General features: G+C 53.9%; 56 protein-coding genes (2 of these 56 running past the window's edge). 28 read left to right on the forward strand and 28 right to left on the reverse strand.

Annotated elements, in window-relative coordinates; all coding sequences use genetic code 11:
* The 4 genes from NI40_RS12040 to NI40_RS12055 form a co-directional block, all read left to right on the forward strand.
* Window positions 1–312: the 3' portion of a putative bifunctional diguanylate cyclase/phosphodiesterase gene (locus NI40_RS12040; RefSeq protein WP_039262893.1), read on the forward strand. 1,818 nt of this gene lie to the left of the window's left edge; 312 of the gene's 2,130 nt are visible here — the last part of the coding sequence; its start codon lies off the left edge, out of view; its stop codon occupies window positions 310–312.
* A gap of 92 nt (window positions 313–404) precedes the next feature.
* On the forward strand, window positions 405–1,637 hold the full coding sequence (locus tag NI40_RS12045) for a sensor domain-containing diguanylate cyclase (RefSeq protein ID WP_039262894.1): 1,233 nt from the start codon (window positions 405–407) through the stop codon (window positions 1,635–1,637).
* A gap of 74 nt (window positions 1,638–1,711) precedes the next feature.
* Window positions 1,712–1,852: an Ecr family regulatory small membrane protein gene (locus NI40_RS24115; protein WP_021240268.1), complete on the forward strand. Its 141-nt coding sequence runs from the start codon at window positions 1,712–1,714 to the stop codon at window positions 1,850–1,852.
* 217 nt (window positions 1,853–2,069) lie between these two features.
* Complete coding sequence (locus tag NI40_RS12055) at window positions 2,070–2,633, forward strand: DJ-1/PfpI family protein (RefSeq protein WP_033145709.1); 564 nt, start codon at window positions 2,070–2,072, stop codon at window positions 2,631–2,633.
* A gap of 90 nt (window positions 2,634–2,723) precedes the next feature.
* Here the strand turns inward: NI40_RS12055 and NI40_RS12060 are convergent, their stop codons facing one another.
* On the reverse strand, window positions 2,724–4,340 hold the full coding sequence (locus NI40_RS12060; protein ID WP_039262895.1) for a peptide ABC transporter substrate-binding protein: 1,617 nt from the start codon (window positions 4,338–4,340) through the stop codon (window positions 2,724–2,726).
* A gap of 185 nt (window positions 4,341–4,525) precedes the next feature.
* Here NI40_RS12060 and mpaA point away from each other — a divergent pair, with 185 nt between their 5' ends.
* The gene (gene mpaA / locus NI40_RS12065) at window positions 4,526–5,239 is read left to right on the forward strand and encodes a murein tripeptide amidase MpaA (protein WP_039262896.1); all 714 of its coding nucleotides are present in this window, start codon (window positions 4,526–4,528) and stop codon (window positions 5,237–5,239) included.
* Here the strand turns inward: mpaA and ycjG are convergent.
* Complete coding sequence (gene ycjG / locus NI40_RS12070) at window positions 5,230–6,195, reverse strand: L-Ala-D/L-Glu epimerase (RefSeq protein WP_039262897.1); 966 nt, start codon at window positions 6,193–6,195, stop codon at window positions 5,230–5,232. The genes mpaA and ycjG overlap by 10 nt on opposite strands.
* Before the next feature lie 107 nt (window positions 6,196–6,302).
* Between ycjG and tpx the strand changes: the two genes are divergently transcribed.
* Both tpx and NI40_RS12080 read left to right on the forward strand, forming a co-directional pair.
* A complete protein-coding gene (tpx, locus tag NI40_RS12075; protein ID WP_023335907.1) occupies window positions 6,303–6,809 on the forward strand; it encodes a thiol peroxidase in 507 nt (168 codons plus the stop codon).
* Window positions 6,810–7,084: 275 nt separating this feature from the next.
* The gene (locus tag NI40_RS12080; protein ID WP_039262898.1) at window positions 7,085–8,293 is read left to right on the forward strand and encodes an aldose 1-epimerase family protein; all 1,209 of its coding nucleotides are present in this window, start codon (window positions 7,085–7,087) and stop codon (window positions 8,291–8,293) included.
* 48 nt (window positions 8,294–8,341) lie between these two features.
* Here NI40_RS12080 and tyrR read toward each other — a convergent pair whose 3' ends face one another.
* From tyrR to NI40_RS12095, 3 genes are all read right to left on the reverse strand, one after another.
* Window positions 8,342–9,871 (reverse strand): transcriptional regulator TyrR, encoded by a 1,530-nt coding sequence (gene tyrR / locus NI40_RS12085; protein ID WP_039262899.1) that lies wholly within the window; start codon window positions 9,869–9,871, stop codon window positions 8,342–8,344.
* 112 nt (window positions 9,872–9,983) lie between these two features.
* Window positions 9,984–11,036 (reverse strand): YcjF family protein, encoded by a 1,053-nt coding sequence (locus NI40_RS12090; protein ID WP_045143077.1) that lies wholly within the window; start codon window positions 11,034–11,036, stop codon window positions 9,984–9,986.
* Window positions 11,033–12,430: a YcjX family protein gene (locus tag NI40_RS12095; protein ID WP_045143076.1), complete on the reverse strand. Its 1,398-nt coding sequence runs from the start codon at window positions 12,428–12,430 to the stop codon at window positions 11,033–11,035. The genes NI40_RS12090 and NI40_RS12095 overlap by 4 nt, the downstream gene beginning before the upstream one ends.
* A gap of 155 nt (window positions 12,431–12,585) precedes the next feature.
* Here NI40_RS12095 and NI40_RS12100 point away from each other — a divergent pair, with 155 nt between their 5' ends.
* Window positions 12,586–13,596, forward strand: coding sequence for a LacI family DNA-binding transcriptional regulator (locus NI40_RS12100; RefSeq protein ID WP_033145717.1), 1,011 nt, complete (start codon window positions 12,586–12,588; stop codon window positions 13,594–13,596).
* A gap of 34 nt (window positions 13,597–13,630) precedes the next feature.
* On the opposite strand, the gene NI40_RS12105 is transcribed toward NI40_RS12100, so the two are convergent.
* The 15 genes from NI40_RS12105 to pspA all read right to left on the reverse strand — a co-directional run bounded on the left by NI40_RS12105 (window position 13,631) and on the right by pspA (window position 28,066).
* On the reverse strand, window positions 13,631–14,545 hold the full coding sequence (locus NI40_RS12105; protein ID WP_039262900.1) for an OmpG family monomeric porin: 915 nt from the start codon (window positions 14,543–14,545) through the stop codon (window positions 13,631–13,633).
* 66 nt (window positions 14,546–14,611) lie between these two features.
* Window positions 14,612–15,694: an ABC transporter ATP-binding protein gene (locus NI40_RS12110; protein WP_039262901.1), complete on the reverse strand. Its 1,083-nt coding sequence runs from the start codon at window positions 15,692–15,694 to the stop codon at window positions 14,612–14,614.
* A 13-nt stretch (window positions 15,695–15,707) separates the two neighbouring features.
* Entirely contained in the window at window positions 15,708–16,373 is a 666-nt protein-coding gene (gene pgmB, locus NI40_RS12115; RefSeq protein WP_039262902.1) for a beta-phosphoglucomutase, read from the reverse strand.
* Window positions 16,363–18,642: a glycoside hydrolase family 65 protein gene (locus tag NI40_RS12120; protein WP_039262904.1), complete on the reverse strand. Its 2,280-nt coding sequence runs from the start codon at window positions 18,640–18,642 to the stop codon at window positions 16,363–16,365. The genes pgmB and NI40_RS12120 overlap by 11 nt, the downstream gene beginning before the upstream one ends.
* The gene (locus NI40_RS12125) at window positions 18,636–19,694 is read right to left on the reverse strand and encodes a Gfo/Idh/MocA family protein (protein ID WP_127353314.1); all 1,059 of its coding nucleotides are present in this window, start codon (window positions 19,692–19,694) and stop codon (window positions 18,636–18,638) included. Before NI40_RS12125 ends, NI40_RS12120 begins: the two co-directional genes overlap by 7 nt.
* 11 nt (window positions 19,695–19,705) lie before the next feature.
* Window positions 19,706–20,494 carry a sugar phosphate isomerase/epimerase family protein gene (locus NI40_RS12130; RefSeq protein WP_039262905.1) on the reverse strand — a complete coding sequence of 263 codons (789 nt, stop codon included), beginning with the start codon at window positions 20,492–20,494 and terminating at the stop codon, window positions 19,706–19,708.
* Between the two features lie 17 nt (window positions 20,495–20,511).
* Window positions 20,512–21,564: a zinc-dependent alcohol dehydrogenase gene (locus tag NI40_RS12135; RefSeq protein WP_039262906.1), complete on the reverse strand. Its 1,053-nt coding sequence runs from the start codon at window positions 21,562–21,564 to the stop codon at window positions 20,512–20,514.
* Window positions 21,565–21,592: 28 nt separating this feature from the next.
* Entirely contained in the window at window positions 21,593–22,435 is an 843-nt protein-coding gene (locus tag NI40_RS12140; RefSeq protein WP_033145725.1) for a carbohydrate ABC transporter permease, read from the reverse strand.
* Window positions 22,422–23,303, reverse strand: coding sequence for a carbohydrate ABC transporter permease (locus NI40_RS12145; RefSeq protein WP_039262907.1), 882 nt, complete (start codon window positions 23,301–23,303; stop codon window positions 22,422–22,424). Before NI40_RS12145 ends, NI40_RS12140 begins: the two co-directional genes overlap by 14 nt.
* Window positions 23,304–23,325: 22 nt before the next feature.
* Window positions 23,326–24,618: an ABC transporter substrate-binding protein gene (locus NI40_RS12150; RefSeq protein WP_039262909.1), complete on the reverse strand. Its 1,293-nt coding sequence runs from the start codon at window positions 24,616–24,618 to the stop codon at window positions 23,326–23,328.
* 14 nt (window positions 24,619–24,632) lie between these two features.
* Window positions 24,633–26,330: a sugar phosphorylase gene (locus NI40_RS12155; RefSeq protein WP_039262910.1), complete on the reverse strand. Its 1,698-nt coding sequence runs from the start codon at window positions 26,328–26,330 to the stop codon at window positions 24,633–24,635.
* A 197-nt stretch (window positions 26,331–26,527) separates the two neighbouring features.
* Window positions 26,528–26,752: a phage shock protein PspD gene (gene pspD / locus NI40_RS12160; protein ID WP_023312043.1), complete on the reverse strand. Its 225-nt coding sequence runs from the start codon at window positions 26,750–26,752 to the stop codon at window positions 26,528–26,530.
* A gap of 12 nt (window positions 26,753–26,764) precedes the next feature.
* Window positions 26,765–27,124 (reverse strand): envelope stress response membrane protein PspC, encoded by a 360-nt coding sequence (pspC, locus tag NI40_RS12165; RefSeq protein WP_023312044.1) that lies wholly within the window; start codon window positions 27,122–27,124, stop codon window positions 26,765–26,767.
* Entirely contained in the window at window positions 27,124–27,348 is a 225-nt protein-coding gene (gene pspB / locus NI40_RS12170) for an envelope stress response membrane protein PspB (RefSeq protein WP_023312045.1), read from the reverse strand. Before pspB ends, pspC begins: the two co-directional genes overlap by 1 nt.
* Before the next feature lie 49 nt (window positions 27,349–27,397).
* Complete coding sequence (pspA, locus tag NI40_RS12175; protein WP_033145729.1) at window positions 27,398–28,066, reverse strand: phage shock protein PspA; 669 nt, start codon at window positions 28,064–28,066, stop codon at window positions 27,398–27,400.
* Window positions 28,067–28,232: 166 nt separating this feature from the next.
* Between pspA and pspF the strand changes: the two genes are divergently transcribed.
* The 7 genes from pspF to NI40_RS12210 all read left to right on the forward strand — a co-directional run bounded on the left by pspF (window position 28,233) and on the right by NI40_RS12210 (window position 35,681).
* A complete protein-coding gene (pspF, locus tag NI40_RS12180; RefSeq protein ID WP_039262911.1) occupies window positions 28,233–29,210 on the forward strand; it encodes a phage shock protein operon transcriptional activator in 978 nt (325 codons plus the stop codon).
* Between the two features lie 88 nt (window positions 29,211–29,298).
* Entirely contained in the window at window positions 29,299–30,939 is a 1,641-nt protein-coding gene (gene sapA, locus NI40_RS12185) for an ABC transporter substrate-binding protein SapA (protein ID WP_039262912.1), read from the forward strand.
* A complete protein-coding gene (gene sapB / locus NI40_RS12190) occupies window positions 30,936–31,901 on the forward strand; it encodes a putrescine export ABC transporter permease SapB (protein ID WP_023312049.1) in 966 nt (321 codons plus the stop codon). Before sapA ends, sapB begins: the two co-directional genes overlap by 4 nt.
* Window positions 31,888–32,778: a putrescine export ABC transporter permease SapC gene (sapC, locus tag NI40_RS12195; RefSeq protein WP_032656751.1), complete on the forward strand. Its 891-nt coding sequence runs from the start codon at window positions 31,888–31,890 to the stop codon at window positions 32,776–32,778. Before sapB ends, sapC begins: the two co-directional genes overlap by 14 nt.
* On the forward strand, window positions 32,778–33,770 hold the full coding sequence (sapD, locus tag NI40_RS12200) for a putrescine export ABC transporter ATP-binding protein SapD (RefSeq protein ID WP_033145732.1): 993 nt from the start codon (window positions 32,778–32,780) through the stop codon (window positions 33,768–33,770). The genes sapC and sapD overlap by 1 nt, the downstream gene beginning before the upstream one ends.
* A gap of 1 nt (window position 33,771) precedes the next feature.
* Window positions 33,772–34,578: a putrescine export ABC transporter ATP-binding protein SapF gene (sapF, locus tag NI40_RS12205; RefSeq protein ID WP_023312051.1), complete on the forward strand. Its 807-nt coding sequence runs from the start codon at window positions 33,772–33,774 to the stop codon at window positions 34,576–34,578.
* A gap of 161 nt (window positions 34,579–34,739) precedes the next feature.
* Entirely contained in the window at window positions 34,740–35,681 is a 942-nt protein-coding gene (locus tag NI40_RS12210; protein ID WP_039262914.1) for an ATP-grasp fold amidoligase family protein, read from the forward strand.
* On the opposite strand, the gene NI40_RS12215 is transcribed toward NI40_RS12210, so the two are convergent.
* Window positions 35,662–36,726: an ATP-binding protein gene (locus tag NI40_RS12215; protein ID WP_039262915.1), complete on the reverse strand. Its 1,065-nt coding sequence runs from the start codon at window positions 36,724–36,726 to the stop codon at window positions 35,662–35,664. The two genes, NI40_RS12210 and NI40_RS12215, sit on opposite strands and share 20 nt — an antisense overlap.
* Entirely contained in the window at window positions 36,723–37,427 is a 705-nt protein-coding gene (locus tag NI40_RS12220; protein ID WP_039262917.1) for a response regulator, read from the reverse strand. The genes NI40_RS12215 and NI40_RS12220 overlap by 4 nt, the downstream gene beginning before the upstream one ends.
* A 247-nt stretch (window positions 37,428–37,674) precedes the next feature.
* Between NI40_RS12220 and crrC the strand changes: the two genes are divergently transcribed.
* From crrC to NI40_RS12245, 5 genes are all read left to right on the forward strand, one after another.
* Window positions 37,675–38,085, forward strand: coding sequence for a colistin resistant protein CrrC (crrC, locus tag NI40_RS12225; protein WP_127353313.1), 411 nt, complete (start codon window positions 37,675–37,677; stop codon window positions 38,083–38,085).
* Window positions 38,086–38,208: 123 nt separating this feature from the next.
* On the forward strand, window positions 38,209–39,117 hold the full coding sequence (locus NI40_RS12230; RefSeq protein WP_039262920.1) for an ABC transporter six-transmembrane domain-containing protein: 909 nt from the start codon (window positions 38,209–38,211) through the stop codon (window positions 39,115–39,117).
* Between the two features lie 4 nt (window positions 39,118–39,121).
* Window positions 39,122–42,214, forward strand: coding sequence for a multidrug efflux RND transporter permease subunit (locus tag NI40_RS12235; RefSeq protein ID WP_039262923.1), 3,093 nt, complete (start codon window positions 39,122–39,124; stop codon window positions 42,212–42,214).
* A 270-nt stretch (window positions 42,215–42,484) separates the two neighbouring features.
* Window positions 42,485–43,273, forward strand: a complete 789-nt coding sequence (gene fabI, locus NI40_RS12240; protein WP_003856831.1) for an enoyl-ACP reductase FabI — start codon at window positions 42,485–42,487, stop codon at window positions 43,271–43,273.
* A 153-nt stretch (window positions 43,274–43,426) separates the two neighbouring features.
* Window positions 43,427–44,398 (forward strand): CMD domain-containing protein, encoded by a 972-nt coding sequence (locus tag NI40_RS12245; protein WP_039262925.1) that lies wholly within the window; start codon window positions 43,427–43,429, stop codon window positions 44,396–44,398.
* Window positions 44,399–44,776: 378 nt separating this feature from the next.
* Here the strand turns inward: NI40_RS12245 and rcnR are convergent, their stop codons facing one another.
* Window positions 44,777–45,049, reverse strand: coding sequence for a Ni(II)/Co(II)-binding transcriptional repressor RcnR (gene rcnR / locus NI40_RS12250; protein ID WP_000019951.1), 273 nt, complete (start codon window positions 45,047–45,049; stop codon window positions 44,777–44,779).
* A 122-nt stretch (window positions 45,050–45,171) separates the two neighbouring features.
* Between rcnR and NI40_RS12255 the strand changes: the two genes are divergently transcribed.
* The 4 genes from NI40_RS12255 to tnpC (NI40_RS12265) all read left to right on the forward strand — a co-directional run bounded on the left by NI40_RS12255 (window position 45,172) and on the right by tnpC (NI40_RS12265) (window position 48,705).
* Window positions 45,172–46,287, forward strand: a complete 1,116-nt coding sequence (locus tag NI40_RS12255; RefSeq protein WP_001572377.1) for a nickel/cobalt efflux protein RcnA — start codon at window positions 45,172–45,174, stop codon at window positions 46,285–46,287.
* Between the two features lie 156 nt (window positions 46,288–46,443).
* Entirely contained in the window at window positions 46,444–46,776 is a 333-nt protein-coding gene (locus tag NI40_RS24490; RefSeq protein ID WP_050586387.1) for a transposase, read from the forward strand.
* Window positions 46,773–47,120, forward strand: a complete 348-nt coding sequence (gene tnpB, locus NI40_RS12260; RefSeq protein WP_000609174.1) for an IS66 family insertion sequence element accessory protein TnpB — start codon at window positions 46,773–46,775, stop codon at window positions 47,118–47,120. Before NI40_RS24490 ends, tnpB (NI40_RS12260) begins: the two co-directional genes overlap by 4 nt.
* 49 nt (window positions 47,121–47,169) lie before the next feature.
* The gene (gene tnpC, locus NI40_RS12265) at window positions 47,170–48,705 is read left to right on the forward strand and encodes an IS66 family transposase (protein WP_001000406.1); all 1,536 of its coding nucleotides are present in this window, start codon (window positions 47,170–47,172) and stop codon (window positions 48,703–48,705) included.
* 284 nt (window positions 48,706–48,989) lie between these two features.
* Here the strand turns inward: tnpC (NI40_RS12265) and NI40_RS12270 are convergent, their stop codons facing one another.
* Window positions 48,990–49,424, reverse strand: a complete 435-nt coding sequence (locus tag NI40_RS12270; RefSeq protein WP_000723070.1) for a hypothetical protein — start codon at window positions 49,422–49,424, stop codon at window positions 48,990–48,992.
* A 217-nt stretch (window positions 49,425–49,641) separates the two neighbouring features.
* Window positions 49,642–50,988 (reverse strand): copper resistance membrane spanning protein PcoS, encoded by a 1,347-nt coding sequence (gene pcoS, locus NI40_RS12275; protein ID WP_001572376.1) that lies wholly within the window; start codon window positions 50,986–50,988, stop codon window positions 49,642–49,644.
* Between the two features lie 83 nt (window positions 50,989–51,071).
* Here pcoS and NI40_RS12280 point away from each other — a divergent pair, with 83 nt between their 5' ends.
* The 3 genes from NI40_RS12280 to NI40_RS12290 all read left to right on the forward strand — a co-directional run bounded on the left by NI40_RS12280 (window position 51,072) and on the right by NI40_RS12290 (window position 54,356).
* Window positions 51,072–51,995, forward strand: a complete 924-nt coding sequence (locus NI40_RS12280; protein WP_026055975.1) for an IS5-like element IS903B family transposase — start codon at window positions 51,072–51,074, stop codon at window positions 51,993–51,995.
* Between the two features lie 188 nt (window positions 51,996–52,183).
* Window positions 52,184–53,803: a phosphoethanolamine--lipid A transferase MCR-9.1 gene (locus NI40_RS12285; RefSeq protein WP_001572373.1), complete on the forward strand. Its 1,620-nt coding sequence runs from the start codon at window positions 52,184–52,186 to the stop codon at window positions 53,801–53,803.
* Between the two features lie 76 nt (window positions 53,804–53,879).
* Window positions 53,880–54,356 carry a WbuC family cupin fold metalloprotein gene (locus tag NI40_RS12290; RefSeq protein WP_001572372.1) on the forward strand — a complete coding sequence of 159 codons (477 nt, stop codon included), beginning with the start codon at window positions 53,880–53,882 and terminating at the stop codon, window positions 54,354–54,356.
* A gap of 212 nt (window positions 54,357–54,568) precedes the next feature.
* Here the strand turns inward: NI40_RS12290 and tnpC (NI40_RS12295) are convergent, their stop codons facing one another.
* Genes tnpC (NI40_RS12295) through tnpA form a run of 3 tightly spaced genes read right to left on the reverse strand, consistent with a single transcriptional unit; the run spans window position 54,569 to window position 56,946 of the window.
* Complete coding sequence (tnpC, locus tag NI40_RS12295; protein ID WP_039264109.1) at window positions 54,569–56,161, reverse strand: IS66 family transposase; 1,593 nt, start codon at window positions 56,159–56,161, stop codon at window positions 54,569–54,571.
* Between the two features lie 30 nt (window positions 56,162–56,191).
* Complete coding sequence (tnpB, locus tag NI40_RS12300; protein WP_021567584.1) at window positions 56,192–56,542, reverse strand: IS66 family insertion sequence element accessory protein TnpB; 351 nt, start codon at window positions 56,540–56,542, stop codon at window positions 56,192–56,194.
* Window positions 56,539–56,946, reverse strand: a complete 408-nt coding sequence (gene tnpA / locus NI40_RS12305; protein ID WP_021567585.1) for an IS66-like element accessory protein TnpA — start codon at window positions 56,944–56,946, stop codon at window positions 56,539–56,541. The genes tnpB (NI40_RS12300) and tnpA overlap by 4 nt, the downstream gene beginning before the upstream one ends.
* A 130-nt stretch (window positions 56,947–57,076) precedes the next feature.
* On the opposite strand from tnpA, the gene NI40_RS12310 reads away from it, so the two are divergent.
* A protein-coding gene (locus tag NI40_RS12310) for an MFS transporter (protein WP_047748429.1) crosses the window boundary here: on the forward strand, window positions 57,077–57,142 show its 5' end (the start). 1,188 nt of this gene lie beyond the right edge of the window; the window shows 66 of its 1,254 coding nt (coding positions 1–66); its start codon is at window positions 57,077–57,079; the stop codon falls past the right edge of the window.

A 57,142-nucleotide genomic window follows, 5' to 3' on the forward strand; every position in this document is an offset into this window, starting at 1 on the left:
CTCAAGATCGACAGAAGCTTTGTCACGTCGATGCTGGAAAATGAAAAAAGCTACAAGCTGGTTGAAACCATTATCAGTATCGCCCGGACAATGGAGATGAATGTGGTGGCAGAAGGGATCGAGACGGAAGAACAGCAGGCGGTTCTCACCCGACTCGGCTGCGATTACCTGCAGGGTTACCTTTTCTCCCGGCCCCTACCTGCCGAACAGGTACCGTGGCTACTGCTGCAGATAAACTCAGACAAACAGATTATACCCATTAATAAAATTCAAACGGACCCCGCATTTATTTCTCAAAAAAATCATGCCTGACGGGGTTAAGTGGAGTATGTTTCAAGGGAGTACACGCGAGTCAATTCTGTCATGATTGTCAGGCACATGTTGTCGATGAACAGGAAACGCCTATGTCGCAACCTTGTTTTGATGCGTTGAATGTAATTAAAGCACCCGTGTGGCTCGTTTCACCCGTGTCGGAAAAGATCATTTTTGCGAATGTGGCCGCAACGCAGATCATGGGGGATAAAACGCTCGATGACCTGCGCAAAGGGATCTACTCTGCCAGTGCGCAAACCGTCCTGTCGATGTATGTATCTGAACTGAAAACAGAGCAGGAGATCGTCGAAATCTGGACAACGAGCCGGGATGGACATGATACGCCGTTAAGCTGTCGCCTCTCGCTTGCCCACTACGCGCCCTGGGGCGATGTGATTGTTTTCGAGGGCATCTCCCAACAAATACTCTCAGGATTGAAGGCCAGCCGTTCCGCTACCTACCGGCGGAAAAAACAGGGTTTTTATGCGCGCTTTTTTCTGACCAACAGCGCCCCGATGCTGCTAATCGATCCGGCCCGCGACGGCCAAATCGTCGATGCAAATCTGGCCGCGCTCAATTTTTATGGTTATTCACATGATGACATGTGTACTAAGCATACCTGGGAAATCAATACGCTGGGGCGAGATGTGATGCCCATTATGACTGCGATTGCCGCGCTGCCCGGTGGTCACAAGCCGCTCAATTTTGTTCACCGCCTTGCCGATGGATCCACCCGCCACGTTCAGACGTATGCCGGGCCCATTGAGATCTACGGTGACAAGCTGATGCTGTGCATCATCCACGATATCACCGAGCAAAAAAGGCTGGAGCAGGAGCTGGAACATGCGGCATCACGTGACTCCATGACCGGGCTACTCAACCGGCGGCAGTTCTACGCGATTACCGATCAAAGCAATCTGAATAAACTTCCCGCGCAGCAGCAATTTAGCCTGCTGCTGGTGGATACCGACCATTTCAAAAACATTAATGACCTGTTCGGCCATCTGAAAGGCGATGAGGTGCTTATCGCCCTTTCCCGGACGCTGGAAGCCTGTAGTCGGGAGGGCGATATGGTGTTCCGCTGGGGTGGCGAAGAGTTCGTTATCCTGCTGCCGCGCACCTCTCTCGACACCGCGATGCAGATTGCCGAGTCAGTCCGTGCAGCCGTTGCCCGCATTACGATTCCAGGCTTGCCGCGGTTTACCGTCAGCATCGGCGTAGCGCGGCACAATCAGGGAGAGAGTATTGACGAGCTGTTTAAGCGTGTGGACGATGCGCTGTATCGCGCTAAGAATGACGGACGCAATAAAGTCCTTGCGGCATGAAACTGGAGTATCCGGAAAAGCCCCGCTACAATGCCCACCTCGAATCAATTAGCGTCAGGTGGGTAAAAACCGCAATGGGAAAAACTGAAATAATACTCACCTTAATTATTTTACTCCTTATTATATTTGGCTTCTGGTTTATTTTTAGCGGTGAGATCTGGTATCTCGTCGAGTTTCTGGAAAATAGCCTTTACCCGACCTTCGACGCACCGTAACGCACGTTTAATCGCTTGTTTCACCTACCGAATATGTCAGGTATCTGCTTCCCTTACAGCCGCGTAAAATACGCGGCGTTATCCTCCAACAACGTTGATAACGAATCAATTATTCATTTGCTTATGTTGCCCGTGCTCTGACGGGCTTTTTTATTTCCGGCAATTCAGCCACGCCAGGCTATATCTTAATCATCTTTATTGATAGAGGTGAGGAAAGATGAGCAAGAAGATCCTGATGCTGGTTGGCGATTACGCCGAAGATTACGAAACCATGGTGCCTTTTCAGGCGTTGCAGATGATTGGTCATCAGGTGGATGCGGTCTGCCCCGACAAACCGAAGGGCGATTACATCATGACGGCAATCCATGACTTTGACGGCGCCCAGACCTACAGCGAAAAGCCCGGTCACCGCTTTACCCTCAACGCCGATTTTTCAGCCGTAAAGGAGCAGGACTACGACGCGCTGCTCATCCCCGGCGGGAGAGCGCCCGAGTATCTGCGATTAAATGAGGACGTCTTAAAGCTGGTACAGGCATTTGACGCCGCGCGTAAGCCGATTGCCGCGGTGTGCCACGGACCACAGCTGCTTGCTGCCGCGGGCATTCTGAAAGGACGAACCTGTAGCGCCTACCCGGCCTGCGCGCCTGAAGTCCGTCTCAGCGGCGGACACTACGCCGCTATCGGCATCGATCAGGCCCATGTAGACGGTAACCTGGTGACGGCTCCCGCATGGCCCGCGCATCCGCAGTGGCTGGCGAAGTTTAATGCGCTGTTAGAATAACAGAGACCAGGTATCGGGCCACGCATAGCGAATGAAGCGGTACCGCGTTTTGCAGACCTGGCGCGAGAATGCGCCAGGCCTCATAAAACATCAGTGCTTCTCGATAAACATCGTCCGGCTATACGCCACGTCTTCCGGGTTATTGATGGGGTAGCCTTTCACCCAGGGCTTAATCAGGCGACCATTGGTGTACTGGTAAATGGGCGCGATAGGCGCTTTCTCCAGGAGGATTTTCTCCGCCATGTTGTAGTCCGTATTACGCGCTTTCGCCGTGGTTTCCAGCGTCGCCTGGTGGATAATTTTATCGTAGGCCGGGTCGTTGAAACGCGAGATATTGCCGCTGTGGGTGGAGGTCAGCAGGGACAGGAAGGTCGACGGCTCATTGTAATCGCCTACCCATGACGCGCGGATCACGTCAAAATTGCCGGTATTACGGCTGTCGATATAGGTTTTCCACTCCTGGTTTTGCAGTTTGACGTCCACACCGAGATTTTTCTTCCACATGGACGCCACCGCAATGGCGATTTTCTGGTGGTTTTCCGAGGTGTTGTACAGCAGGGTCAACTTCAGCGGACGCTGCGGGCCGTAACCTGCGGCCTGGAGCAAGGTTTTCGCCTGAGCGTTCAGCTCCTGCTGGGACATCTGCTCGAACGGTGAAGGCTCAGGGGTGAAGCCCGCCGTCACGTCAGGGGTGAAATGCCAGGCCGGCTTCTCGCCTGTACCTAATACCTTTTCCGCCATAATGCGGCGATCGATAGTCATGCTCAGCGCAAGACGCACCCGGGCATCGGCCGTCGGGCCCTTTTGCGTGTTAAACGCATAGTAATATGTCCCGAGCTGAGGCGGCGTATACACCTGTCCCGGAATGTCCTTCAGGAGCTTCTGATACATGTTTTTCGGGAACGATTCGGTGATATCAATATCCCCCGCCAGATAGCGCTTAGTGGCGGACGATTCCTGATTAATCGGAATGAAGGTCACTTTTTGCAGGACAGTTTTCGCGTTGTCCCAGTAGTGCGTATTCGGCACGACAACCAGTTTTTCATTCACCACCCGGTCGTTCAGGACGTACGCGCCGTTACCCACCAGGGCGCCCGGACGCGTCCACTCTTTCCCGCTTTCAACGTTCGCTTTTTGCACCGGATAGAAGGCAAAGTTCGCCGTCAGGTTGCTAAACCAGGGAAGCGGTTTGTCCAGCTGGACGCGTAAGGTTCTGGCATCCACCGCCGTCACGCCCAGGGTATCTGGCGCCGCTTTGCCATCGATAATGGCCTGCGCGTTGTTGATGCCTGCCAGCGCCGCAAACCAGGCAAACGGAGACGTGGTTTTCGGGTCAACCAGACGCTGCCAGCTGTAGACAAAATCCTGCGCGGTGACGGGCGTACCGTCAGACCATTTGGCGTTATCGCGCAGGGTGAACGTCCAGATACGGTTATCGTTGCTCTGCCAGCGCGTCGCCACGCCGGGGGTCAGCTCCCCTTTCTCGTTCTGATTCACCAGCCCTTCGAAAAGATCGCGAATCACCTGAATCTCGGGTAATCCCACCGCTTTTGCCGGATCGAGCGAAGCCGGCTCGTCTTTAATATGCCTGACCAGCTCCTGTTTTTGCGCCAGTACCATGCCCTGAGGCACATCAGCAGCGTACGAGAGTGTAGAGAGTCCGCACAGGTACAGTGCAGCGCAAAGACGCGAAACAGGATGCTTCATAAGATCCCCTTTAATAAATTCAGGTAACAAGCAGATGCGTAATTATTTGTTTCGAAACAGAGAAATGCAAATACCTTACGCCTGAATAGTGATTTAAGGCAATTCTCAAGCGTTACGGAAACTATTTGATTAACAGCGGGTTTTGCACAACACTGCCAGTAGAGACTTCTTTATCAGGATTTCGTATGGCAATCACCCGACCACGAGCGGAACGCGGGGCCTTTCCGCCGGGCGCTGAGCAATATGGCCGCTCATTTTTAGGCGCATCGCTGATCTGGTTCCCGGCGCTCGATGCCGATCGCAGCAGCGGTTTGATCATTGCCGGCACGCACGGAGACGAGAACTCGTCCATCGTCACGCTTTCCTGCGCGCTGCGGACGCTGACGCCTTCATTGCGCCGTCACCACGTGATTCTTGCCGTCAATCCGGACGGCTGTCAGCTTGGATTACGGGCGAATGCGAGGGGCGTTGACCTGAACCGTAATTTCCCGGCGGCAAACTGGCGCGCCGGAGAAACGGTTTATCGCTGGAACAGCTCCGCCGAAGAGCGGGACGTGGTGCTGCTGACGGGAGACAAGCCTGGCTCGGAGCCGGAAACGCAGGCGCTGTGCCAGCTTATCCATAAGATCCACCCCGCCTGGGTTGTCTCCTTCCACGATCCGCTGGCCTGCATTGAAGATCCGCGTCACTCCGAACTGGGCGCGTGGCTGGCGCAGGCTTTCGCCCTGCCGCTCGTCACCAGCGTCGGCTATGAAACACCCGGATCGTTCGGTAGCTGGTGCGCCGATTTGAGCCTGCCCTGCATCACCGCTGAATTTCCGCCAATTTCCTCCGACGAAGCCAGCGAAAAATACTTAAACGCGATGATGGAGCTACTGCGCTGGCAGCCTCAAAGATGAAGCACGCCGCTGGTAAAATTAAGCGCCGGTGAAACGTCAACCGCCAGCCACGTCGGGCCATCCAGATCGGCGAAACGGACCTGATTGACCAGCGGTAGCGCAGCGCCGATCGCCCGGGATGTGCAGAGCATGCATCCCAGCATCAGGGAAAAGCCCTGCGCCTGCGCTTCCGCCGCCAGGGCCAGCGCTTCTGTCAGCCCGCCGGTCTTGTCGAGCTTGATATTGACCATCTCATAGCGGCCCTTAAGCGCGCTCAAATTCTCGCGGGTATGACAGCTTTCATCCGCACAGACGGGCAGCGGATGGATAAAATTCTTCAGCGCCGCATCATCCTTCGCTGGCAGAGGCTGTTCCAGCATCGCCACGCCCAGGTCAGCCAGCAGCTGGCATCGCGCGGCAAGCCCCTCGGGATGCCACGACTCGTTGGCGTCAACAATCAGCGTGGCCGAGGGAACCGCCGAGCGAATGGCGACCATCCGCTCGCTGATCAGGCGATCGTCGAGCTTCACTTTTAGCACCGTGGCCCCGGCGTCATAGAGCGCTTTTGCGCTGGCAGCCATCTGCTCCGGCTCACCAATCACGACCGTTTGCGCCGTCACGACGGACTCCGGCAGCGCCACCCCCAGCAAGGACGTCAGCGATTGTTGCTGCCTGGCGGCCTCAAGGCTCCAGAGCGCACAGTCGATGGCGTTGCGCGCAGCCCCGGCGGGTAAACGCTGCTGTAACGCCTCGCGCGTGAGCCCTTTTTGCAGGTCAGGCACCAGGGTCATGATATGCGCCATCACCGACGCAGGGCTTTCTCCATAGCGCGGGTAAGGCGTACATTCCCCGACGCCTTTAACCCCCTCTTCTTCGATTTCAACCACGACCACGCTGGCTTCACTTCGGCTGCCGCGGGAGATCACAAACGGGGTATGCAATGGCCAGGCTTCTTCATAGACCTTAACGCTTCTCATCACTGACTCCTTGCGGCCCGGAAAGGCGAAAAATTTGGTTTGCCGTGTTATCCGCTGATGGCATACACTAGCCCCGACGTTAACTATATGTAAACAGGAAGATATCTATGTCACAACTCGTTCATTTCCAGGGCAACCCGGTTGCTGTTGCAGGTTCCATTCCGCAGGCTGGCAGCAAAGCGCAGGCTTTTACTCTGGTGGCTAAAGATCTGTCTGACGTCACACTGGCTCAGTTTGCGGGTAAACGCAAAGTACTGAACATTTTCCCAAGCATTGATACCGGCGTTTGTGCCGCGTCCGTGCGTAAATTCAACCAGCTGGCGACTGAAATGGACAACACCGTTGTGCTGTGCATTTCCGCTGACCTGCCGTTTGCCCAGTCCCGTTTCTGCGGTGCTGAAGGCCTGAGCAACGTTATCACCCTCTCCACCCTGCGCAGCGCAGATTTCCTCGAGAAATACGGCGTCAGCATCGCGGAAGGCCCACTGAAAGGTCTGGCAGCACGTGCCGTACTGGTTCTGGATGAAAACGACACCGTTGTCTTCAGCGAACTGGTTAACGAAATCACCACCGAGCCGGACTACACTGCCGCGCTGGACGTGCTGAAAGCATAATAAGTACTTAGCATTCTCTACAACTTATTCTCAACCTCGCCGCGGCGGGGTTTTTTATTATATTAAAGCTGAATCGTTAAAGCTTAAATGAACACAAATCACATTAATCATGTAATAACTTAGACAATATGTAACATGAGCGTGATCAATAACGCATAATAATCGTTAAATTTCCCTATTTTCATCCCCAGTGAAGCACATCACATTTCCCTTTTTGCCTAAACATTAGATTTGCTTACGAAAGAAAATAATCGTTTCAGCAAAAAGGATAAAATATGAAGATTAAATTCGCTTTTACGCTCCTTGCGGTACTGATTTCTGGCCATGCAGCGGCTAAAACCTGGGTGCTGACAAGCGCTGAAAGCAGCGTAGAGAAAGGAAACTGGAAGATTTCCAGTGATGAGCTGAAAGTTAAAGACCAAACGTTCAGCATTGAGCAAAAAGTCTTACACGGTGGTAAACAGGAAGGCAGCAAAGTCATCATTATTAGCAGCAAAGATGGCCTCACCATCACCCTGAGCCCGACCCGCGGGATGAACCTTCTGCATGTAGAAGGCTTTGGCACCCGACTGGGGTGGAATTCGCCCGTTAAAGAGGTCGTTAATCCGGCATATATCAATCTTGAGAGCCGCAACGGTCTCGGCTGGCTGGATGGTTTCAACGAGTTGATGGTGCGCTGTGGCTATGAGTGGACAGGACATCCGGTCACCGCGGACGGGCAAATTTACACCCTGCACGGCAGGGCCGGTAATACCCCCGTTTCGCAGGTCGAGGTTGAAATCGCCGATGCCGCCCCGCATGAAATCCGCGTTCGGGGTTTGATCAAAGAGAGCACGTTTAAAAAATCGGATCTGCAAACCATGACCGAACTGCGCTACGTTCCCGGAACTAACCAGTTCAGCCTGCACGATGTTCTGACCAACCATGCGGATTACCCTCACGATTACCAAATCATCTATCACAGCAACTTCGGCACGCCGATCCTTGAAGAAGGCGCGCGTTTCCTTGCGCCGGCGGCGAGCGTGAGCCCGTTCAATGACTACGCCAAAGCGGGGGTTAACGACTGGCAAACCTATGCCGGGCCGACAAAAGGCTTTGATGAGATGGTCTTTAACATTAAACCGCTCGCGGACAATAACCACGAAACGCTTGCGGCGGTGGTCAATAAAGCCGGAGATAAAGGCGCGTCAATCCAGTTTGATACCCGCCAGCTGCCCGTGCTGACCTTATGGAAGAACACCGACACGCTGAAGCAGGGCTACGTCACGGGCATTGAGCCAGGCACCAGCTACGCCTACCCCGTGACGATTGAACGCGAGCAGAAGCGGGTTAAGCAGCTGCAGCCCGGTGCCAGCGCGCAGTTTGACCTGACCTATACCCTGCTGCACAGCCCGCAGCAGGTGAAAGAGGTCGAAAACAGGATTGCATCGATTCAGGGAGAGACAAAAACAGAAATCGTTAACACGCCGATGGCGAAGGAATAAACGCAAAGTAAAAAGCCTCTTTACAGAGGCTTTTTGTTATTCGTCGCCTTACTTATGATTCAACCCATACTCACGCAGCTTGTTCGCGATCGCGGTATGCGAGACGCCAAGGCGTTTTGCCAGCTTGCGGGTGCTGGGATAGCTGCGGTACAGCTGCGTCAGCACTGAACGCTCAAAACGGCTGGTGATATCGTCCAGCGAACCTTCCATCGCCTCTTCGCCAACCGATACCGTCCCCGCGTCGTAATCAGGCAACAGAATATCCTGCGGACGCAGTTCATAGCCTTCCAGCTGGGTCAGCGCACGATAAACGGCGTTTTTAAGCTGGCGAATGTTGCCCGGCCAGCCGTAGCGCATCAGCACCGTGCCGAGATCGGCAGACAGCTTCGGACGCGGCACTCCCTGCTCGTCGGCAAAGCGGGCGACGAACAGCTCCGTGAGCGGCATGATGTCCTGCGGGCAATCGCGCAGCGGGGGAATATTCAGCGTCAGGACGTTGAGGCGGTAATAGAGATCCTCGCGGAAGATCCCCTTTTGCACCAGTTCCACCAGATTTTTCTGGGTGGCGCAAATGACGCGCACGTCCACATGCACTTCGTGATCCTCACCGACGCGGCGGAAGGTTCCGTCGTTCAGGAAACGCAGCAGCTTAGCCTGCATGCGCGGCGACATTTCGCCGATTTCGTCCAGCAGCACGGAGCCGCCGTTAGCCTGCTCGAAGAACCCTTTCTTGCCTTCCGGCGCGTGGCCAAACAGCTCGCTTTCAACGGCGTCTTCCGGAATAGAGGCGCAGTTAAGTGCCAGATAAGGCTTAGCCGCACGCGGGCTCGCCAGATGCACGGCGTGAGCCAGCAGGTCTTTCCCGGTGCCGGTATCCCCGGTAATCAGCAGCGGCGCGGTCAGGCTTGCGAGCTTGCGCGCCTGGTCAACCACATGGCGCATTTTCGGGCTGACGGCAATAATCTGGCTGAACGCGCCGACATCCTGACTGGAGAGATTTTGCAGCTGGCGACCCATGCGTAACGTCGAGCGCAGCATGATCACCGCCCCGGTCAACACGCGGGTATTCCCTTCCCCTTTCAGATAGACCGGCGTGATCTCCATCAGGAAATTCTGCCCGTTAATCACCACATGCTCGCTAAGCGTGTTCTGCGGATTGCTGTCCAGCCAGCGCTGGAAGTTAAAGCCGGGGATCAGCTGCGCGGCGTTATGATTGCTGAGCTTCTCCTGGCTCTGCGCGAAAAGCTGGCAGCTCGCGTGGTTAACGCGCTCAACTTTGCTTTTCAAATCCAGGGAGAGGAACGGCTCAGGCATCGCTTCCAGCAGCGCGCTCAGCGCCAGGTGCTCACGCTCAGAGGGCATCCAGGGAATGGTGCGTACATCCGTAACGCCAGCGATACGGCGGATTTCCGCCATCAGGCTGCTGAAGGTATTAAATTCAATTTCGGCAAAATTGAGGTAAATTCGCCCGACAGGATCGATCTCAATGCCACGTAAATCAATGCTACGTAAAACAAGAAGATCGAGTAACTCGCGGGTCAGACCGAGACGGTCTTCACAGAAGACTTCAAGACGCATGGGAAATTCACCGTTTTAAGCCAATAACAGTAAAATGATATGCCAGAACACGGTGATCGGGAAGATGGCTGTCAACAAATATTGACAGCCAGCACGATAAGTGAACAAAACCTCACGGAGCCGGTTTTTTATTGAGCGTCTCTTTAAGCTGGCCGATCAGCTCGCGCCTGAAATCCCCTAGCCGGGGCTTATCGCCATCAATCCACGGCAGCGGACGGCAGACTTCCATCGCTTTAATCCCCAAACGCGCGGTCAATAATCCCGCGCCGATACCCTGCGCGGCACGAGCGGAAAGACGCGCCGCCAGATCCTGCGACATCCAGTCCATTCCGACTTCGCGCACCAGTTCACTCGCCCCGGCAAACGCGATATTGAGCAGGACCAGCTTGAACAGCCGGAGTCGACTGTAGTAACCCAGCTCTATGCCGTAAAGGTTCGCGATACGGTTGATCAGGCGCAGGTTACGCCAGGCGATAAAGGCCATATCGACCAGCGCCAGCGGGCTGACGGCAATCATCAGGGTGGATTCTGCCGCAGAGCGGCTGATCTCGCGTCGCGCCTGGGCATCCAGCACCGGCTGAACTATATGGGAATAGAGCGTCACCACTTCCCGGTCATTCTGGGTTTCATGGATGGCGGCATACCAGCGCTGAAGCGCCGGATGCGACTGATCGATTCCGGCCTGGCTGGCCAGCTTTTCACAGAACGCGCGGCCTTTGCCGGTGCCGTGACTGTGGAGCAGATCCCGCGCTTCATCACGCTCGTGTGCTCGCTGGCGCAAACGCCAGAGCCGCCGCCACTCGGTGGCAACCGACCCGATACCCGCCCCTACAATCAGCGCGCCCGCGGCACATCCGCCCAGCGCGACCCAGTCCTGAGTTTGCCAGGCATTCATCGTCCACTGCGCGCCCTGCCCAACCACGCTTACGCCAAACAGCGCCAGACCGGCGGTGACCATCCTGCGCCACAGGCTGCGTTTTGGACGCAGGGCGGCTTCCACAACCGCCTCTGCCGGACCTTCCTCGACGCCGGGCTCCTCGGTCAGGGCCGGGGCAAAGTTATCAGCCTGCGTGCCGCTGAACGTCTGCGCGGTTTTAAACGCCTCCTGAGGATCCTGCTCAAGCGTTCCGGTAAAGTCTATGCGCGGTTTTAACGGTTCCGTCATCGCAATTTATCTCCAATCAAAAACTCCAGCGCCGCATCCAGACGGATGTGTGGTAATGGCCGATCGACGCTCATTGCCTGCGGGCGGAAGGCTTCAAACTGAAAGCCCTGGTTCTGCCAGAAGGCCGGGCCCGGCAGCCGCGCAGGCACTTCACCCGGATAGACGGTAAGCGGTTCACCGTCGCTGAGCCGGTTCCCGCGTAATGCCGGTATTTTCTCGCCGTTAAGATCAATCAGCCCGCTTTGCGTTGCCTGCACGGACGCAAGCCCAAGGCAATCCATGCCGATCCCTTCGAAGGCGGCGTTTTGCCAGGCGTCCTGCACCAGCTGCTGCAGCAGCGATACCATATTGGCATGCTGGTCGACCGTGACGTGATCGGCCTTGGTGGCCGCAAAGAGCAGTTTATCGATCACCGGTGAGAACAGACGGCGAAACAGCGTCCGCTGCCCGTAGTGAAAACTTTGCATCAGCTGCGTCAGCGCCAGGCGCATATCGTTGAAGGCCTGCGGCCCGCTGTTGAGCGGCTGCAGACAATCCACCAGCACAATCTGGCGGTCAAATCGCAAGAAATGGTTTTTATAGAATCCCTTGACCACTTTTTCACAGTAGTAATTGTAACGCTCGCGCAGCATCCCGGCGTTAGTGTGCCTGTCGGCCTGCGCCAGCTTCGACTCGCCCACCCCGTCCACGTCCGGCCAGGGGAAGAACTGAAGCGCAGGCGCGCCCGCTAAATCACCCGGCAGGACAAAGCGACCCGGCTGAATGAAGTGCAACCCTTCCTGCTTGCACTGGTGCAGATACGCCGTCCAGGCTTCGGCAATGGCCGCCAGACGGTTTTCATCGGCCGGCGCAAGCGGGTCCAGGCCTTCGCACAGCTGTCGCCATTTGGCCGACCACCCGGCGCGCTGCCCCTGCAACAAGCCCGTCATCTGGCGGGACCAGCTGAGGTAATCCTGCGCCAGCATCGGCAGGTCGAGCAACCATTCACCGGGGTAATCGACGATTTCAAGGTACAGCGTAGAAGTATCCTTGAAGTGGCGCATCAGGGATTCATTGGAGCGAAAGCGCAGCGCGAGGCGAATTTCACTCACCCCTCGCGTCGGCGTCGGCCACATGGGCGGATCGCCATAGAGCTGCGCCAGCCCTTCGTCATAGGTAAAACGTGGAATCCCAAAATCACGCTGAGGAACGCGCTTCACGCCCAGCAGGCGTTCTTCCCGCACCGCGCTGAGCAGCGGCAGACGCGCCCCGGCGTGCAGGTTCAGGAGCTGGTTCACCATCGCGGTGATAAACGCCGTCTTACCGCTGCGGCTCAGCCCCGTCACGGCCAGACGCAAATGACGGTCAACGCCACGGTTCACCAGTGAATTGATTTCGTTTTTAAGTCGCCTCATCGCCGTCCTTCGTTGCCTGGAAGCCTTGAATGCATGGCTTCAGAATACAATAAATGGGGGCAGATCGTTGATTATCAATTCTTATTTATTGCTATTGCCGTTTTCTCTCCAGTAAGATGAACGGCATTGCTGTCAGTCCGGAGTGAGTAAGGTGTATGTCACCCACCATCTATGATATCGCACGGGTTGCGGGCGTATCGAAATCAACCGTTTCCCGCGTTCTGAATAAACAAACGAATATTTCTCCCGAAGCGCGTGAAAAAGTGCTGAAGGCTATTGACGAATTAAATTATCAGCCCAACAAACTGGCCCGCGCCCTGACCTCTTCAGGCTTCGATGCCATTATGGTTATTTCGACCCGTTCAACCAAAACCACTGCCGGTAATCCTTTTTTCTCCGATGTCCTGCATGCCATTACGGCAAAAGCGGAAGAAGAAGGATTTGACGTTATTTTACAAACGTCAAAAAGCAGCGAAGATGATTTGCTGAAATGCGTGAGTAAAATAAAACAGAAGATGATCAAAGGGATCATTATGCTGAGCTCACCGGCAAATGAATCCTTTTTCACCACGCTGGATGCGTATGGCGTACCGGTAGTGGTTATCGGTAAAGTGGAAGGTGAGTATCAAAATATCTATTCCGTCGACACGGATAATTTCCATGACAGCGCCACGCTGACCGAAACCTTTATTAAAAACGGACGCCGTAAAATTGCCTGTCTGCATGCCCCGCTTGATTATCATGTTTCGATCGATCGCCTTGCGGGCTATAAAGCCAGTCTGGAAAAGCACCATATTGCCCTTAACCCGGACTGGATCAGGGATGGCGGTTATACCCATGAGAGTGCGCTTACGGCAGCGCTGGAATTGTTGTCTTCACCCACGCCGCCTGATGCGGTATTCGCTACCGACAGCATGAAGTTACTTAGCCTCTATCGCGCGGCGGATGAGTTGAACCTGATGATCCCGGAGCAGGTAGTGATAGCCGGATACAGTGACCCGATGCTGTCTCTCATTTTAACGCCCTCGCCTGGCGGCTTTGATATCCCCACCCGAAAGCTGGGAGAAGAGAGCTGCGATCTTCTTTTCAGGCGTATTGCGGGTCATCCCGCCCCGCAAAAAGTGCTGGTTGATACCCACTTTTTGTTGGCTGCTTCCCTTCGCTAAAGCCAGGGGCGAAGTGCCCCTGGCGTGCAGTCGGTCAGAACGCGTAGTTTACGCCAACCCCCGCATAGTGGAAGCGGTCGCTTTCGCCTTCATCGTGGTTTTCCCACTCATAGGCGTATTCCAGCGTCATGGATAAACCATTGTTGAAATCGTAAGCGTAGAGGAGACCGAGTCGGTTGAAATCGTGTCCTTCACGCTCAGGATCGTCCTGCCAGTCCCAGTTCGACCAGCGATCGAGCCCCAGGCGGGTATAAGGCGTTAAGGTGGTCTGGCCTAACGAAATGGGCAGATAGGCACGAATTTCCTGAGTAGAAAACTCGCCGTTATTACGGGAACTGTCCATATTGAAGCCGCGCTCTAAATAATAATTCACTTTAGCCGCAAAGGTTTCGTTAATGGTCCAGGTAAAGCCCGTTTCGGTTTCAACGCGGCTGTCGGCATAGCTGGTTTTTTGCAGATCGTTAGCAAACTGATACATGGCAAACCAGCCGCCAAAACGCCAGTCGTCGGTTAATTTAATATCCCAGTCAGGCTGAACTTTGTAGCGCTGCATATTAGCGCTGCCGTCTTTGGCACCGTGCTCATCTTTAAAGTGATAACCATAATTACGGAAACCGCCGGTCAGACCGAAGGTGAAATTATCGGTTCCGATAAAGCGATAGCGTAATTGAAATTCAGGACGATCGAAATAGGTTCCACGGGTCATACTGCTGTAATCAACCGGCCCCTCCTGATACATCGCCAGCGAAATAGTCCACGCATCCCAGGTTGCATTAAACCACACGGAAGGTTCATATAATCCATCTTTATCGTCGCCCTGCCCCTCAACGTTTTCGATTTCATACATCGCCCCAATATTAAATTCCCACTGTTTAGCTGCTTCTGATGCTTGTGCACAGCTAACTCCTGCGCACAGAACGAGCGCAGCACTTCTTAGTAGAGTACTCATTTAATTTTCCCTTTATAAGTAACAAACAAAAAAACCGGAAATTTTCATTTCCGGCGAACACCTTTCTTATCTAATAGCCGCTTCGGTTTCAGCGTCGAAGAAATGGCACTTATTCATATCGAACTGGATATTGATATTATCCCCTGCGGCATAATCATTCGCCGCGCCAGCGCGAACCACCAGCTCATGACCGCCAACGGTGGCGTAAAGCATAAATTCTGCGCCGGTCAGTTCGGCTACGCTGACTTTCGCCGCGATATTTTTACCACTGCTCTGCAGAGTGAGAATATCTTCCGGGCGGATCCCAAATACCACCGCTTTGCGCTGATACCCTGCGGCATTCAGTGAAGCGAGCTTGTCTTCCGGGATCGCCAGACGCAGCGTTTCCGTGACGAAATAGCGATCGTCGATAGCGCCGCGAATGAAATTCATGGCTGGCGATCCAATAAACCCTGCAACAAACATATTTGCCGGTTCGTTGTACACCTGCTTCGGAGCGCCGACCTGCTGAATAATGCCGTCTTTTAAGATCACGATGCGGGTCGCCATCGTCATGGCTTCCGTCTGGTCGTGGGTCACGTAAATCATCGTGGTGTTGAGCTTCTGGTGCAGCTTGCTGATTTCAGCCCGCATCTGCACGCGAAGCTTGGCATCAAGGTTGGAGAGCGGTTCATCCATCAGGAACACACCCGCTTCGCGCACGATCGCCCTGCCCAACGCCACGCGCTGTCGCTGGCCGCCGGACAGCGCGCCCGGTTTACGCTTGAGGTACTCGCGTAATCCGAGGATCTGTGCCGCCCAGTTAACGCGCTCGTCGATAACCACAGGCGCAATTTTTTGCATCTTCAGGCCGAACGCCATGTTGTCGTAGACCGTCATATGCGGATAAAGCGCATAGTTCTGGAACACCATCGCGATATCGCGTGACTTGGCGGGCACGTCATTCATGCACACCCCGTCAATAATCAGTTCACCCGCGCTGATCTCCTCCAGACCGGCAATCATGCGCAGCGTCGTGGATTTCCCGCAGCCCGAAGGCCCGACGAAGACGATGAACTCCTTGTCTTCGATTTCGAGACTGAAATCCTTAACCACGTGGACCTGGTTATCATAGATTTTCTGAATGTGTTTCAGGGACAGTTGAGCCATTGTTAATTCCTTATCAATACGTCCGGGATGCCCAAAACTCGGTCAGGCATTTCCAGGTCAGTTCCCGCGTTGAATGAAGTTGTAATCCCGCATGGTTCAGGCCAGCTCCAATCCCAACCGATAGCATTCCCGCCGCGTTGATCGCCTCAACGCCTGCAGGTGCATCTTCGATACCTATAGCCGCGTCAGGACGCACATTCAGGCCTGCACAGGCAGCAAGGAAGATCTCCGGGTCTGGCTTTGAGCGGCGAATACGGGAAGCATCGGCGCAAAAATCGAAGGCCTGATGAATGCCCAGCGCGTGCAGGATCCCCGGGGCATTCAGGGATACGGAGGCGAGCCCAATTTTGACCTTCGCCGCACGGATATCCGCCAGCACGTCGCGAATACCCGGAAGCAGTGAATCCTCCGTCAGCGACGCCAGAGACTGGACATAGAGCGCGTTCTTTTTCGTCGCCAGCGCGAGGCCCTGCTCATGGCTGAACATTCCCTCTTTCCCGCCATGCTTCAGGATGCGCTGCAGGGAATCCATGCGGCTAATGCCCTTCAGCTGTTCGTTAAATACTTCGTCGAAGGTGATGCCGATTTCATCCGCCACTGCACGCCAGGCCAGAAAATGGAGGTGTGCGGTATCGGTGATCACACCGTCCAGATCGAATACAACCGCCTTAAGCGTCATGGTGCCCCTCCGTGGTAGCGGTCCCATTAACAGGTGCAAGAAAATCCTTATAAGCGCAAACTGTCCTCCCCGATACGTGTAGCGTCTTGCCCCACAGCGACAACATGGAAGGTGCCGAAGCTTCAATGGTTAACACCTCGTTTTCACAGGTGAAGTGCAGCGTTGCGTTCCGCCAGCGCAGCGGGAATGTGAGTTTTTGCCAGTGAGCTGGCAGTTTAGGCGCAAGATGCAGCTCCCCTTCTACAATCTGCACACCGGCAAAGCCCTGAATGACGCCGGACCAGATAGCGCCGGTCGCAGCGGCGTGAATTCCGTCATCGCAGCTGTGCGGGTCGTCCCCAAGATCAATGGCGACGCCATCGCGCCAGAAGGCGTAGGCACCTTCGACGTCACCACAGCGGGCAGTCACAATGCCGTGAATGGCCTTGCTCAGCGAAGAGTCATGGATCGTGCGGGGCTCGTAGAACGCCAGATTGGCGGCACACTGCTGCGGGGTAAACCGCTCCGGCAACAGGTAGGTAAGCATCACCACATCAGCCTGCTTAAGGATCTGCATGTCGTTGACTTCCGCGCGGGAATAATCGAGCAGAATGGTCTGCTTACCCGCTTTGGCTTTGTAACGGCTGAGATCGATGGCCGGTTTGGCCATGAAGGTATCATCCTGCGGGATCACACCGTCTGGATTGGCCTCCGGCAGCCATAAGCACGTCAGGAACCGCGTCGCTTTCTGCGTAAAACCTTCATCCTCGCGCCCAAACATCGCCATAAACTGGCGAGCGCAGGCGACGTTGTGCCAGGCCAGATAGTTGGTATACGCGTTGTTGTTCACATGCTCGGTGTATTCGTCCGGTCCGATAACGTCATGGATTTCGAGACGACCATTAATTTCCGTCGCGCGGCCCATCCAGAACGCGGCGGTTTCCATCAGCAGCGTCAGACCTTCGTTTCGCATAAAGGCATCATCGTGCGTCGCCTGCCAGTAAGCGACGACGGCCCAGGCAATGTCCGCCACGATGTGGTGTTCCGCCAGCGCGGAGGCCACCTTCTGGCGCGTACCGGTTCGGATGTTGATAGCCGCGAACTCCGGCGTCTCTTCCAGCCCGCTGGCGGCGCTTTCCCATGGGAACAACGCGCCGGGCCAGCCGTTGCGACGGGCTTTTTCCCGCGCCCCGGCCAGGTTGAGCCAACGATAGCGCAGCAGGCTACGGGCGATTTGGGGCCGGGTGAAGAGATGGAAAGGCAGCAGGAAAATTTCGGTATCCCAGAAGACGTGGCCTTTATACCCCTCGCCCGTCAGCCCTTTGGCGGCGATACTGCTTCGCTCATCATGGGCTGGCGTCATGGTCGTCAAATGCCAGACGGCGTAATCCAGCGCCATCTGATCCTGATGTTCCGTAGATTCCACCTCCACCCGAGCGTTACGCCAGACCTCTTGCCAGGCACACGCCGAACTCTCAAGCAACGCGTCGTAGCCTCTTGCCGCACAGACCTTAAGATCGGCCAGCGCGTTTCGGGCGAAAGACGCCTGCGACAGTGCTTTATCGCTGCGATGTGCCACCCAGACGATTTTTTCAAGCGTGACAGTGTCACCCTTAGCAATCGTCAGCGAATGATGAACGCTGAGACGACGATTTTTGGCGGTGAAACAGCTGTCGCTCTTCGCTGAGAGCTGACAATACGCTGAAACAACAATCTCAGACGCGCGGTCCTGCGTTTCATACACGCCCTGCATATATTGCTGGTCGAACACTCTGACCGACATTTCATCCAGATGCTGTCTGCCGCTGTTCGTTTGCGTTGCGTCAATGCCGGTTTGCAGCACGGCCTGCGTGGCGGCATCGAGCGGTGTAATCGAAAGCTGCATGGCCACTAAGGGCAACTGGTCTAGCGACACAAAACGACGGCTCTCCAGACGATAGCGTTTCCCGTCAGGCGAGCGCCAGACGACGCTGCGACGAAGCTCGCCATTAGCAAACGCCAGCTCGCGCTGCCATTCGAGGATTTCGCCTGACAGGAGCGTGAAATTGACGCCATCCAGCTCAACATCGATACCGATGATATCCGGCAGATTGATCAGCTCAGTGGTCTCGTTGCGACCAGCACGATGATAGAGGCCCGCAAGATACATGCCTCTGGTTTGCTGGGTGTAATCTTCTTCGTGCGCAGCGCGGATCCCCATGTAGCCATTACCGCAGGCCATGATGGAGGCGTATTTATTCAGGCTGTGTGGACAAAAGCCCGGGTCGGTTAATACAGACACGTTTAGCATAACGTCACGCTTTCCCCTGTTTCTGCTGATTCATACAGCGCGGCGACGAGCTGCTGGATAACCAGCCCCTGCTCCGCATCAGCGATCATGACGGGCTCTCCCTGCACATGCCGTACGAAGGCATCCATACTGCGCATATGACGCCGATCGTCAGCCTCTTCACGCTGCGTGAGGGTGACTAAAGTACCGGCTTCGTCGTTGTAGATGTGCGCCGGGAACAGCATGGCGCCAGCCTTTTCGCCGCAGAATGCGACGTTCATGATGGATTGTTCACGGATATTGAGCGCAAACGACGTGTCCAGACGTAGAATGCCGCCGTTGCAAAATTCAATGGTGCCAAACAGGGCATCTTCAACGGTAAACTGCGTGGGATCCCACTCGCCAAATTGGCCGCTGCTTTTACGGTTTCCCAGCCTCTGGAAGCTGTGTGCCGTCACCTTTTTTACCGCCGGGAACCCCAGCACGTACATCGCGGCATCGAGCATATGGATGCCGATATCAATCAGCGGCCCACCGCCCTGAAGCGTTTTGTTGGTAAAGACGCCCCAGCCGGGAACCCCGCAGCGGCGTAGCGCCTGCGCCGTGGTGTAATAAATTTCGCCCAGTTCCCCCTTTATCACAGCTTCACGCAGCAGTTGCGTATCAAGAGCAAAACGATGGTGAAAATCATACGCCAGCACTTTTCCTGCCTTGCGCGCGGCCATGCGCATCCGATCTGCCTCCTGCGGCGTCATGGCCGGCGGTTTTTCACACATCACGTGGCAGCCTGCTTCCAGCGCGGCCATGACGTGCCCGAAATGGAACCGGTTAGGCGAACAGACGCTCACCACATCCGGCTTAACCGCCTCGAGCATCTCTCGCGCATCCTGCCATATCGAGTGAATACCATGACGTTCCGCAAACGCCCGAGCCTGTTCAGGGTGGCTGTCCATGACAGCCACCATCTGAACATCACCGCGCGTGGCGTAATACGAGGCATGCACTTTATCCGCGACCTGTCCGGCGCCAATGATGGCGACGCGCAGAGGCGAAGGTGTAGAAGCACTCATCACGCTCGTCATCCTCAGCATTTACGCAGATAAGTGAGCGAGTCCCGGTATGCCTGAGCCGGATCCTCGGCGCGAACACGGCACTCATACACCACGTAACCCCGGTAGTTATCCGCACGCAGCCGATCGAACAGGCTGGCAAAATCGAGGCTGCCGCTGCCCGGCTGGTAGCGGTGGTTATCTGCGATGTGCACATGGCCCAGCAGATCGTGGTGCTGATGCAGCGCATCCGTCAGCGAGTCTTCTTCGATGTTCATATGATAGAAATCGCCGATGATCTGCACGTGCTTCAGGCCGTTCTCTTCGATATAGCGACGCGCGTCAGCCAGGGTGTTGATCATATGATCCTGATAGCGGTTCAGCGGCTCCAGATAGACGGTCGTTCCGGTGCGCGCCGCCACCTCATCCAGCCAGCGCAGGGAGGCGCTTACGGCTTTGCGGTCACCGTCCAGGCTGCGTGGGGAGGTCATTGGCGGCAGACGGAAGGTAAACATTCCCCAGGCAGCAGGCACGATAATGCCCTTGCCGCCCACTTCAGCCAGCGCTTCCAGGATACGTTCAATCTGCTTTAACCCGTTCAGACGACGTTCTTCGATGAAGTCGCCAATCCAGCCATCGTATCCGCCACAGGCCGTCGTCACCGGCAGACCGGTGGCCTTAATCGCCGCTTTTACCTCGGCGAGGTTTTCCACCAGCAGCTTGCCGTCAATTTCGTAGCCATCAAAACCCATCGCTTTGATGTACTGGAATTTCTCCATGATATTGAACGGGAAAAAGGCCTGATTTTGTGTTGCGATTTTCATTTTTTGCTTTCCTTAGCTTAAAAAGTGACGCCCATTTTGATGCTCAGTTCCGGGTGCTGATCGACATACTTCATATAGCTTTCCGGGGTGGTGGTGAAGGTGACGACCGGGTCGATCAGATCTTCACAATTTAGATAGCCGTTCATCAGCAGTTCCCAGCAGGTCTCTTCAATACGTTTACGGTTCCAGCGCGGGTAATCCGGGTTGGGTTCGCTGCAGGCGCGGGAGAAGACAATCTTCGCGTTATTGAAATGCGCTTCGCGGCCGAGGTTAAAGCCTTCCGCGAACGGTTTCGCGAAGGCTACGTAGGAGATAGTGCCGCCATAGGCGAGCCCGCGCAGCGCGGACTGCAGCGCATCTGCAAAGCCGCTGGTTTCGATGATCACGTCCGCGCCCTGCTTCCCGGTCAGCTTTTTGATTTCCAGACCGACATCGGTGCCGATTGGGTTCAGACAGTGGTCAGCCCCATGACGGCGGGCAATCTCACAGCGATGTTCGATAGGGTCGACGCCGATGACGATTGACGCACCGGCTTTTTTCGCCAGCTGGATCGCAATTTGCCCAATGGCTCCCAGACCGACCACGACCACAAAGTCGCCCACACGGACGTTGGCATCACGCACGCCGCTCATGGCGAACTGCGCCGGATCGTAGCAAACGGCGTTTTTCCAGGAGGCGCCCTGCGGCATTTTGCGCAGCTTATAGTTATTCACCGCGTTAACGATCACCGTTTCCTGCAGCGGTGCGTAGCAGCAGACGCTGTCGCCGATCTGGTATTCCGTGACATCAGCACCGCATTCGATAATCTCGCCAACAATCATATTGCCCAGCTGGAACTTACCGAATTCGATCCCGCGGGCCGCCCCCTCTTCACGCGGCGTGAACATCTGCCACTCCGCGTTGAACTCTTCGTCAATAAACGGACTGGCGGCGCGGAAATCCACCACTTCGGTACCGTGTTTAGGCGCGCCAAAGCGGGCGCGAATTTTCACTTCATGGACGGCAACCGGACGATCTTCATATTCCACCAGCGCCGCCACGCGTGGCGCTGTCGCAACTAATTTTTTCATGACTGACTCCTTGTTAAAATTGGCCGCCTCAGCCCTTCACGCCACCGGCGGTCAAACCACTTTTAATAAAACGTTCAGACAGGGCGTACATGATGACCACCGGAAGCGCCGTCACCAGCGATGCCGCCATCATGCGACCCCAGATATAATCTGGCGTGCTAAAGAGCGTGTTCAGCCCAACCGGCAAGGTGAAATGGCTGGCGCTGGACAGGAAAATGGACGCAAACAGATAGTCGTTCCACGCCACCATGAAGCAGTAGACAAACACCGACACGAGCCCGGAAATCGCCAGCGGCACGGTGATGCGAAAGATGATTTGCAGGCGGTTAAGGCCGTCCATCATCGCGGCTTCTTCGATTTCGTCCGGGATGGTGTCGAAATAGCTGCGCAGCATGAACACCGCTGTCGGTAACGTTTGGGTCACCATGGTGATAATCAGCGCCAGCTCGGTGTCGTAGATCCCAAGGGCAGTGATGATTTTGAACAGCGGCACCACCAGCAATATCCCGGAGAACATGTAGACGGTGTAGAAACTCGCATTGATCGTCGTGCGGCCCTTAAAACGCAGTTTGGACAAGGCGTAAGCCCCCAGCGTGCCGAGAAATACGGCAATCACCGAGGAGGTCAGCGACACCACCATGCTGTTTTTGAAATAGTCCACGAACGGGAAAATCAGAGGGTTAAAGATGTCGACGTAATGCTGTAGCGTCCACGCCTGCGGCAAAATGGTCGGGTTAAGCGATATCGCCTCTTTCGCACTCTTAAACGACGTCATCAGCATCACGAAGAACGGGAACAGCGTGATGACCAGAAACACCGCCAGCCCGAGATAAAAACCAATACGGCTCAGTACGCGTTTATTTGTTGCCATTGAGGTTTACCCTTTTTCTGGTCAGCAGAATCACCGCGAAGATGATCACGAACAGCACGACGGAGATCGCCGCAGCCTTACCCAAATCATTGAAAGCGAATGCGGTTTTGTAGAGGTAGACGCCCAAAATATCGACCTTGGTCGTCAACAGGTAGACATCCGCAAACATGTAGAACATCCAGATAGTGCGGAGCGTCACCACCGTTGCCAGCACCGGCATAATCGCGGGCAGCGTAACGATTCGGAAACGCTGCCAGGCATTCGCGCCGTCCATTTCCGCCGCTTCATACAGCGACTTATCAATGGTCTGCAAAATCGCGAGGAACGAAATGAACGCGTACGGGAAGTAGCGCCAGATGGCGAACAGCACCACCAGTACAAAGCTGCTGCCAGGATTGTCGAACCACAGCGGCGCCTGGTCATACAGATGCAGCAGGTCAACGCCCAGATAGTTCACAATGCCGTAGCCGTTGTTGAACATGTATTTCCATGCAAACACCAGCGAAATGGACGGGGTGACGTAAGATAAAATCACCAGTGAACGTGCCGTTTTCCGCAGACGGAATTCACGGTTAAAGAAGATCGCCACCGCCAGCCCCAACCCCGTGCTGCCGATCACCACCAGCGCGGTGTACCAGAACGTCATCCACAGCGAGTGCCAGAATGCTGCATCACTGAGAATGCGAATGTAATTATCCAGCCCGACAAACACAGCGCTAATGCGCGGGTTAAGCGGCAGACGTAAGAAACTGATTTCAATATTGGAAATCATTGACCAGGCCACCAGGCCCCCCAGCAAAATCAGGCTGGGGGCCAACAGCAGCATGGCGAAAGGCATATCTGAACGACCAGAAAACAACGTCTTCATAATTTCCTTCCGCAGAGCGCTCCTATCGTTGTGAAATCAGATCGGTCAAACGCTTCTGGCTGTCACTAAGCGTGTTGCTGAGATCTTTTTTCCCCACCGTGACGTTATGCACCATGGAACTGATGATGCCGGACCCGGTAACGTCGCCCATGCGAGTGAAGTTTTTGTCGCCCACGGCGCCAAACACCTGCACATTCGGGAACTGCGCAATCAGTTCGTAAGGCAGTTGCCCAAACGCTTTAATCACATCGTTGTTTTTCCATGTATCGGTGCCCACCACCAGCTTGTTCACCGGCAGTGCCGCGCCGGGCGACATCATGACCCAGTCGGTTGCGTTTTGAGCCTGCTCCATCCAGGTCACAAACTTTTCAGCCGCCTGGGTCTCATCTTCGGTTTGACCGGTGGTAATCGTCAGCGACGTGACCATGCCGTAAACGGCAGAAGAGGTTTCTGTTGGGACGACGAAGCCCAGGTTGGCAGGGTTTCCGTCCTGGAATACCGCCGGAAGGATGTAGGTGGAGTAAACCGCCATCGGCGCAGAACCGTTCATGAAGGCATCTTTGATCTCCATGACGTCGTTTGAACCCGGCATGGTGGTCGCGGCCAGATCTTTATAAAACGCCAGGGCTTTTGCCATTTCAGGGGTATCGATGTTAACGTTCCCTTTGGCATCAAAAACGTTCGCGCCGCCAGAAAGCGCAAACTGGGAGAATGCCTGCTCCGTCATCACGCTTTCCGCGGTGGGCAGTGCAATGCCGTAATGTTTTTTGGCCGGGTCGTTAAGGCTCTGGCTGGCTTTCAGCAGCTGCGCCCAGTTATGCGGCTCCTGGATACCCGCCGCAGCCAGCGCATCTTTGTGATACCAGACGCCGGATAGCCAGGCGCTGACAGGCACACCCGTCCAGGCAGAACCGTCTTCCGTACGAACAACACGCAAGATGCCGTCATAGAAGGTGTCCTCGCCTACCGCTTTAATGGCTTCGCCGATAGCTTTGCGATCCAGCAGCTGTTCCTTGTCCATGACTTTCGCGTAGTCATGGCTGACTTCAATCACCTCTGGCAGCGCGCCCGTTCTGGCGAGCGTAATAACCTTGGTGTTGTAGGCATCCTCTTCGACCGGCACCTGTTTCACCGTGATGCCGGGGTTCTCTTTCTCGAACTTTTCGATAAGCTTCGTGATAACCGCCTGGCGCTCCTGCTCGACTGACGAGTGCATAAACTCAATGGTGACAGCAGACTTTTTGTCGTCCTTGCATCCTGATAACAAGGCGCACGAAACCAGTGCTGAAATCAGCACAATTCTGGGCATTTTCATTTTTAAGGTCCTTTTTAGTTTTCTTTAATCCACAACACCTGCCATGGATATAGGGTCAGCGTTTTATCTGTAATATCTTTCCCGGAAATCAACTCCGTTCCGGAATGAATATCGGATTCCACCGTTTGAATGCCATCACTGAAATTAAACAGCGCCGTTACTTTCTCACCACAATCCGCCACGCGAACGATTTTTAAAACATGTTTACCTGACGCACTGAAATAAGCTTCACTGTCAGGTTGGAATGCTTTCTCCGCCCGACGCAGCGCGATTAACTGGCTTAACGAGCAATAGATCTGAGAACGCAGGCTATTTTTATCTTCAAGCAGGCTATCAATTTGCCCTGCCGTGTATTTCTCACGATTAATCGCACGGTTATATCCCAGGCGTTCAACACCTGCATAATCATTACGGGAACCGAGAATGCTCTGGATATAAACCGCAGGCACGCCTGGGAAGCTTAAAAGGACGGCATGCGCCAGAATAAACCGGGCAATCCGTTGGCTATCAAGACTGTCACGCGTACTTAAAGCATCCAGATAGGTCACATTAATTTCATAAGGACTGCGTGTACCATCCGGGTTATTTTTCCAGTTAACCAACGCCCCTTCAGCCTGAAGTTTTTCCACAAGCGAGAGGATTTCCGACTCGGGTAAAATTCCGCGTAACGGATTCAGACCAATCCCGTCATGCGAGGCCAGGAAGTTAAACCAGGTGGTTTTCGTGGAAGGCAACGTCAGCGACGCTGCCCACTGGCTCAGCGTCCCGACGTCCTGAGAATGCACCGCATGCAGCACCAGCGGGGGCAAAGAGAACTGATAAACCATCTGCGCTTCATTTTCGCCGTCACCGAAGTAAGCAACGTTATCTTTATGCGGAACGTTCGTCTCGGTAATAATCACCGTTCCAGGGGCGACAGCCTCGGTAATCGCGCGGAAAAGCTGGATGAGCTGGTGGGTTTGCTCAAGGTGGATGCAGTTTGTTCCGGGTATTTTCCACATGAATCCCACCGCATCCAGACGAATGTATCGCGCCCCTTCAATCAGGTAATGCAGCAGCACGTCGACCATCGCGATCAGCACCTGCGGAGAGGCGAAATTGAGATCGACCTGGTCCTCGCTGAAGGTGGTCCACAGGTGTCGCACGCTGCCGTCATGCAGCGTGAAAGGTGTAAGAAGCGGTAAGGCACGCGGACGCGTCACCGCGGATAAGTCTGTTTCAGGATCGACAGAAATAAAGAAATCTTCATATCCTGGCATTTGCTTCAGATAATTAGCGAACCATTTGCTTTTGGCTGACATATGGTTGCATACGAAATCGAACATTAAACTGGCTGACTGTTTTAATTCAGCAACGTCTCGCCACGTTCCGGTTTCCGGTGCAACCTCGTGATAATCGATAACAGAAAAACCGTCGTCCGAAGACCATGGATAAAAAGGCAAGAGATGAACATGAGAAAAAGAACGAGAAAGCCACCTGTTATAAAAACGTGTAAACACCGGTAGCGCCTTCTCCCCTTTCGCTGAAAACTGATCGGCATAGGTAATCAGGACAACGTCTTTTTCATCCCAACCCGTTTTACGTTTTTCCGTAATAACAGAAGCGGCATTTCCAATATTTTCCAGCAGCACATTAAGATGGGCGTAAGAAAACGTTTCCCCGTAAACAATATTAATGAGTTCTTTAATTTTTGTATTCATTTCATTTTCCATGGTAGCGGTCCCACGGAGTGGCAATCTACTCCCATGAAAAATATCTGTCAACGGACCAGAAAGGAGAAAAAGGTGATTGCAAAGCAGCTCAGCGCAATATTGTGAGCTGCCGCAAAGAAAGAACCGGGAAAAGAGGAAATGCGGTTAACCGTCGCCAGTCCCTCCCCCGTAAGGGATAGGGCTAACGCCAGCAGGAATTATTGGGATAAGTAACGGCGAGAAAGCCGTTTTGCCACCTTTTGCAGCAGCGGTTCGAGCGCCACGGCCAGCACCATTCTGACCGGTTTGCGGGCAACGGATTTGATCGCCCAACCCGCCACGCCTGCCGGGCCGAACCGTAACGCGGTCAGCAGGACCAGTTTACCTGCGATTTTCAGGCCGGGTTTTACCTTCTGACCGGCCTGTTGCCAGTGTTGTTTCATCTCATCTCTCTCTTAAAGCTGACGAAAGCGACTTCTCAGCGTAAAGGTATCCGACGTGACATAGCGTTCCATTTCCCGTAGCCGCTTCTCACCGGCGGCGAGTTGCTCATCAACGGCATTGAGAAGATCGCTGCTGGTCGGAGCTCCCTCCGCAGCCAATTCTCCTTCTGGCATCGGGTCAAGAACAAACGACAGGACGATGTATGCCACCAGGGTAATAAACGCCAGGCCGAAGAATATCGATAGCACCGCGACCACGCGGACAAGTTTGACCGGGACATCAAGATAGTGAGCCAGCCCGGCACAAACGCCGCGCACCATGCCCTGCTGTGGAATACGCCACAGCTTTTTGTTCAGATTCAGTCCAGACATTAACGGTCCCTCCAGTTTGGATGCTCAGCATCCAGGATGGCTTCCAGCGCCTGAATGCGTTCGCGCATTTTGTTCGCCTCGTCGGAGAGCTGCACCAGACGCTGTTGTTCACTCTGGGAGAGTTCGCCCCGAGAAGAACGGTTGCTGTAGTGCAGCCATAGCCAAATCGGCAAAACGAACAGCACGAAAATTGTCAGGGGAATAGCCAGAAAAAGCGCGCTCATGTGTACTCCTTGTCTTATGATGCGGCACGCTCAGGTGCCGCAGGAATTATTATTGGTTGTCTTGCTTCATTTTGGCTTTCAGTGCCGCCAGCTGCTCGCTGATTTCATCATCAGCCTTCAGATCGGCGAACTGTTGATCCAGCGACTTCTGCTTGCCGATGCCGTGGCTTTCAGCTTCCGCTTCCATGTGGTCGATACGACGTTCAAACGATTCAAAACGCGCCATCGCTTCATCAAGCTTACCGCTGTCCAGCTGACGACGCACGTCGCGGGAAGAGCTTGCCGCCTGGTGACGCAGGGTAAGCGCCTGCTGACGCGCGCGGGTTTCGTTAAGTTTATTTTCAAGCTCACCAATCTCTTTCTTCATACGGGTGAGCGTGTCGTCCACCAGCGTGACTTCATGCTCGAGCGTCGCGACCATATCAGCCAGCTTCTGTTTTTCGATCAGCGCCGCACGGGCCAGATCCTCTTTGTCTTTACGCAGCGCAAGTTCCGCTTTTTCCTGCCATTCGTTCAGCTGAGCGGTAGCTTGTTCAATGCGACGCGTAAGCTGTTTTTTCTCCGCCAGCGCGCGGGCGGAGGTAGAACGCACTTCAACCAGCGTGTCTTCCATCTCCTGAATCATCAGGCGGACCAGCTTCTGCGGATCTTCTGCTTTCTCAAGCAGCGAGTTGATGTTGGCGTTCACGATGTCGGCAAAACGAGAAAAAATACCCATAATCAAATCCTCATAGTTCTGTTATCGGGCTATGCCCTGCTGTACTGATAATACAAACATCATGCCAGGTTTTTATCTTATTGATTTCACTGAGTCTGATTGATTTTTACGCAGTGAAGAACTATTCTTCCCTGGTGAATATCGCTAAGGAGTGGTTAATTTCATCATGCCCGGATACAAAGACAATTTACTCGGCGAAGCAAACAGCTTTCTCGAAGTGCTGGAACAGGTCTCTCGCCTGGCGCCGCTCAATAAACCGGTGCTGATCGTCGGTGAACGCGGAACGGGGAAAGAGCTGATAGCCAACCGTCTGCATTACCTCTCCGGGCGCTGGGATGGCCCCTTCATTTCCCTTAACTGCGCGGCGCTGAATGAAAACCTGCTCGACACCGAGCTCTTCGGCCATGAAGCGGGGGCGTTTACCGGTGCCCAGAAACGCCATCCCGGACGCTTTGAGCGCGCCGACGGCGGTACGCTGTTTCTGGATGAGCTGGCCACCGCGCCCATGCTGGTGCAGGAAAAACTGCTGCGCGTGATTGAGTACGGCGAGCTGGAGCGCGTCGGCGGCAGCCAGCCGCTGCAGGTTAACGTACGCCTGGTGTGCGCCACGAACGCCAACCTGCCGGAGATGGTGGCGGAGGAGAAATTCCGTGCCGACCTGCTTGACCGCCTGGCCTTTGACGTCGTTCAGCTTCCTCCCCTGCGCGAGCGCAGAAGCGACATCATGCTGCTGGCAGACCAGTTTGCGATTCAGATGTGCCGCGAGCTCGGACTGCCGCTGTTCCCCGGCTTCAGCGATTATGCGCAGGAGACGCTGCTGGCTTACCACTGGCCGGGAAATATCCGTGAACTGAAAAACGTCGTGGAGCGCTCCGTCTATCGCCACGGCAGCAGCGAGACGGAGCTGGACAATATCATTATCGATCCTTTTCAGCGCAGCGTAGCGCCACTGTCCGCACCAGCGTCTTCAGGCGATCTCCCTACTCTCCCCCTTGATTTACGCCAGTTCCAGAACGATCAGGAGAAACAGCTGCTGGAGCAAAGCCTGAAGACGGCGAAATATAACCAGAAACGGGCGGCTGAACTGCTGGGTCTGACCTACCATCAATTGAGGGCATTGCTCAAAAAGCATCAAATGCGCTGACAATATCAGCACTTACCTGCAGACATTTTTACGAAGCAGGCGTAAGTGCGATACACTTTGCAGATCGAACCTAAAAACCTTAAAAATTATGCGTCTGGTTTTATCGTCCTTTTTAGCACTCGGTCTGTTTAGCAGCCTGGCCTTTGCCGCGCCCGGGCAAACTCCCCAGCCTGACATTCGTGACAGCGGCTTTGTCTATTGCGTAAGCGGCCAGGTGGATACCTTCAACCCGCAAAAAGCGGGCAGCGGCCTGATCGTGGATACCCTGGCCGCGCAGCTTTACGACCGTCTGCTTGATGTTGACCCATACACCTACCGTCTGGTGCCTGAGCTGGCGGAAAGCTGGGAAGTGCTGGATAACGGCGCAAAGTACCGTTTTCACCTGCGCGATGACGTCGCGTTTCAGCGCACGCCTTGGTTTACCCCCACGCGCAAGCTGAACGCAGATGACGTGGTCTTTACCTTCCAGCGCATCTTTAACCGCAACCACCCGTGGCATAACGTTAACGGGGATAATTTCCCCTATTTCGACAGCCTGCAGTTTGCTGACACCGTCAAAAGCGTGCGCAAGCTGGACAACCGGACGGTTGAATTTACGCTGACGCGCCCGGATGCCTCCTTCCTCTGGCACCTGGCGACCCACTATGCGTCAGTCATGTCCGCTGAATACGCGGCGAACCTGACGAAAAAAGATCGTCAGGAGTTACTCGATCGTCAGCCGGTCGGCACCGGTCCGTTCCAGCTCGCTGAATACCGCGCCGGGCAGTATATTCGTCTGCAGCGTCATGAGCATTTCTGGCGCGGCACCCCGCTGATGCCGCAGGTGGTGGTCGATCTCGGTTCAGGTGGAACAGGACGTCTGTCGAAACTGCTCACCGGGGAGTGCGACGTGCTCGCCTGGCCCGCGGCCAGCCAGCTCACCATTTTGCGTGACGATCCGCGCCTGCGCCTGACGTTACGCCCCGGCATGAATATCGCTTATCTGGCCTTTAACACGGATAAGCCGCCGTTGAATAACCCTGCCGTACGCCACGCTCTGGCGCTGGCGATTAACAACCAGCGTTTGATGCAGTCGATCTACTACGGCACGGCGGAAACCGCCGCCTCAATTTTACCGCGCGCCTCGTGGGCCTATGACGGTGAAGCTAAAATTACGGAATACAATCCGGCAAAAGCGCGTGAACAGCTGAAGGCGCTGGGGGCGGAAAACCTCACTTTGCAGCTTTGGGTGCCAACCAGCTCCCAGGCGTGGAACCCGAGCCCGCTCAAGACCGCCGAACTGCTGCAGGCAGATATGGCGCAGGTGGGCGTCAAAGTGATCATCGTACCGGTTGAGGGCCGTTTCCAGGAGGCGCGCCTGATGGACATGAATCATGATTTAACCCTGACCGGCTGGGCGACCGACAGTAACGATCCGGACAGTTTCTTCCGGCCGCTGCTGAGCTGTGCGGCGATAAATTCGCAGACCAACTACGCCCACTGGTGTAACCGGGAGTTTGACGCAGTGCTGCAAAAAGCGCTGGCTTCCCAGCAGCTGGCCTCACGCATCGACGCCTATGATGAAGCGCAGAAGATCCTTGCCCAGGAACTGCCGGTGCTGCCGCTGGCCTCTTCCCTGCGTCTTCAGGCCTATCGTTATGATATTAAAGGCCTGGTGCTGAGTCCGTTCGGCAACGCCTCGTTTGCCGGCGTGTCGCGTGAAAAAGAACAAGAGGTGAAAAAACCATGATTATTTTTACCTTACGTCGGCTCCTTTTGCTGCTGGTGACGCTCTTTTTCCTGAACTTTGTCGGCTTCAGCCTGAGCTATTTCACGCCCCACGCCCCGCTCCAGGGGTCGTCGCTGTGGGATGCCTGGCTGTTCTGGTTTAACGGGCTGCTGCACTGGGATTTCGGCGTGTCCAGCATTAACGGGCAGCTGATTTCCCAGCAGCTGAAAGAGGTTTTCCCGGCCACGATGGAGCTGTGCATTCTGGCCTTCGGCTTTGCCCTGATGGTCGGCATCCCTGTGGGCATGCTGGCCGGGATCTATCGCAACAAATGGCAGGATAAGTTTATCAGCGCCCTCGCCCTGTTCGGCTTTTCCATCCCGGTATTCTGGCTGGCGCTGCTGCTGACGCTGTTCTTCTCGCTGACGATGGGCTGGCTGCCGGTTTCGGGTCGCTTTGACCTGCTCTATACGGTTAAAACGGTGACGGGTTTTGCCATCATTGACGCGTGGCTGTCCGATTCGGTGTGGCGCCATGAGATGATCGTCAGCGCCGTGCGCCATATGGTATTGCCGGTACTGACGCTGGCGGTTGCGCCAACAACCGAAGTGATCCGCCTGATGCGCCTGAGCACTATCGAGGTGTTTGACCAGAACTACGTCAAAGCCGCCGCCACGCGCGGGTTGTCCCGCCTGACCATACTGCGCCGCAACGTCCTGCACAACGCGCTGCCGCCGGTTATTCCGCGTCTGGGATTACAGTTTTCCACCATGCTGACGCTGGCGATGATTACCGAGATGGTCTTTAGCTGGCCAGGCCTGGGGCGATGGCTGATTAACGCCATCCGCCAGCAGGACTACGCCGCTATTTCTGCGGGCGTGATGGTGATTGGTTCGCTGGTGATTATTGTTAACGTGTTGTCCGATATTCTGGGTGCCATGGCTAACCCATTGAAGCATAAGGAATGGTATGCCTTACGATAGCGTATACAGTGAAAAGCGCACGCCCGGCGTGCTGCGTACCGTGTGGCGTAAATTCTATGGTGACACCACGGCGATGATCGGCCTTTACGGCTGCGCCGGCCTGGTGTTGCTTTGCGTCTTTGGCTCGTGGTTTGCGCCGTACGGCATCGACCAGCAGTTCCTTGGCTATCAGCTTCTGCCGCCGTCCTGGTCACGCTACGGCGAAGTCTCTTTCTTCCTGGGAACGGACGACCTCGGACGTGACGTGTTGAGCCGCCTGCTGAGCGGTGCAGCCCCGACGGTCGGCGGCGCATTTGTGGTGACGCTCGCGGCTACGATCTGCGGGCTGGCGCTCGGTATTTTTGCGGGATCCACCCATGGCCTGCGTTCGGCGGTCCTTAACCACATTCTGGATACGCTGCTGTCGATTCCGTCCCTGCTGCTGGCAATCATTGTTGTTGCCTTTGCCGGTCCGCATCTGTCGCATGCCATGTTCGCCGTCTGGCTGGCTATCCTGCCCCGCATCGTGCGCTCGGTTTACAGCATGGTGCATGATGAGCTGGAAAAAGAGTACGTCGTTGCCGCGCGTCTGGACGGCGCGACGACCTTCAACATTCTGTGGTTTGCCGTGCTGCCCAACATCGCCGCCGGGCTGGTCACAGAGATCACCCGCGCCCTGTCGATGGCGATCCTGGACATCGCGGCGCTCGGCTTTCTCGACCTCGGTGCACAGCTGCCGTCGCCCGAATGGGGTGCAATGCTCGGCGACGCGCTGGAGTTGATCTACGTAGCACCCTGGACGGTCATGCTGCCGGGTGCGGCCATTATGGTGAGCGTGCTGCTTATCAACCTGCTGGGCGACGGTATTCGCCGTGCAATTAACGCGGGGGTGCAATAATGCCGCTTCTTGATATTCGCAATCTCACCATCGAATTCAAAACCGGTGAAGGCTGGGTTAAAGCCGTCGATCGCATCAGCATCACCCTCGCGGAGGGTGAAATTCGTGGGCTGGTGGGGGAATCCGGCTCGGGAAAAAGCCTGATTGCCAAGGCTATCTGCGGCGTGGCGAAAGACAACTGGCGCGTGACGGCAGACCGTATGCGTTTTGATGATATCGATCTGCTGCGCCTCTCCCCCCGCGAGCGGAGAAAGCTGGTCGGGCATAACGTCTCGATGATTTTCCAGGAGCCGCAGTCCTGTCTCGACCCGTCCGAACGCGTGGGTAAACAGCTCATGCAGAACATTCCCGGCTGGACCTATAAAGGCCGCTGGTGGCAACGCGTTGGCTGGCGCAAGCGCCGCGCCATCGAGCTTTTACACCGCGTCGGGATCAAAGATCACAAAGATGCGATGCGCAGCTTCCCCTATGAGCTGACCGACGGCGAATGTCAGAAAGTGATGATTGCCATCGCGCTGGCAAATCAGCCGCGTTTGCTGATTGCGGATGAGCCCACCAACGCGATGGAACCCACCACGCAGGCGCAAATTTTCCGCCTGCTGTCGCGTCTCAACCAGAATAACAACACCACCATTTTGCTGATCAGCCATGACCTGCAAATGCTCAGCAAATGGGCGGATAAAATTGACGTCATGTACTGCGGGCAAACGGTCGAAACCGCGCCGAGTGAAGATCTGATCGGCGCGCCGCATCATCCGTATACGCAGGCGCTTATCCGCGCCATTCCGGATTTTGGCAGCGCGATGCCGCATAAGAGCCGCCTGAATACCCTGCCGGGGGCGATTCCGCTGCTGGAATCCCTGCCGATAGGCTGTCGTCTGGGGCCAAGGTGCCCCTATGCTCAGCGTAAATGTATCGAGACGCCACGCCTGACCGGGGCCAAGAATCATCTGTACGCCTGTCATTTCCCGCTGAACATGGAGAGAGAGTGAAATGGTCGAAACCTTACTGGAAGTTCGCAACCTGAGTAAGACCTTTCGCTACCGCACAGGGCTGTTTCATCGTCAAACTGTCGACGCGGTGAAGCCGCTGAGCTTTACGCTGCGTGAAAAACAGACCCTGGCGATCATCGGCGAGAACGGTTCCGGGAAATCCACCCTGGCGAAAATGCTCGCCGGCATGGTTGAACCCACTGCAGGCGAAGTATTGATTGACGATCATCCTCTGACGTTCGGCGATTACTCTTTTCGCAGCCAGCGCATCCGCATGATTTTCCAGGATCCCTCAACCTCGCTTAACCCGCGCCAGCGCATCTCTCAGATCCTCGATTTTCCGCTGCGCCTGAACACCGACCTGGAGCCAGAGGCGCGCCGTAAGCGCGTATTTGAAACCCTGCGTATGGTTGGGCTGTTGCCGGATCACGAAAGCTACTACCCGCATATGCTGGCCCCCGGCCAGAAACAGCGCCTGGGCCTGGCGCGTGCGTTGATTTTGCGGCCAAAAGTGATCATTGCTGATGAGGCGCTTGCCTCGCTGGATATGTCGATGCGCTCGCAGCTGATTAACCTGATGCTGGAATTGCAGGAAAAACAGGGGATCTCGTATATCTACGTCACCCAGCATCTGGGAATGATGAAGCACATCAGCGATCAGGTGATGGTCATGCACCAGGGCGAAGTGGTCGAGCGCGGCAGCACGGCGGATGTGATGGCCTCTCCGCTTCATGAGCTGACAAAACGGCTGATTGCCGGGCATTTCGGTGAAGCATTGACCGCCGATGCGTGGAGAAAAGACCGCTAAGCGCGACGCTTCACAAAAACTACCCCATTAAATTAAGGATTAAATAGCCTGCGTGCGCTATTTAATCCTTTAATTTTGCGTCTCCATCCCTGCTCCATATTTTAAGCAATATCAATCAACAGTTCTTCTCCAGAATATCCGGACATTACGGAGGAGAAGAAATGAACACCGCCACTTACGTTTTAAAATACACAGAGTATCTCATCAGAAAATGCCGCTCATTTTTAATGACGGACCTGCATTTTCATACCGTGAGGCTTAAGAAAACAACCGGGAAAACCCCTGACATTAACTCGCCCACGACGTTGAGTGAAAAAATATGTCATCGTCTGGTCTATGACCATAATAACTTCTACACGATGCTTGCGGATAAACTCGCCGTTCGGGCATACGTTTCCTCCAGAACAACGCGCGTGAAAACGGTGCCATTAATTGGCGTTTATACCCGGCCGTCGCAGATTGATTTTTCAGTTCTTCCTGACAAATTCGTCCTTAAGTGCAACCATGACAGCGGCAGCACAATAATATGTACAAACAAAGCGCAATTTAATGAAAAAGAAGCGTGTAAAAAGCTGAGCCTCGCGTTAAAGAAAAATCTTTACTACACCACGCGCGAATGGCAGTACAAAAACATTACGCCGAGTATACTTTGCGAGCCGTTTGTCGATCTCTTCGACGACGCTGACAGGAACACAACGCCCGAAATGCTGAGGATCCATTGTTTTCACGGCGTTGCCCGCTATGTTGAAGCGGATTTTACGGATGATAACGGCAAAGGGTTTATCAACGTTTATGACAGGTACTGGAACTTACAACCCTTCCGGATGGAATATCCAAATACTTCAGCAGAACCAGGCGAACCGCTCTTGTTCCGCCAGGCTTTGTTGGCCTCCCAGGAGCTGGCGGATGGAATTGACTACTGCCGCGTTGACCTTATGCTAAAAAAAGATGAAATCTATTTCAGCGAAATAACCTTAAGCCCGAGACGCGGTAAGCTGACGATTACCCCCCAGGAGTGGGATGCAAGGTTAGGAAAAATATGGCATTTATCGCCGGCAGGCACATTTGACCTGCCGCTGAAGCTCACGAGTCGGGCCAGGTGAGTTTAAATATCGAGTGGTTTTGCGTCGATAGGGTATAGGTAACATCGCCACCATGAGCCAGCATGATGGCTTTTACCACCGACAAGCCCAAACCACAGCCTTCCGGGTTCACATGTCTGGCGCCATTATCGCGCTGAAAGGGCTGAAACAGGAAATCATGAAACTCTCTGGGGATGCCCGGTCCCCCGTCCTGAATAAGGATAAAATTGCCTTTATCAGAAACGCCATTTTTCACGATGAGCGTGCGCGAGGTTGAATAGTGTAAGGCATTATCAAATAAAACGGTCAGACACTGATTGATGCGTAATGGATCGAATATGCACTGCTGCTCCCTCAGGTCTGTATTGACGGTAAACGCCTTACGGCTGAACTCGGGCATGAACGTATCGAGTGCGTTCTGTATTGTCCCTTTTAGATCCGTTCTTGACTGGCATAACGTGTATCCCGCCCCGCCATCCGAACTGATAACCCGGAGATCTTCAATCAGGCGGGTTAACCCTTCCGTCTGTTTGAGAAGGTTATTAAACAGCACCGGATCCGGGGTAAAAACGCCGTCAACCAACCCCTGAAGCCGTCCGCGTAAGATCGTGACCGGGGTTCTCAGCTCATGCGCGATAACGGCATTCCAGGATTTCCTCTGAATATCCAGCGTCTGTAATTTTTCCGCCATTTCATTGAAATCCGTCACCAGGTGATTGATCTCACCCAGCCGGGAACTGGCGCAGAATGCCCGGGCGTCCAGATCGCCCTGAGAAATCTTTTTCAGGCTGGACGCTACCGCGTTTAGCGGGGTGAGGATCCGCGATGACAGTTTGACCGTGAAAAAGAGCGCGATAATCATACTGATCGTTGTCGCGGTCCCAATCCATACCCAGTCCCACATCGTCATCTGCTCGTCATCGCCCGCAGCAGGGCCGCCCGGGAGGTGATCCAGAATAAAGGAGTAAAAAAACCAGGAGCCGAGTATGGCGATGGCAATGATCGTAAACGTCAGCAACAGCATATACGTTAAGATCTGACGGCTCAGGACAGACTCTTTGTTCATTTCTTTTCCCCAAGCCGGTAGCCCATGCCTCTGATGCTCTCGGGAACACCATAGAGGCCGGCAAGCTCCAGTTTTTTACGCAACTTGCTCATGTGGCTGTCGACCGTTCTGTCGAGCGTATCCCCTTCCGGCAGACACGCGTTGAGCAGCTCTTCGCGGGAGCAGACCTTTCGCGGATATCTCACCAGGTATGTGAGCAATTTAAATTCGGTCGTCGTTAATACCGGGGAGACAACCTCTGCGCCCACGGTGACTTCCACGTAGAAGTCATCCGGATAGACCGTAATAAATGGCGTTCTGAGCGGCTGGGAACCCGCCTGCTGAAGCGCGGGTTTTGTCCTGCGCAGCACCGCCTCAACCCGGGCGACAACTTCAGAAGGGTTGAAGGGTTTGATCACGTAATCATCCGCGCCCAGCCTCAGCCCCATGAGCTTATCGACATCCTGATCGAGAGCGGAAACCATAATGACGGGGACAGCGCTTTCCTGACGAAGCGTGGTAAGTACGCTCCAGCCGTCACATACGGGCAGGTGAATGTCCAGCAATATGAGATCCGGTTTATGGAGGCGATTGAGCGCTATGGCCTGTTCGCCCTGCCTGGCTCGGAGCGTTTTCATTCCCGAACGATCCAGGTAGCTCATCAGTATATCGGCAATTTCGTCTTCATCTTCAACAACAAGGATCAGCGTATTTTTGTGCATTTTATCTCCGCGGGTGAAATCCCTTTGAGCTCGCTATCAGATATCTTTAGCACAATAAGACACAGCCTACGGGAAAAAGTGCCGTAGCTAAGAAAATTTCCCGGCTGATTTACCTGCCCGGTTATTTCTCCATACAGCCTACACATTCCGTCAATAATGACTCGACAATGCCCGTTCAAAATCGTTATTGAGACAAAACTCTTTTTACATTTAGCGTTGCACATTATCCCTGTTACTTAAAGACTTTATGAAGTTGGATGAAATAATGAACATGGAACTTTCTAAATATTTCTCCCCTAAAAAGCTGGGCATATATTCCCTGTTCCTGCTGCTGTCCTGGGGATTACTTTATACCTGGCTGATGCTGGTACACAAAATGGATGAAAAAGTCGCCTCTACGCTGCTCTCTTCACCCATTATCTATGGCTGCATCGCATTATCGGTTGTCTCTCTGATAATCCAGAATAAAGCCGGCGCGTTGACTGAGCTACTCGTCGTCGCCTTCTGGCTGTTGGTGATTTTTGTTTATCTCATTATTACGTTCACCGTGCTGTTAAACGCGATGCCCGATATCGAGGATCTGGTCTTTTACTACGAGTGTTATTTGATCATTTTTTTTGGTGGAGCCCCGCTGTACCTTATTATGAGAATGATTTGAGCCGTTGCTCCACATAGCCTCCACAAACCGCCCATTTCCGCTAAACAGGCGCGCGGTAGACTCTCCCTCACGCTATTTTGTACAAAAATAACTCACCTAAGAATCTGATAAAACTTATCCATAATGATGAACCGTAATAATCTTCGTTCTTCTGAACCTGTCGGAGTGATGCACTCGCTAAAAAAACTCGCGATACGGCACCGGAAAAAACTGGTTGTCACTTTTTTCCTGGTGGTGGCCGAAAACGTGACGTTTTTACTTTATCCCGTTCTGGCTGGCATCGCGATAAATGCCATCCTCGCCGGTGAAACGCTTAACGCCGCGCTGTATGGCCTGATGGTACTTTGCATGTGGTTCATCGGAGCAGCCAGACGAAGCGTAGACACGCGCACGTTTGCACGCATTTATGCCGGACTCGCGGTTTCCGTCGTCCTGGCACAGCGCAAATATCAGCTTAACCATTCGGCGATCGCCGCCAGGGTAACGCTCTCGCGCGAATATGTGGATTTCTTTGAAATGCACCTTCCCCTGCTTATTACCTCGCTGAGCTCACTTTTTGGTGCCGCAATCATGTTGCTGTTTATTGAATTTTGGGCCGGCGTCATGTGCTTTGCGATTGTATTTATCCTGCTCGGATTTGTCTCAGGATATGCCCGTAAAAATGAATGGCTGTTCATGCGCCTGAATAATCGGCTGGAAAAAGAAGTGGATTATGTTCATAAGGCGGGCACGGCTACCCTTCACCGCCATTACTCCACGCTGGCGCGTTTGCGTATCGCATTATCTGACCGCGAGGCGTGGGGCTATTTGTGGGTCGGCGTGCTTGTTGCCGCGCTTTTTACGCTGACCATCGTCTGGATGACGCGCTCAACCGGCATCACTGCCGGACATATTTACTCGGTGATGACCTACATGTGGATGTTCGCGACGAGCCTCGATGACGCGCCGCAGCTTCTTGAGAAATTTTCGCAGCTCAGGGATATCGGCAAGCGCGTATCCACTGATGATGAAATTCACGTAACCGGACGTTAATTTAATGCCGCATTTTTTTATCGAACGCCCCGTTTTCGCCTGGGTAGTGGCGCTTTTTATCGTTCTGGCAGGGCTCCTGTCTATTCCCCGTTTGCCGGTTGCGCAGTATCCGGCGGTGGCGCCGCCTGGAATCATTATTTCCGTCAGTTACCCGGGGGCCAGCCCCGATATCATGAACACGTCGGTGGTATCGTTAATCGAGCGCGAAATCTCCGGCGTAGATAATTTGCTCTACTTTGAATCATCCAGTGACACAACCGGTTCGGCATCGATTACCGTCACCTTTAAACCGGGCACGGACATCAAGCTGGCGCAGATGGATCTGCAGAATCAGATTAAGATCGTCGAGCCTCGTCTGCCTCAGGCGGTAAGGCAAAACGGCATCAACGTCGAGGCCGCTAACTCTGGCTTTTTAATGATGGTGGGGCTGAAGTCCGCGACGGGTCAATTTGAGGAAGCCGATTTAAGCGACTATTTTGCCAGAAACGTCAGTGACGAGCTTCGTCGCGTGCCCGGCGTAGGGAAAGTTCAGCTGTTTGGCGGTGAAAAAGCGCTGCGCATCTGGTTAGATCCCATGAAGCTCCACGGCTACGGGCTTTCGGTAAGCGATGTTCTTACCGCCGTTGGCCAGCAAAATGCCCTTGTTTCGCCCGGCAAAACGGGAGATGAGCCAGCCTCTACAGGACAAGGGGTGACATATCCCATCACCGTGAAGGGACAGCTCTCCTCGGTAGAGGCGTTCAGGAATATCACCCTGAAATCTGACGCATCCGGCGCCCGCCTGAAACTGTCCGACATTGCGCGGATTGAATCTGGCCTGCAAAGCTACGCCTTTGGTATCCGTGAAAATGGCGTGCCCGCAACGGCGGCAGCAATCCAGCTCTCGCCTGGCGCGAATGCGATGAGCACGGCTTCCGGCGTACGGGCGCGCATCGACGAACTTTCCCGGGTGTTACCCGACGGAATGGCGTTTACGATCCCCTTCGACACCGCGCCGTTTGTGAAACTTTCTATCATGAAGGTCGTTCAGACATTTGTAGAAGCGATGGTCCTCGTCTTCCTGGTTATGCTGCTGTTTCTGCACAAGATACGCTGTACGCTTATCCCGGCGATTGTTGCTCCCGTCGCGCTTCTTGGCACCTTCACGGTGATGCTATTGAGCGGCTACTCCATCAATATTCTGACGATGTTCGGCATGGTGCTGGCGATAGGGATTATCGTTGATGATGCCATCGTGGTCGTGGAGAACGTTGAACGACTGATGGAGGAAAAAAGCCTGTCCCCGCGCGACGCCACGCGGCAAGCCATGCAGGAAATCACCCCGGCGATTATTGGCATCACGCTGGTGCTGACCGCCGTCTTTATCCCCATGGGATTTGCGGAAGGATCCGTCGGGATTATCTACCGACAATTTTGTATTTCCATGGCGGTTTCCATACTGCTGTCCGCGTTTCTTGCCCTGACGCTGACGCCTGCCCTGTGCGCAACGTTACTCAAGCCGCATAAGCCAGGAAAGAGAGGCGGAAGGTTCGCGGTCGGGTTTAACGCGCGCTTTCGTTCGCTCACCGCCAGTTACGAAGCCGGGCTGGGTGCCGTTCTGAAGCGAACCGGGCGTATGCTGCTCCTGTACGCTGCGCTTTGTGCTGCGCTGTTTCTGGGATTGTCTTCGTTACCGTCGTCCTTTCTGCCGGATGAAGATCAGGGCAACTTTATGTCCTCAATCCAGCTGCCTTCTGATGCCACGATGCAGCGTACCCTCAACGTGGTTAAAAAATTTGAAGAGGAAATCGCGGCCCGGCCGGATATTGAAAGCAACATTATGATCCTGGGGTTTGGATTTTCAGGTTCAGGACCAAACTCGGCTATGGCCTTCACCACGCTGAAGGACTGGAAAAATCGGCAGGGTTCGACGGCTCAGGGTGAAGCCGACCATATACAGGCCAGCATGGCGAACGTCTCTGATGCCGTCACGATGAGCCTGCTCCCGCCGGCCATTTCGGATATGGGCACCTCGTCGGGCTTCACCTGGTACGTGCAGGACAGAGCGGGACTGGGCTACGAGGCGTTAAAGCGCGCTGCCGACGCTCTGGTCCTGCAGGCCAATCAGCGTCCTGAACTGAGTGACGTGTATATAGACGGTCTGCCGGAAGGAACAAGCCTTGCGCTCCAGGTGGACAGAGAAAAGGCGGAAGCAATGGGCGTCTCATTTGATGAAATCAACCAGACGCTCTCCGTCACCCTGGGCTCAAATTACGTCAACGACTATACGAACAACGGCCGCGTTCAGCAGGTGATCATTCAGGCCGATGCGCCCTACCGAATGCAGCCTGAGCAGATACTGACATTATCAGTGAAAAACCGGATGGGACAGATGGTGCCGGTATCGACGTTTGCCACGCTTTCCTGGAACGTTGCGCCCCAGCAGTTGACGCGTTATCAGGGATATTCGGCTATTCGCATTACCGGAAATGCGGCGCCGGGAGAGTCCAGCGGCACCGCAATGAAGGTTATGGAGGACGTGTCCATGAGTCTGCCTCAGGGCATGGCTGGCGAGTGGGCTGGGAGTTCATTGCAGGAGAGAAAATCGGAATCTCAGCTTCCGGGCCTTATCGTCCTGTCGATACTGGTCGTGTTTATGGTGCTGGCCGCCCTGTATGAGAGCTGGTCTATTCCATTTGCGGTCATGCTGGTCGTTCCGCTGGGTCTTATCGGCGCGGTAATCGCGGTGTCCGTTGCCGGCATGACGAATGACGTTTTCTTCAAGGTCGGCCTGATTACGCTTATCGGCCTGTCGGCCAAGAACGCCATTCTGATTGTTGAATTTGCCAGGCAACTCCATCGCCAGGGGCAGCCCCTGCTGGCGGCAACCATTCATGCCGCCGGCCAACGCCTGCGCCCTATTCTGATGACGTCGTTAGCCTTCACCTTAGGGGTTGTTCCGTTGATGCTGGCCCGTGGTGCGAGCGACAGTACGCAGCATGCCATCGGTACCGGCGTATTTGGCGGCATGATTAGCGGTACGCTTCTCGCCATTTTCTTCGTACCGGTTTTCTTTATCGTCATCGCGCGCTTCATCGACAGCCTCAGGAAAGCGTGAATACCCTCGCGGGATCGCGCTTCCTCGCTGGTTGGATGAGGTGAACCTGTTGCCGGGTGATATACTGGACGAATGCTGAAATTTTGAGCCCCCGCGAGTCCGCGGCGCATTCTTCGGGACAGGCGTCTACGGAGAACAGCGAGAAATATCGTGACACAAGGGGCTGTGAGTGGGCTATAATTTCGAGCTAATTTCGAATGATTTTGAAATACTGCCTGTAACGCTATGAATTACAAGGCAAAATTAGCAATGAATATAAGGATTAAAGCTATGGGTTTTCTTTCCGGTAAGCGCATTCTGGTGACTGGCGTTGCCAGCAAACTGTCCATCGCATACGGCATCGCACAGGCAATGCATCGCGAAGGCGCTGAGCTGGCGTTCACCTACCAGAACGACAAGCTGAAAGGCCGTGTTGAAGAGTTTGCCGCGCAGCTGGGTTCCAGCATTGTTCTGGAATGTGACGTTGCACAAGACGAAAGCATCGACGGCATGTTTGCTGAACTGGCAAAAGCATGGCCGAAATTCGACGGTTTCGTTCACTCCATTGGCTTCGCTCCTGGCGACCAGCTGGACGGCGACTACGTGAACGCGGTTACCCGTGATGGCTTCAAAATCGCTCACGACATCAGCTCCTACAGCTTCGTTGCGATGGCGAAATCCTGCCGCGCGATGCTGAACCCGGGCGCAGCCCTGCTGACCCTGTCCTATCTGGGTGCTGAGCGTGCTATCCCTAACTACAACGTTATGGGCCTGGCGAAAGCCTCTCTGGAAGCCAACGTACGCTACATGGCGAACGCAATGGGTCCTGAAGGCGTGCGCGTTAACGCCATCTCTGCAGGTCCTATCCGCACCCTGGCAGCTTCCGGTATTAAAGATTTCCGTAAAATGCTGGCACACTGCGAAGCGGTTACCCCGATTCGTCGTACCGTTACCATTGAAGATGTGGGTAACTCTGCAGCATTCCTGTGCTCTGACCTTTCCGCTGGTATCTCCGGTGAAGTGGTTCACGTTGACGGCGGCTTCAACATCGCTGCAATGAACGAGCTGGAAATTAAATAAGCTGTGACTCTCTTCCCGCACGGGAAGAGAGTTTTCCCCCCCCACCACCCCTTCGTTATTCCGTTCTGCTATTTGTTATCACCTAACAATATTTTTCCCTTTATCTGCCTTACGCCAGGATATTGATCGCCATTTTGAGATCAAGGAACGCACATGGAACAACGCCGTTTTTCCGGCAAAGGCCACTGGTATCACGAGACCCAGTCGAACCACGCGCAGACAGATGTTCTGCCTCTGGTGCCCGAAGCCGCTAACGTCGACGATCGTTTTTTGCTCGATTTAGCCCTGCCTGATGAGATTGTCGCCGCCTGTTCTGGCTGGCTTACCCCTGCCAGAGCCTTGTGCCACCAGCTGTTTCCGCTCTCGATTCCCGTGAACCGCCTGCATACGCTCAGCGCCTACGATCGGCTCAGCACCGCGCTAACGGTCGCCCAGGCCTGCGGCGTTCAGCGGCTCTGTAACCATTACGCCGCCCTCCTCGCCCCGCTTCCCGGCCCCGACTCCTCGCGTGAAAGCAACCGACGTCTGGCGCAAATTACGCAGTATGCCCGCCAGCTCGCCAGCTCTCCTGATGTGATTGATGATAAAGCGCAGAACCAGCTTGATGAGGTTGGCCTGTCAATATATGACATTGTGGTGATTAACCAGATTATCGGGTTTATTGGTTTTCAGGCGCGCGTGGTCGCGGTTTTTCAGGCGCTGTTAGGACACCCCGTTCGCTGGTTGCCAGGCCATCATATTCAGCCGCACACGCTGCCCGCGAGCCACGCCGCCTGGGTGCCGCTGTTGCCCGTCGTCGAGCTGCGCTATGCGAGTGCGCATCAGCTTGAGTCGCTGTCTCGCTGGCAGGCAGAACCCGCGCTGGAGGCGCTGACGCCGGTCCTTTGCCATGAGCCTTCGCTGCTCGACCTGACCGGAGAAATCCTGTTAAACACCCGCGAAGCGATCCCGCTGACGTCTCCCGCGCTTTCGGCGGCGGTCGAACTGCTGACGCGCTCTCCGGACCGCTTCAGCGCCGCGCAGTTTACCCCGCTCACGGATCAGGGACTCCCCGGCGAACATGCCATCACGCTGCTTACCCGGAGCGCGTGTACACAGACATTAAAGTTGTCTCCTTTAACATGAAAAAGACTTTAAAGTTGTCTACTTCTTCAGATAGACCTACTTAACAGGATACTAAGTAGGTCATCTCCTTTCTCGCGTAGCATCTCTCGACGTTCACAGCAGAGGACACGTTTCAAAATGTCATCCAAAATTTTTTTCCATTATCTGACGTTGGGTGATTTTGATGGTCAGCGAGTAGAGGCTTTAACAATGTGGGTTGCCCTGAGCAAAGTAAGGGAAGTAGATGTACCAGAAATGTACGCGTTGCCTTGCATGAAGGGGGGCATCTTAAAGCTCATTGATTAAACAAACTCACTATGCCGCTACAAACAGCCCAAAACCGTCACTTGATAACGTGTTATTTAGATAAATTAATGCTCAGGGCTTTTAGCCAAACTGTCACTTGATGTAAGAATCCAGAACCTTCAGCACAACGTCCAGGTCTTCTTCTCGTTTCTGTTCTTCACTTTCATGAACAATATGTTCAGTCAAATGTCCTTTAATCACTTCACGCAATAAACCATTCACGGCACCACGTATGGCGGCTATTTGTTGCAGTACAGCGGCACATTCGTGAGGTTCATCAAGCATTTTTTTCAGCGCAGCAACCTGCCCCTGGATCTTGCTTGTACGTGCTTTCAGTTTTTGTTTATCGCGGATGGTATGTGACATGTGGGCTCTCACTCTCCTGGATATTTTATGTAACTATACCAGCGTTATTCTACTGGGGGGTAGTATATTTTACTGGGGGGGAGTAGAATCCGGCCTACACTTAATAACCAAGAATGATTCTCATGAACGAATTTACGACACTTCTTCAGCAAGGCAACGCATGGTTTTTCATCCCCAGCGCCATTCTGCTTGGCGCGCTTCATGGACTGGAGCCCGGGCACTCCAAAACAATGATGGCAGCATTCATCATTGCTATAAAAGGCACCGTACGTCAGGCCGTGATGCTGGGTGTCGCGGCAACATTGTCGCACACTGCAGTCGTATGGCTGATTGCTTTTGGAGGGATGTATATCAGTAATAAATTTACCGCAGAATCAGCCGAACCCTGGCTACAGATGGTCTCTTCAGTGATCATCCTTGGTACGGCTTTTTGGATGTTCTGGCGAACCTGGAGCGGTGAGAAAAACTGGCTGGAGGGAATGCAGGAGAATGAACATCATCACCATGACGAAACAAGGTTGATCGATACTGGCCATGGAAAAGTTGAACTGTCCATTTTTGAAGAAGGACAACTTCCCCACTGGCGGCTACGCACTCTTAGTGGCCAAAGATGGGCTTCTGAAGATATCTCATTAACCACACTTCGGGAAAACAGTACGATCTCTCAGACTTTTGAATTTGTTGATCATGGTGATTATCTGGAGTCAACATCTCCCATCCCTGAGCCTCACAGTTTCAACGTACGTCTGTCTCTGGGACATCGTGGTCATGTCCATGACTATGATGTGGCGTTCGCTGAACACGACCATGACCATGACCACTCTGAGCTTGATGGGCTGGATGTGAATTCGAAAGAGTATCAGGACGCTCACGAACTGGCTCATGCCAATGACATAAAACGCCGCTTCGACGGGAAAGAAGTAACCAACGGGCAAATCCTGATATTTGGACTGACAGGAGGGCTTATCCCTTGCCCGGCAGCTATAACTGTATTGTTGATCTGCCTTCAGCTTAAAGCGCTTACGCTGGGTGCCACACTGGTTGTTTGTTTCAGTATCGGCCTGGCATTGACCCTCGTAACGGTTGGAGTGGGTGCGGCGATCAGCGTTCGTCAGGTCGCCAAACGCTGGAGTGGCTTCAATACCATCGCCAGAAGAGCCCCCTATATTTCAAGCGCCCTGATTGCTGCTGTTGGGATTTACATGGGTATACATGGCTGGAATGGGCTGGTGCATTAACACCGGTACTGATGACACACACGTAAGCGTCGTCTGAGTACCGTCTGGTCCCGAATCCAGGATCCTGTAACTTAAGCACCCACTTATTTTGCAGGTGGACACCTCATGCGCGCTAAAGAAAGACTTCCCCGGAAACACTATTCCCCTGAATTCAAAATGGAACTGGTCAGGCTGGCTCTTGAAGAAGAAGGCAGTATTGCCGCACTGGCCCGGAAACATGACGTCAATGATAACCTGCTCTTTAAATGGATAAGGCTCTGGCAGCGTGAAGGGCGGGTCTGTCGGCCCCGAAAAAACTCATCGTCGCTTCCTGCCCTGATACCCGTGCAGCTTCAGGCGGGCTCTTCTCTCCCAACCTTCGAACTACCATCCTGCTCTCCTCCCGCTACCTGCCACATAAAATGTCGGGGAGGAGAAATAACACTGACTCATCCCTCTGCTGAACTCATGAGCACTGTCCTGCGCGAACTGATGCGGGGGCCTGTATGATAAATCTTCCCGCAGGCACAAAAATCTGGCTGGTTGCCGGTATCACCGATATGCGCAACGGCTTCAATGGCCTCGCCGCAAAGGTGCAGACCGCGCTGAAAGATGACCCGATGTCCGGCCACGTCTTCATCTTCCGGGGACGCAGCGGCAGTCAGGTAAAACTGCTCTGGTCCACCGGCGATGGTCTGTGCCTGCTGACAAAGCGACTGGAACGTGGTCGCTTCGCCTGGCCCTCAGCCCGCGATGGCAAAGTGTTCCTGACGCCGGCGCAACTGGCGATGCTGATGGAAGGTATCGACTGGCGACAGCCAAAGCGGTTACTGACATCCCTGACCATGTTGTAGCGCTCTTTATCCTGGTTGTCGCAGAATAAGCCTGGTAAAATACAGGCTTATGAACGACACCTCTTCTGACGACATCCTTCTGCTGAAACAGCGCCTGGCCGAACAGGAAGCGTTGATCCACGCCCTGCAGGAAAAGCTGAGCAACCGGGAACGCGAAATAGACCATCTGCAGGCGCAACTGGATAAGCTGCGCCGGATGAACTTCGGCAGTCGTTCCGAAAAGGTATCCCGCCGTATCGCGCAAATGGAAGCTGACCTGAACCTGCTGCAGCAGGAAAGCGATACGCTGACCGGCCGGGTGGATGACCCGGCAGTGCAGCGCCCGCTGCGTCAGACCCGCACCCGCAAACCGTTCCCTGAGTCACTCCCACGGGATGAGAAGCGGCTGCTGCCGACTGAGCCGTGTTGCCCGGAGTGCGGTGGTTCGCTGAGTTACCTGGGTGAGGATGCCGCCGAACAGCTGGAGCTGATGCGCAGCGCCTTCCGGGTTATCCGGACAGTCCGTGAAAAGCATGCCTGCCGTCGGTGCGATCGCATCGTTCAGGCCCCGGCTCCTTCGCGCCCCATCGAACGGGGGATCGCCGGACCGGGGCTGCTGGCCCGAGTGCTGACCTCAAAGTATGCAGAGCACACACCGCTGTATCGCCAGTCGGAGATCTATGCCCGCCAGGGTGTAGTGTTGAGTCGTTCTGTACTGTCGGGCTGGGTGGATGCGTGTTGTCGTCTGCTGGCACCGCTGGATGAAGCCCTTCAGCACTATGTCCTGACCGACGGCAAACTCCATGCTGACGATACGCCTGTCCCGGTGCTGTTGCCAGGCAATAAGAAGACGAAGACCGGGCGCTTATGGACGTACGTTCGAGACGACCGCAACGCCGGATCAGCGCTGGCCCCCGCAGTGTGGTTCGCTTACAGCCCGGACAGAAAAGGTATCCACCCTCAGACCCATCTTGCAGGCTTCAGTGGCGTACTGCAGGCTGATGCCTACGCCGGGTTCAACGAGCTCTACCGCGACGGCCATATAAAGGAAGCCGCGTGCTGGGCCCATGCCCGCCGAAAAATCCACGATGTTCACGTCCGTACCCCGTCAGCCCTGACGGAGGAGGCGCTGAAACGGATCGGCGAGCTGTATGCCATCGAGTCGGAGCTCAGAGGTAAAAGAGCAGAGGAACGGCAGGCAGTCCGGCACCAAAAAGTGCTGCCGCTGCTGGCGTCACTGGAGGGGTGGCTGCGGGAGAAACAGAAAACCCTCTCAAGGCACTCAGAACTGGCGAAGGCGTTCGGGTATGCGCTGAACCAGTGGCCGGCGCTGACCCGCTATGCAGAAGATGGCTGGGTGGAGGTGGATAATAACATTGCCGAAAACGCCCTACGACTGGTCAGTCTGGGGAGAAAAAACTGGCTGTTCTTCGGCTCGGATCATGGTGGTGAGCGCGGTGCGTCACTGTACAGTCTTATCGGGACGTGCAAATTAAACGGCGTGGATCCGGAACGCTATCTGCATCATGTACTTGATGTCATCGCCGACTGGCCTGTGAACCGGGTGGGTGCTCTGCTCCCGTGGCGGGTTACTCTGCCTGCCTGACCAGCTTCACTTCGTCAATACGGTTCTCACTGCACGCTTACACACACACTCTGGGTACTTACAAAGTACATCCTAAGCGCCACCGTTGAGGTTATGAGCAGAAAAACCCGGAATATAAAGCTGCTCTTTCCGGGACTTGTTGCTGAGGCAGGGATTAAGTAACTGATTAAATCCATTCCCATAAGACTCAATGATAAATGAAAGAATAAAAAAAACGCTCCCGGACGGGAGCGTAAGCCAGTGACTTCGGCGTCAAATGAGGGTCTAACAAGTGGAGCTGCGGGTTAATTCTGGGTGATCTGGCTGCGATGCTTTTCAGCCTGCTGCTGATGAATAACGGAAGACTGACCATTATTCGCCTTCTCGTGCACAACAGCGGCTTTTTCATGCTCGTTCATTTCTGAAAATGACGTTGCTGATTCGTTGGTGGCCCCTGGTTTGCCTTTCATCATTTTTTTATGCATCTCCGCCATGTCCTGGTGGGCAGAAGCGTTGCCGTTTTGCATCATTTCATGGGACATTGCAGCCTGATCGTGTCCGCTCATATCCATCATTGTCATACTGTCTCCCTGAACAGCGCTTTTTTCAGAGGTTGACTGCATCTGATGGGCGGGTGCCTGGGCATTATTTACCTGGTCATGCATGTTCATTGTCTCTGCAGCCATGGCGGATGAAGCGACAGCCATAATGGCAACAAATGATACAAGGATCTTTTTCATGGTTGGGTCTCCGGTGTTTTCATACCCAAACAATCAACGGCTTATAACAGAGAAAGCATTTGATCTCAGGGCGGGTTATTCATCACTCCAGGAACCAGGCGATTGCGTTATCACTCTGCTCCTGATTTATGTATGATTATAAAAAACCGCCTCTGTTTATCGCGTGACTGAATGATGACAATTTTGTCACCTTCCAGGTTTCTCCTGAAGAACGGGATTAATCCATTAACAGGCGCACACTGAACACAATTTCCCGCCCCTGCTGTTCTGCTGACAGCTCGCCGCCATGAGCATGAATGATCGACCTTGTAATTGATAATCCCAGCCCCGCGCCTTCCGTGTTGTGGACCCTTGATGAATCAGCTCGATAGAACCGATCAAACAAACGTTCCAGATTAGCGGGAACCTGGCCGGACATCGTATTCGTAATCATCACGTTCACACAGTCACTGTCACGCTCAAGGTGTATCGCTGTACAGGTGTTATCGGGAGAATACTTGATTGCATTGGAAAGCAGGTTACTGAAAGCACGTCGCAGCATATCGCTGTCTCCGGCAACAACGCCCTCTCCTTCAACGGTGATTGTCTTTCCTGTTTCGTCTGCCAGAGGCTCGAACAGCTCACGTAATTCATTCAGTTCGGCGGCCAGATCCACATCATGTTTATCCAGCTGCAGCAGACCATGCTCTGAACGTGCCAGAAAAAGCATATCACTGGTCATTCGTGACAACCTTTTCAGTTCTTCCAGGTAAGCGAATAAGATTTCGCGGTAATGCGAAACATCCCTTTCCTTAGCCAGTGCAAACTGCGTCTGCATCATCAGATTACTGACCGGTGTGCGCAGCTCATGCGCGATGTCAGACGAGAAATCTGACAGTTTCCGGAATGACCCCTCCAGGCGATCGAACATGTTATTGAACTCCTGCATGGTCTCAGAAATTTCCGGCGGAGCCAAATCGGGATTAAGACGCTGATCCAGGCTGTGTACGGTCATGGAGGAAGCCAGACTGGTCATTTCCCGTAGCGGTTTCAGACCAATACGTGTGGTCAGCCAGCCCAGAAAAACAGAAATAAAGACCAGACCGATATTGAACCAGAACAGCCAGGTACTGAGCTTATCCATAAACAGGGTGTGATACCCAGTATCCGTGGCAACCGTAATGATGACATGTTTGCTTTTACCCTGTTCCGGCGTCACGGCAACCCGCCGCGAGATACTGCGGTACACGGTGTTATTTTCTTCCGTCTGGATCATATAGTCGAGAATATCACCCGACTTATTAAGCAGGACCGCTGGAACAACAGAATTTTTGGCATAGAGTTCAACAATTTTTTCATTTTCCATGTTTTTTATAGAAATGAATAAACCATTGTGCCCTACCATCGCATCGTTTATTTTTTCTGATAATGACTTAATATCCGTTTTGTTCCGGAACGTCTCTGTTTTAAGAAACTCTTCGGTGAGCTGAAGTTTACCTGTCAGAAAATCGCGGTCCTGATTATCGAAATAGCCATTAAGGGTGCTAATCAGGATAAAACTTGATAACCACCATACCGTAAGCATCACCGCGGCTTTGTTGAATAAATCGAACTTTTGCTGAGTTGAAGGATCAGATCACGCATCTTCCCGACAACGCAGACCGTTCCGTGGCAAAGCAAAAGTTCAAAATCACCAACTGGCCCACCTACAATAAAGCCCTCATCAACCGTGGCTCCATAACTTTCTGGCTGGATGATGAAGCTATTCAGGCCTGGTATGAGTCGGCAGCGCCTTCTTCACGAGGCAGACCTCAGCGCTATTCTGACCTTGCCATCACGACTGTGCTGGTCATTAAACGCGTATTCAGGCTGACCCTGCGCGCTGCGCAGGGCTTTATTGATTCCATTTTTTCTCTGATGAACGTTCCGCTACGCTGCCCGGATTACAGCTGTGTCAGCAGGCGGGCAAAGTCGGTTAATGTCAGTTTCAAAACGCCCACCCGGGGTGAAATCGCACACCTGGTAATTGATTCCACTGGGCTGAAGGTCTTCGGTGAAGGCGAGTGGAAAGTCAAAAAGCATGGCCAGGAACGCCGCCGTATCTGGCGTAAGCTGCATCTCGCCGTTGACAGTAAAACACATGAAATCATCTGCGCTGACCTGTCGCTGAACAACGTTACGGACTCAGAGGCCTTCCCCGGGTTAATCCGGCAAACCCACCGGAAAATCAGGTCAGCCGCCGCCGATGGCGCTTACGATACCCGGCTATGTCACGATGAACTGCGGCGTAAGAAAATCAGCGCGCTTATCCCTCCCCGAAAAGGTGCGGGTTACTGGCCCGGTGAATATGCAGACCGTAACCGTGCAGTGGCTAATCAGCGAATGACCGGGAGTAATGCGCGGTGGAAATGGACAACAGATTACAACCGTCGCTCGATAGCGGAAACGGCGATGTACCGGGTAAAACAGCTGTTCGGGGGTTCACTGACGCTGCGTGACTACGATGGTCAGGTTGCGGAGGCTATGGCCCTGGTACGAGCGCTGAACAAAATGACGAAAGCAGGTATGCCTGAAAGCGTGCGTATTGCCTGAAAACACAACCCGCTACGGGGGAGACTTACCCGAAATCTGATTTATTCAACAAAGCCTCGTTAAGGTTAACCTAAGATTTCAGAATGATAATCTCTGCTTTGCAGCGAATAAGGCAATCATAATATTAGATTGAATTGTTGTAATTATTATCAATGTTTTTACTGGTTTACTATTTTCCGGAGGTGTTAATGCCTGTACTTTTCAGGGTGAAAGTTATTCCGCTGGTTTTACTTCTGGCAATGATCTTTGCGTTTTTACTTAACTGGCCAATATTGCTGCATTTTTACGAGATTTTGTCGCATTTAGAGCATGTCAAAATTGGTTTTGTCATTTCTATTCCCTTTGTTCTGGTTGCGGCGCTTAACGTTGTTTTTATGCCTTTCTCAGTTCGTTTTCTGCTGAAACCTTTCTTTGCTTTACTGTTTATCACTGGCTCACTGGTCAGTTATTCGACACTAAAATATAAAGTAATGTTTGATCAAACGATGATTCAAAACATTATTGAAACTAACCCCCAGGAAGCGCATTCCTATCTTAATGGCTCAATTATTATATGGTTCGTCTTTACCGGTATCCTTCCTGCCATCCTCCTTTTTTCAATAAAAATTCAATATCCTGAAAAATGGTATAAAGGCATTGCTTACCGTTTGCTCTCCGTGCTGGCATCGTTGAGTTTGATTGCAGGTGTTGCCGCACTTTATTATCAGGATTATGCCTCTGTCGGCCGCAATAACTCGACATTGAATAAAGAGATCATCCCGGCGAACTACGCTTACAGCACTTTCCAGTATGTTAAGGATACGTACTTTACGACTAAAGTGCCTTTCCAGACGCTGGGGAATGATGCTAAACGCGTCGTCGCTCACGAAAAACCCACGCTGATGTTCCTGGTGATTGGCGAAACGGCACGCAGCCAGAATTTCTCGATGAACGGTTATTCGCGTGATACCAATGCCTTTACCAGCAAATCCGGCGGCGTTATTTCGTTTAAAAATATGCATTCCTGCGGTACCGCTACCGCAATATCCGTTCCGTGCATGTTCTCGAATATGAATCGCACCGAGTACGACAGTAAAAAAGCATCTAACAGTGAAAATTTCCTCGACATCGTGCAGAAAACCGGTGTCTCGCTGTTATGGAAAGAGAACGATGGCGGTTGTAAAGGCGTATGTAGCCGCATCCCGACTGTCGAAATTAAGCCTAGTGATAACCCGAAACTGTGCGATGGCAAAACGTGCCATGACGAGGTGATGCTGGAAAACCTTGATGATGAAATCGCCAAAATGCCAGGTGATAAGCTTGTCGCCTTCCATATCATTGGCAGCCATGGACCGACTTATTACCTGCGTTATCCGGCTGAGCATCGCCACTTCATGCCCGAATGTGCACGTAGCGATATCGAAAACTGTACTCAGGAACAATTGGTCAACACCTACGACAACACCCTTCGTTATACAGACTATGTATTAGCTGAGATGATTGAAAAGCTAAAAAATTACAGCGATCAGTACAACACCGTGCTGCTTTATGTGTCCGATCATGGTGAATCATTGGGCGAAAGCGGGCTATATCTGCACGGCACGCCGTACAAACTGGCACCGGATCAGCAGACGCATATTCCGATGCAGGTCTGGATGTCACCGGGCTTTATCGCCGGGAAACACATCAACATGTCTTGCCTTGAAAATAATGCGGCGAAAAAATCATATTCCCACGACAACCTGTTCTCATCGATTTTGGGGCTGTGGGACGTAAGCACCAGCGTCTATAATCCTGACCGCGATTTGTTCCGCGAATGCCGTGGCTAATCGATTGTTAGTATAACAAAAAGCCTTACGGCAACCTGGTTGCCGTAAGCTGCAAGAATGCAATAAGGCTTATAATATGAAACAACTTACTTTCAACGACCTACGCAAGCAAAGCGCACAAGCCGCAAATTCCCCCCGCTTACGTGCCCATCATAATTTCCACCCTGAATTGAGCGACCCGGTGCAGCGTCTGGCTATTGCTATGGAACCGGGAACTTATGTTCGCCCTCATCGCCACCCGCATACTTTTGAACTGCTGACATCCCTTACCGGTCGCTTTTTGGTATTGAACTTTGATGACCTGGGTAACCTGACCCAGCGCGTCGTGTTAGGTGAGGACTGTAAAGTGCTGGAGATGGATGCAGGCACCTGGCATACCGTATTGTCACTGGATGAAGGCGGCGTTATTTTTGAGGTAAAACACGGTAGGTACCAGCCTGTTGCTGATCAAGATGCCGCCCCATGGGCCCCCGCCGAAAACGAGCCGGGAACTGCAGAGCTGATGAAATGGTACACACAGGCGCAAGTAGGTGATGGCGGATATCCGCGGTAATTAATGCGTTGCACGGAGTGCCATTCTCTCCTTCGCGCCAACTTCAAAGGCTAAGACGCTTCCTCCCAAATCACCTACTCGTAAACCTGTGGCAAGAGTAGAAAATCATCTTATGCAAATAACAGGCAATATCCTTACCGAGGTCGGGATGCAGGCAAAACACCAGCAGAACGCAAAGTATCGTAAGCGTTAAGTGAGCGCCGTATTGACGGCTATTTATTGGTGAGATCTACGTTCCATGGCAGCAGTTCGGCCACTTTGTTGATGGGCCACTCCGGCAATACGCTCAGGATATGGCGAAGGTAACCCTCTGGATCGATACCGTTCAGCCTGCACGTTCCGATCAGACCATACAGCAGGGCACCACGTTCACCACCATGATCACTGCCGAAGAAGATGTAGTTTTTCTTGCCCAGACAGACCGCTCGTAGCGCGCGCTCAGCAGCGTTATTATCCGGCTCTGCCAGACCATCATCGCAGTAGTAACACAGGGCATCCCACTGGTTCAGTGCATAAGCGAACGCCTCGCCTAACCGGGATTTTTTCGACAGAGTGGCTCTTTTCTCCACCAACCAGTCATGCAGGGATATCAGCAACGGTTTACTTCGGGACCGTCTGGCGGCCAGCCGCTGAGATGCCGGAAGGCCGCGTATTTCCTCTTCTATCGCGTATAACTCACTGATGCGCTTCAGAGCCTCCTCTGCTGTGGCCGTCCGGGTGCTGATATAGACGTCATGGATTTTGCGCCGCGCATGAGCCCAGCATGCCGCTTCTGTCAACGGGCCACCTTCACGCTCTGCGCTGAACAACCTGTCGTACCCTGCGAAGGCATCTGCCTGCAGCACGCCATGATAGTGCCGAAGATGTTGCTGAGGGTGTTTCCCCTGTCGGTCCGGTGAGAAGGCGAACCATGCCGCTGGCGGATCTGATGAACCCGCGCTTCTGTTATCACGGACATATGTCCAGATACGCCCGGTTTTCGTCTTCTTTCTGCCCGGCGCCAGCACGGGCACCGGAGTGTCATCCGTATGCAGTTTGCGGCAGTCCATCACGTAGTGGTAGAGGGCTTCATCCAGCGGGGCCATTAACCGGCAGCACGCATCCACCCAGTTGGAGAGCAGCGCACGACTCAGATCCACACCCTGACGGGCAAAGATTTCGCACTGGCGATACAGCGGCAGGTGTTCACAGTATTTGGCCGTTAACACGCGGGCCAGCAGACCCGGCCCGGCGATGCCCCGGTCGATAGGACGTGAGGGCGCTGGCGCTTCAACGACGCAGTCGCATCGGGTACAGGCCTTTTTCACTCTGACCGTGCGGATCACTTTCAGGGCGCTGGAGACCAGCTCCAGTTGCTCCGCGCTGACTTCGCTGAGATAGGCCATATCACTACCGCAACCAGGACAGCTGGTTTCAGCTGGCTCCAGTCTGTTTATTTCGCGGGGAAGATGTTCCGGTAACGGGCGACGATGACGGGACTGGCGCAACTGACGCGGAACCTGCTGATCATTGTCCCGGCCGTTGTAACGATCGCTTTGCTGCTCCTGCTGTTTCAGCAGGGCTTCGGCTTCTTCGACCTGCCGGCGTAGCTTTTCTGAACGGGTACCGAACAGCATTCGGCGCAGTTTTTCTATCTGAGCCCGCAGATATTCTATTTCACGCTCTTCGTTCTCTATTTTCTCTTCTGCGCGGGCCAGCGCCGAACGCAGGAACGACTCAGTCTCAGCAACGAGACTGAGCTGGCTGTCTTTCTGGCGAAGCGCGTCTTCCAGCGCAGCGATACGGGCGAGATAGTCCTGACTCATGACCCCATTTATAATGCGGTCATGCGCTTTTTACAACATCGTCAGTGAGTTAAGGCGTGCAGTTTTAGGTTGCCGCCAGTCCAGCTTATCGAGGAGCATGGCGAGTTGTGAGCGGGTGATGGCGATTTTGCCGTCGCGTACAGCAGGCCAGACGAACTGTCCCTCTTCCAGACGTTTGGTAAACAGACACAGACCGTCAGCATCAGCCCAGAGGATCCTCACGGTGTCACCTTTACGACCACGGAAGATAAACAGGTGGCCGGAGAACGGATTGTCATCAAGAACATGCTGGACCAGTTCGCCCAGACCATTGAAGGACTTACGCATATCGGTGACCCCGGCAACCAGCCAGATACGAGTGCCTGACGGTAAGGGTATCATCGGCTCCTCCCGGTCAGCTCGCGGATCAGCGTTTTCAGAAGTGCAGGTGATAAATCCCCGGACAGACGCAGGCTGGCACCGCCGACAGTCACCTCGCATGTCATGGCCTCGCGGCAGGCTGGAGCGGCGGGTTCATAGTGCGGCTCAGCATGGTGTGACAGGGCCATATCAGGCAGGACAACGGGGATAACAGAGTCTTGCTCTCTGATTGACCGTTGTATTTCATCGGGCAGAAGATGTCTGTAACGCTGGCGCCAGGTAAACAGCAGATTGTCATTAATTCCATTATCCCGCGCCAACCGGGCAACACAGGCTCCAGGCTGATATGACTTTTCGACGAGAGCCAGCTTAAAGTCCATTGAGTAGGACGCCCGCGCCCTGCGGGGCTGAAGAGTGTTTGACATTGATAGAGTCCATTAACGTTAATAAGAGGACTCTATCATCGTCAATCGTTAGTAATCGCAACAGGCGGCAGTGGCTTGACGCTTACCCCGGTTTAGTGTGAATATAGCCATTAATAGTGCAGGAGGAAGAATGAGCGTGGATTCAGGTTCCATTGAGAAAGATAATTCATCGACCATCGAGAAACCGCAGAGCCGC

Source organism: Enterobacter sp. E20, from assembly GCF_000801755.2.
In the GTDB taxonomy this organism is placed as follows: Bacteria; Pseudomonadota; Gammaproteobacteria; order Enterobacterales; family Enterobacteriaceae; genus Enterobacter; species Enterobacter asburiae_B.

Bases quoted from the DNA above. Each gene is read 5' to 3' on its own strand.
- NI40_RS12045 (WP_039262894.1), top strand. From the start codon at position 405: ATGTCGCAACCTTGTTTTGATGCGTTGAATGTAATTAAAGCACCCGTG.
- NI40_RS24115 (WP_021240268.1), top strand. From the start codon at position 1,712: ATGGGAAAAACTGAAATAATACTCACCTTAATTATTTTACTCCTTATT.
- NI40_RS12055 (WP_033145709.1), top strand. From the start codon at position 2,070: ATGAGCAAGAAGATCCTGATGCTGGTTGGCGATTACGCCGAAGATTAC.
- NI40_RS12060 (WP_039262895.1), bottom strand. From the start codon at position 4,340: ATGAAGCATCCTGTTTCGCGTCTTTGCGCTGCACTGTACCTGTGCGGA.
- mpaA (WP_039262896.1), top strand. From the start codon at position 4,526: ATGGCAATCACCCGACCACGAGCGGAACGCGGGGCCTTTCCGCCGGGC.
- ycjG (WP_039262897.1), bottom strand. From the start codon at position 6,195: ATGAGAAGCGTTAAGGTCTATGAAGAAGCCTGGCCATTGCATACCCCG.
- tpx (WP_023335907.1), top strand. From the start codon at position 6,303: ATGTCACAACTCGTTCATTTCCAGGGCAACCCGGTTGCTGTTGCAGGT.
- NI40_RS12080 (WP_039262898.1), top strand. From the start codon at position 7,085: ATGAAGATTAAATTCGCTTTTACGCTCCTTGCGGTACTGATTTCTGGC.
- tyrR (WP_039262899.1), bottom strand. From the start codon at position 9,871: ATGCGTCTTGAAGTCTTCTGTGAAGACCGTCTCGGTCTGACCCGCGAG.
- NI40_RS12090 (WP_045143077.1), bottom strand. From the start codon at position 11,036: ATGACGGAACCGTTAAAACCGCGCATAGACTTTACCGGAACGCTTGAG.
- NI40_RS12095 (WP_045143076.1), bottom strand. From the start codon at position 12,430: ATGAGGCGACTTAAAAACGAAATCAATTCACTGGTGAACCGTGGCGTT.
- NI40_RS12100 (WP_033145717.1), top strand. From the start codon at position 12,586: ATGTCACCCACCATCTATGATATCGCACGGGTTGCGGGCGTATCGAAA.
- NI40_RS12105 (WP_039262900.1), bottom strand. From the start codon at position 14,545: ATGAGTACTCTACTAAGAAGTGCTGCGCTCGTTCTGTGCGCAGGAGTT.
- NI40_RS12110 (WP_039262901.1), bottom strand. From the start codon at position 15,694: ATGGCTCAACTGTCCCTGAAACACATTCAGAAAATCTATGATAACCAG.
- pgmB (WP_039262902.1), bottom strand. From the start codon at position 16,373: ATGACGCTTAAGGCGGTTGTATTCGATCTGGACGGTGTGATCACCGAT.
- NI40_RS12120 (WP_039262904.1), bottom strand. From the start codon at position 18,642: ATGCTAAACGTGTCTGTATTAACCGACCCGGGCTTTTGTCCACACAGC.
- NI40_RS12130 (WP_039262905.1), bottom strand. From the start codon at position 20,494: ATGAAAATCGCAACACAAAATCAGGCCTTTTTCCCGTTCAATATCATG.
- NI40_RS12135 (WP_039262906.1), bottom strand. From the start codon at position 21,564: ATGAAAAAATTAGTTGCGACAGCGCCACGCGTGGCGGCGCTGGTGGAA.
- NI40_RS12140 (WP_033145725.1), bottom strand. From the start codon at position 22,435: ATGGCAACAAATAAACGCGTACTGAGCCGTATTGGTTTTTATCTCGGG.
- NI40_RS12145 (WP_039262907.1), bottom strand. From the start codon at position 23,303: ATGAAGACGTTGTTTTCTGGTCGTTCAGATATGCCTTTCGCCATGCTG.
- NI40_RS12150 (WP_039262909.1), bottom strand. From the start codon at position 24,618: ATGAAAATGCCCAGAATTGTGCTGATTTCAGCACTGGTTTCGTGCGCC.
- NI40_RS12155 (WP_039262910.1), bottom strand. From the start codon at position 26,330: ATGGAAAATGAAATGAATACAAAAATTAAAGAACTCATTAATATTGTT.
- pspD (WP_023312043.1), bottom strand. From the start codon at position 26,752: ATGAAACAACACTGGCAACAGGCCGGTCAGAAGGTAAAACCCGGCCTG.
- pspC (WP_023312044.1), bottom strand. From the start codon at position 27,124: ATGTCTGGACTGAATCTGAACAAAAAGCTGTGGCGTATTCCACAGCAG.
- pspB (WP_023312045.1), bottom strand. From the start codon at position 27,348: ATGAGCGCGCTTTTTCTGGCTATTCCCCTGACAATTTTCGTGCTGTTC.
- pspA (WP_033145729.1), bottom strand. From the start codon at position 28,066: ATGGGTATTTTTTCTCGTTTTGCCGACATCGTGAACGCCAACATCAAC.
- pspF (WP_039262911.1), top strand. From the start codon at position 28,233: ATGCCCGGATACAAAGACAATTTACTCGGCGAAGCAAACAGCTTTCTC.
- sapA (WP_039262912.1), top strand. From the start codon at position 29,299: ATGCGTCTGGTTTTATCGTCCTTTTTAGCACTCGGTCTGTTTAGCAGC.
- sapB (WP_023312049.1), top strand. From the start codon at position 30,936: ATGATTATTTTTACCTTACGTCGGCTCCTTTTGCTGCTGGTGACGCTC.
- sapC (WP_032656751.1), top strand. From the start codon at position 31,888: ATGCCTTACGATAGCGTATACAGTGAAAAGCGCACGCCCGGCGTGCTG.
- sapD (WP_033145732.1), top strand. From the start codon at position 32,778: ATGCCGCTTCTTGATATTCGCAATCTCACCATCGAATTCAAAACCGGT.
- sapF (WP_023312051.1), top strand. From the start codon at position 33,772: ATGGTCGAAACCTTACTGGAAGTTCGCAACCTGAGTAAGACCTTTCGC.
- NI40_RS12210 (WP_039262914.1), top strand. From the start codon at position 34,740: ATGAACACCGCCACTTACGTTTTAAAATACACAGAGTATCTCATCAGA.
- NI40_RS12215 (WP_039262915.1), bottom strand. From the start codon at position 36,726: ATGAACAAAGAGTCTGTCCTGAGCCGTCAGATCTTAACGTATATGCTG.
- NI40_RS12220 (WP_039262917.1), bottom strand. From the start codon at position 37,427: ATGCACAAAAATACGCTGATCCTTGTTGTTGAAGATGAAGACGAAATT.
- crrC (WP_127353313.1), top strand. From the start codon at position 37,675: ATGAAGTTGGATGAAATAATGAACATGGAACTTTCTAAATATTTCTCC.
- NI40_RS12230 (WP_039262920.1), top strand. From the start codon at position 38,209: ATGATGAACCGTAATAATCTTCGTTCTTCTGAACCTGTCGGAGTGATG.
- NI40_RS12235 (WP_039262923.1), top strand. From the start codon at position 39,122: ATGCCGCATTTTTTTATCGAACGCCCCGTTTTCGCCTGGGTAGTGGCG.
- fabI (WP_003856831.1), top strand. From the start codon at position 42,485: ATGGGTTTTCTTTCCGGTAAGCGCATTCTGGTGACTGGCGTTGCCAGC.
- NI40_RS12245 (WP_039262925.1), top strand. From the start codon at position 43,427: ATGGAACAACGCCGTTTTTCCGGCAAAGGCCACTGGTATCACGAGACC.
- rcnR (WP_000019951.1), bottom strand. From the start codon at position 45,049: ATGTCACATACCATCCGCGATAAACAAAAACTGAAAGCACGTACAAGC.
- NI40_RS12255 (WP_001572377.1), top strand. From the start codon at position 45,172: ATGAACGAATTTACGACACTTCTTCAGCAAGGCAACGCATGGTTTTTC.
- NI40_RS24490 (WP_050586387.1), top strand. From the start codon at position 46,444: ATGGAACTGGTCAGGCTGGCTCTTGAAGAAGAAGGCAGTATTGCCGCA.
- tnpB (WP_000609174.1), top strand. From the start codon at position 46,773: ATGATAAATCTTCCCGCAGGCACAAAAATCTGGCTGGTTGCCGGTATC.
- tnpC (WP_001000406.1), top strand. From the start codon at position 47,170: ATGAACGACACCTCTTCTGACGACATCCTTCTGCTGAAACAGCGCCTG.
- NI40_RS12270 (WP_000723070.1), bottom strand. From the start codon at position 49,424: ATGAAAAAGATCCTTGTATCATTTGTTGCCATTATGGCTGTCGCTTCA.
- pcoS (WP_001572376.1), bottom strand. From the start codon at position 50,988: ATGCTTACGGTATGGTGGTTATCAAGTTTTATCCTGATTAGCACCCTT.
- NI40_RS12285 (WP_001572373.1), top strand. From the start codon at position 52,184: ATGCCTGTACTTTTCAGGGTGAAAGTTATTCCGCTGGTTTTACTTCTG.
- NI40_RS12290 (WP_001572372.1), top strand. From the start codon at position 53,880: ATGAAACAACTTACTTTCAACGACCTACGCAAGCAAAGCGCACAAGCC.
- tnpC (WP_039264109.1), bottom strand. From the start codon at position 56,161: ATGAGTCAGGACTATCTCGCCCGTATCGCTGCGCTGGAAGACGCGCTT.
- tnpB (WP_021567584.1), bottom strand. From the start codon at position 56,542: ATGATACCCTTACCGTCAGGCACTCGTATCTGGCTGGTTGCCGGGGTC.
- tnpA (WP_021567585.1), bottom strand. From the start codon at position 56,946: ATGTCAAACACTCTTCAGCCCCGCAGGGCGCGGGCGTCCTACTCAATG.